Here is a 49156-nt window from a genome sequence, read left to right on the forward strand (position 1 = left end):
GTGGTTGATCGCGCAGTTCCCCGCGCCCCTGAGATACACACTCTCCGTTGCAAAGGAACTGTTCATGGCTGTTCATCCCGAAGCCGACGCTCTGCTCGCCCGGTCGCACCGGCTCGGCAGCGATCCCCGGAACACCAACTACGCGGGGGGCAACGCCTCCGCCAAGGGCACCGGGACCGACCCCGTCACCGGTGGGGACGTCGAGCTGATGTGGGTCAAGGGGTCCGGCGGTGACCTCGGGACGCTGACCGAAGCGGGGCTGGCCGTGCTGCGGCTGGACCGGATGCGGGCCCTGGTCGACGTCTACCCCGGTGTCGAGCGCGAGGACGAGATGGTCGCCGCGTTCGACTACTGCCTGCACGGGAAGGGCGGGGCCGCCCCGTCCATCGACACCGCGATGCACGGGCTGGTCGAGGCCGCGCACGTCGATCATCTGCACCCGGACTCGGGGATCGCGCTCGCCTGCGCCGCCGACGGGGAGAAGCTGACCGCCGAGTGCTTCGGGGACCGTGTGGTGTGGGTGCCGTGGCGGCGCCCCGGGTTCCAGCTCGGGCTGGACATCGCCGCGGTGAAGAAGGCCAACCCGCAGGCCGTCGGGTGCGTGCTCGGCGGGCACGGGATCACCGCCTGGGGTGACACCTCCGAGGAGTGCGAGCGGAACTCGCTGCACATCATCCGGACCGCCGAGACGTTCCTCGCCGAGCGGGGCAAGCCCGAGCCCTTCGGTCCGGTGATCGCCGGGTACACCGCGCTGGGCGTCGCGGAGCGGCGGGAGCGGGCCGCCGCGCTCGCCCCGTACGTGCGGGCCATCGCCTCGCAGGACCGGCCTCAGGTCGGGCACTTCGACGACTCCGAGGTCGTGCTCGACTTCCTCGCGAGCGCGGAGCACCCGCGGCTCGCCGCGCTGGGGACGTCCTGCCCGGACCACTTCCTGCGCACCAAGGTCCGGCCGCTGGTGCTGGACCTGCCGCCGAGCGCCCCGCTCGACGAGGCGATCGCCCGGCTGAAGGAGCTGCACGCCGGGTACCGCGAGGAGTACGCCGCCTACTACCGGCGGCACGCCGAGCCCGACTCCCCCGCCATGCGCGGCGCCGACCCGGCGATCGTGCTGGTACCGGGCGTGGGCATGTTCTCCTTCGGCAAGGACAAGCAGACCGCCCGGGTCGCGGGCGAGTTCTACGTCAACGCCATCAACGTGATGCGTGGCGCCGAGGCGGTGTCCACGTATGCGCCGATCGAGGAGTCCGAGAAGTTCCGGATCGAGTACTGGGCGCTGGAGGAGGCCAAGCTCCGGCGGATGCCGAGGCCCAAGGCGCTGGCGACCCGGGTGGCGCTGGTGACGGGCGCCGGGAGCGGCATCGGGAAGGCCATCGCGCACCGGCTCGTCGCCGAGGGGGCGTGTGTGGTCGTCGCCGATCTCGACACGGAGAACGCCGAGGCCGTCGCCGAGGAGCTGGGCGGGCCCGACAAGGCCGTCGCCGTGACGGTGGACGTGACGTCGGAGGAGCAGATCGCCGAGGCGTTCCGGGACGCGGTGCTGGCCTTCGGCGGCGTCGATCTGGTGGTCAACAACGCGGGCATCTCGATCTCCAAGCCGCTGCTGGAGACCTCCGCCAAGGACTGGGACCTCCAGCACGACATCATGGCGCGCGGGTCGTTCCTGGTGTCGCGGGAAGCCGCCCGGGTGATGACCGCCCAGGAGCTGGGCGGTGACATCGTCTACATCGCCTCGAAGAACGCCGTGTTCGCCGGTCCCAACAACATCGCCTACTCCGCCACCAAGGCCGACCAGGCGCACCAGGTGCGGCTGCTCGCCGCCGAGCTGGGCGAGCACGGCATCCGCGTCAACGGGGTCAACCCGGACGGTGTCGTGCGCGGGTCGGGCATCTTCGCCGGCGGGTGGGGTGCCAAGCGGGCGGCCGTGTACGGGGTGGAGGAGGAGAAGCTCGGTGAGTTCTACGCCCAGCGGACCATCCTCAAGCGCGAGGTGCTCCCCGAGCACGTGGCCAACGCCGTGTTCGCGCTGACCGGTGGGGACCTCACCCACACGACCGGTCTGCACATCCCCGTCGACGCCGGCGTAGCGGCCGCCTTCCTGCGATGAGCGCCGAGAAGTCGTACGCCGCGGTCGACCTCGGCGCGTCCAGCGGGCGCGTCATGGTCGGCCGGGTGGGCCCGGACAGCCTGGAGCTCGCCGAGGCGCACCGTTTCCCCAACCGGCCCGTCCGAGTGCCCGAAGGACTGCGCTGGGACGTGCTCGGGCTGTACGCCGGAGTGCTGGACGGGCTGCGGGCGGCGGGTGCCCACTGCGGTGGACGACTCGACTCCGTCGGCATCGACAGCTGGGCCGTGGACTACGGGCTGCTGGACGCGGACGGCGCTCTGCTCGGCAACCCCGTGCACTACCGCGACCGCCGGACCGAGGGGGTCGCGGAGAAGGTGTGGGCGTCCGTGCCGGCCGAGGAGCTGTACGCCGCGACCGGATTGCAGTACGCGCCCTTCAACACCCTGTACCAGCTCACCGCCGCCCGCTCCACGGCCCAGCTCGACGGGGCCCGGCGGCTGTTGCTGATGCCGGACCTGCTGACGTACTGGCTGACCGGTGAGCAGGGCACCGAGCTGACCAACGCGTCCACGACCCAGCTGATCGACCCGCGCACCCGTGACTGGGCGTACGACGTCGCCTCCCGGCTCGGCATCGACCTGGGCCTGTTCGCGCCGCTGCGGCGGCCCGGCGATCCGGCGGGGCCGCTGCGCGGCGAGGTGCTGGAGGAGACCGGGCTCGCCGGTCCCGTGCCGGTGACGGCGGTCGGGTCGCACGACACCGCCTCCGCGGTCGCCGCCGTACCGGCCTCGGACGAACGGTTCGCCTACATCTGCACCGGCACCTGGTCGCTGGCCGGTCTGGAGCTGGACGCGCCGGTGCTGACCGAGGAGAGCCGGGCGGCCAACTTCACCAACGAACTGGGGCTGGACGGCACGGTCCGCTACCTGCGCAACATCATGGGGCTGTGGCTGCTCCAGGAGTGCGTACGGGCCTGGGGCGACCCGGACCTGGGCACGCTGCTGCTGGAGGCGTCCAAGGCTCCGGCGCTGCGGTCGGTCGTGGACGCGGGGGACGCGGCGTTCCTCGCGCCCGGGCGGATGCCGGAGCGGATCGCCGAGGCGTGCCGGCTCTCCGGGCAGCCGGTGCCCGAGTCGCCGGCCGAGGTGACGCGCTGCATCCTCGACTCCCTCGCCCTCGCCCATCGCAAGGCCGTCCAGGACGCCCAGCGGCTGGCCGGACACCCGGTGGACGTCGTGCATGTGGTCGGCGGCGGCACGCGCAACGCCCTGCTGTGCCAGTTGACCGCCGACGCGTGCGGGCTGCCGGTGGTGGCCGGGCCGACCGAGGCCGCCGCACTGGGCAACGTCCTCGTACAGGCGCGGGCGCACGGGCTCGTCGGCGGCCTGGCCGGGATGCGGCGGCTGCTGGTGAACACGCAGCCGCTCACCCGGTACGAGCCCCGGGGCGGGACCGAGCGGTGGCACGCAGCGCAGGCCCGGCTCACCGGGGACTGACGAGGGTCTCCCCCGCGTATCATCCCCGGACTACGCTTCACTCATCCGATGACCGACCACAAGGAGCCGCGATGCGTGTCGCCCTGTTCCTCACCTGCGTCAACGACACGCTCTATCCGGACACCGGACGCGCCGTGGTGAAACTGCTGACCAGGCTGGGCGTCGACGTCGACTTCCCGACGGCGCAGACCTGCTGCGGACAGGCGCACTACAACACCGGATACCGTCACGAGGCCGAGCCGCTCGCCCGGCATTTCTCCGATGTCTTCGGCGAGTACGAGGCGATCGTGACACCGTCCGGGTCGTGCGGGGCGATGGTGCGGGAGCTGTACCCGCGGATGGGCGAGCGGGCCCGGGCCGAGGGGCGGGGCGACGCCCTCGCGGCGACGCTGGCGCCGGTGGTGCCCAAGACGTACGAGCTGACCGAGTTCCTGGTCGACGTGCTGGGCGTGACGGACGTCGGGGCGTACTACCCGCACACGGTGACCTACCACCCGACCTGCCACGGGCTGCGCGGGCTCGGACTCGGTGACCGGCCGCGTCGGCTGCTGGAGTCGGTCAAGGGGCTGGAGCTGGTCGAACTGCCCGGGGCCGACGAGTGCTGTGGGTTCGGCGGCACCTTCGCGCTGAAGAACTCCGACGTCTCGGCGGCGATGGGCGCCGACAAGGTGCGCAACGCCGAGTCGACGGGCGCCGGGGTGCTGTGCGCGGCCGACAACTCCTGCCTGATGCACCTCGGCGGGACGATGGCCCGGCTGCGGACCGGCATGCGGCCGGTGCACATCGCGGAGATCCTGGCGAGCACGGAGGAGGGACCGGCCGTATGAGCGGGACGTATCTCGGCATGCCGGCGTTTCCGGAGGCCGCGCGGGAGGCCGTGGCGAACACGACCCTGCGCGGCAATCTGCGGCACGCCACGCACACCATCCGCGCCAAGCGCGCGAAGGCCGTGACGGAGGTGTCCGACTGGGCCGAGCTGCGCGAGGCGGGCAAGCGGATCAAGGACCACACGCTGCGCCGCCTCGACCGCTACCTGGTGCAGCTGGAGGAGTCGGTCACGGCGGCGGGCGGCGTCGTGCACTGGGCCGCCGACGCGGCCGAGGCCAACGAGATCGTCACGCAGCTCGTGAAGATGACCGGCGAGACCGAAGTCGTCAAGGTCAAGTCGATGGCCACGCAGGAAATCGGGCTCAACGAGGCGCTGGAGGCCGAGGGCATCCACGCCTACGAGACCGATCTGGCCGAGCTGATCGTGCAGCTGGGCAAGGACAAGCCCTCGCACATCCTCGTCCCGGCCATCCACCGCAACCGGGGCGAGATCCGGGACATCTTCGCCCGGGAGATGAGCGAGTGGGGCCGCCCCGCCCCCGAGGGCCTGACCGACACACCGGCCGAACTCGCCGAGGCCGCCCGCCTGCACCTGCGGGAGAAGTTCCTGCGCGCCAGGGTCGGCATCTCCGGCGCCAACTTCATGGTCGCCGAGACCGGCACGCTGGTGGTCGTGGAGTCCGAGGGCAACGGCCGGATGTGCCTGACCCTGCCCGAGACGCTGATCTCGGTCGTCGGCATCGAGAAGATCGTGCCGAGCTGGCAGGACCTGGAGGTGTTCCTCCAGACCCTCCCCCGCTCCTCGACGGCCGAGCGCATGAACCCCTACACGTCGACGTGGACCGGCACCACGGACGAGGACGGTCCGCAGAACTTCCATCTGGTGCTGCTGGACAACGGCCGCACCGACACCCTCGCCGACGAGGTCGGCCGGCAGGCGCTGCGCTGCATCCGCTGCTCGGCGTGCCTCAACGTGTGCCCGGTGTACGAGCGGGCCGGCGGCCACGCCTACGGCTCGGTGTACCCGGGGCCGATCGGCGCGATCCTCAGCCCCCAGCTGCGGGGCACGGGCAGCGAGATCGACGCCTCGCTGCCGTACGCGTCCTCGCTGTGCGGGGCGTGCTACGAGGTGTGCCCGGTCGCCATCGACATCCCGGAGGTGCTGGTGCATCTGCGGGAGCGGGTCGTCCAGGGCGGGGAGGTCACCCGCGAGGGCAACAAGGTGGTGCTGCGGCCGGCGAAGGGGCACGCCGCCGAGCGGGCGGCGATGCGTGCGGCCCGCTGGGCCTTCACCCACCCGGGCGTGCTCCGCACGGGTCAGCGCGCCGCCTCCCGGTCCCGCCGTTTCCATCCCCGGACCCTGCCGGGCCCGGGCCGGGCGTGGACCGGGACCCGGGAGCTGCCGCCGGTGCCGGCCGAGCCGTTCCGGGACTGGTGGCAGCGGACGCGTGGCGGGAAGGACGGGGACAGGTGAACAGCAGGGAACGGATCCTGGGACGGGTGCGGCGCGCCCTGGCGGACGCGCCGGCCGACGAGGCGCCGATCGCGCGGGACTACCTGCGCGAGCACGGGCAGCGGACCGTCGCGGAGACGGTGGAGCTGCTCGCCGAGAACCTGGCGGACTACCGGGCGGTCGTGCACCGCTGCACGGAGGGCGGACTGCCGGGCGTGCTCCTGCGGCTCCTGGCCGAACGGGGCGCGCGCTCCGTGCTGGTACCCCCCGGACTGCCGCCGCACTGGCTCGCAGACGTCGACGCGACACACGTCCACGACCGGGCCGTGAGCACGCCGCGGGAACTCGACCGGGTCGACAGCGTCGTCACCGGGTGTGCCGTCGCCATCGCCGAGACCGGCACGATCGTCCTCGACGGCTCGCCCGACCAGGGACGGCGCCGGATCACCCTCGTGCCGGACCACCACATCTGCGTCGTCCGGGTGCCCGGCCAGGTCGTGTCGTCGGTGCCGCAGGGGCTCGAACGCCTCGACCCGGCAAGGCCGTTGACGTGGATCTCCGGGCCGTCGGCGACCAGTGACATCGAGCTGGACCGGGTCGAAGGGGTGCACGGGCCGCGCACGCTGGAGGTGGTGCTGGTCGCCCAGGACTGACCCCCGCCCGGGCTCAGGGAAGGATCGAGTCGACGTAGCCGCCGTCGACCCGCAGGGCACCGCCCGTGGTCGCCGAGGCGTGGTCGGAGGCGAGGTAGACGACCATGTTGGCGATCTCCTCCGGCTCGATCAGCCGCTGGAGCAGCGACTGCGGCCGGTGCCGGCGCATGAACACGCGCTGGGCCTCGTCCCAGGGGAGGTCTCGGTCGACCAGCTGGTAGACGAAGTCCTCGACACCGCCCGTGTGGGTCGGGCCCGCGATGACCGAGTTCACCGTGACACCGGTGCCGGCCGCCTGCTTGGCGAAGCCCCGGCCCACCGCGAGCAGGGCGGTCTTGGACATGCCGTAGTGGATCATCTCGGCGGGGATGACGACTGCCGAGTCACTGGCGATGTACTGGACGCGTCCCCAGCCGCGCCCGGTCATGCCGGGCAGCACGAGCCGGGTCAGGCGCACGGCCGACAGGACGTTCACGTCGAAGTAGCGGCGCCACTCCTCGTCGCTGATCTCCAGGGGGTCGGCGGACTCGAAGACGCCGAGGTTGTTGACGAGGACGTCGACCTGCCCCAGCGCGTCCACGGCCTGCCGGGCGCCCTCGTCGGTGGTGACGTCGGCGGCGACGGGCACCAGGTCGGCACCGGGCACCTCGTCCCGCATCCGGTCCACGGCCTCCTGCACGCGGGCTGGCGTGCGGCCGTTGACGCCCACCCGTGCACCCGAGCGGGCCAGTCCCGCTGCGATGGCGGCGCCGATGCCCTGGGTGGAGCCGGTGACCAGAGCGGTGCGGCCCTTCAGATCGATCTGCATGCCGTGTCAGCCCTTTCCGTACGGGGGCGACCGAGTACCCGCGGGGTGTCGCTGGGTACACCCCGGAACACGGGTTCTGCGGCCCGTGTGGCCGGGTCCCCTTCTCCGTAGCGTCGAGGACGAGACACAGGGCGTGTCGGACGAAGGGGGACGACGACGATGTTCCGCACCGGACCACGACGACAGGATCAGGACCAGGGGCCGGCAGCCGAGGCGCTGCGGCTGGTCAAGGTGACCAGGACGTACGGGAGCGCCGACAGCGCCGTGACCGCGCTGGACGGCGTGACGCTCGGCCTGGAGCGTACTGGCAACTGCGGCTATTCGGACTTGCGGAATCGCAGGTCGGTATCCGGAATGTTTCTCTGCATGCTTAGGCCAGCCCACTTCGGTCCCACGATCCTGTCTCCCGTCGTCCGCTGCGGACGAGCGTGCTGTCTCGGAGGCATAACGCCGGGGCACAGCCCGCGCGACTCTGGCCACGGCGGATGGCGTGTGCACTCGACGCCGGGGCGTGGTTCCGCCATCGCACGGACACCGTCCTGTCGGAGTGCGAGGTGTCCGACACCGGCTCAAGTCTCGGCGGGCAGATGGATCGAGGCCAGTTTGGCAGGGTCGACGACGATGTGGATGGCGGTGATCCGTCCTTCGGTGACGGTGAAGGCGATGAGGGAGAGGGGGGTTCCGTCGGGGTGCCAGGACATGTGGCCGGGGATGCCGTTGACCAGCACGGGCCGATGGCGGGCGACCTCGCCGGAGAACATGCGGGCCCCGGAGGCGACCTTGGTGGCGCCGAGGGTGACGACCACGCCGTCGGAAGTGTCGACGGTCAGTTCCACGTTCGGGTCGAGGACACGCAAGAGTGCTTCGAAGTCGCCGCTGCGGGCGGCGGCGCCGAATGCCTGGACGACCTCTCGGTGCTCGCGGCCGGGGCCCGCCGGTCGGTTCGTAGCGTGGACCTTGCGGCGGGCGCGGCTGGCGACCATCTTGGTGGCGGCGGTGGACTTGCCAAGGATCCGGCCGATTTCGTGGAACGGGACTGCGAACATGTCGTGCAGGACGAACGCCAGGCGCTCGCTCGGGGTAAGCGAGTCGAGCACGACCAGCAGGGCGAGGCCGACCGAATCGGCCAGCGCCGCCTGCTCGTCCGGCGCGGGGTCATCGTCGGGTATCACCACGAGGTTCGCGAACTCCTGCTCGTAGGCGATTTCGGGGTGGGCTCGGCGGGATCTCAGGAGGTCCAGGCTGATCCGGCCGACCACCGTGGTCAGCCAGCCGGCCAGGTTGCCGATGGACGCCGCGTCCTGACGGACGAGGCGCATCCAGGCTTCCTGGACCACGTCCTCGGCGTCGGCGTGCGAGCCCAGCACTCGGTACGCGACAGCGCGCAGCCGGTCGCGCTGGGCTTCGAACGCCTCGGCCACGAGACCGGACGGGTGGGCGGTCACGGCTGACGCTGCTGACGGAGCGAGACCCGATTTCCGTCCGGATCCACCGCCTCGATGCGGACCCCGAACGGATAGTCCACGGGTTCGGGCTCTTCAAAGACGACGCCGCGCCGGCGCATGATCTCGAAGTCTTTCCGCAGGTCCTCGGATCCGAGGATCAGCGGACCGGGCGCGCCCGTGCCGCCCGGCTGTCCCGCGGCCGGCGCGTGGGACCACAGGATGATCTGCACCGGGCTGTTGGGAACCCCGACGGTAAGGAAGCGTCCGTCGGGCCCGGGGAAGTCGAGCTGCTTCTCCAGACCGAGTCCCTCGGTGTAGAACTCCAGCGCGCGGTCCTGATCCGTGACGTAGATCGTCACGTACATGATCTTGTTCAGCATCCTGCTCTCGATTCACTCGTTGATACGACCGTTCGTGTGCGGTCGTCGCTCTCATGACGAGTGCCGACGGGAGAAGGTAACAAGACCGGTCCGCGACGGCGGAAACGGAACACGCCTCACGGTTGATGCTGAGAAGCATCGTGCGGGCTTCGTCTCGCTCTGCCGTCTCTGGGGCCGGACAGAGGCCACGTGCCACGGGTAGAGGGCATCAGAAATGCGGACCTACAGGATTTCGCGACGTGCGAAGTCCGCTGCATAGCCGAGCCGTGTGTTGCCGGCGTCGTGGGACCAGGCCACCGCGCAGGTGGTGGAGATGCCCAGTACGTCGCTCAACACCGACGCCGGGATCTGAGCTGCAAGGTCCAGCAGGGCTGTGTTGCGGCTGGCACGAGCGCGGATGCCGACCCTGTTGAGCCGTACTGTCAGGTGGCTCGCGGCCATAGCTTGCCCGGCGCGACCGCCCGGGAAGAGCCACGGACCTGGCTCGTTCTGTCCCAGGACAGCGAAAGCCTGCCGGCTGTCGGCGAGTTCGAGGAACAATGACCCCAGCGGCTCGGGAATCTCCACCGGGCGGGACCCCAGCTGGAGCTGAACCGCGGCGGTGAGCCGCGGGGGCACGGTGGGAGCCAGCGAGGCCGATCCAGGACAGCACGGAGTGGACGTCGGGGATGTGACCGGCGCCGGTGACCGGGGCCACGGAATTTTCTCCAGGGGCAGGCCAAGGCAACTGCCTGGGGGGAACGGGTCCTGGGCCTCAGTAGCTGTCGTAGATGGGCTTGCCGGCCGGCCGGTAGACGCCGACGACGGTGCCGCTCTTCGTCGTCGAGACACTGACCGGCTCCAGAGCGGTGGGGGCCGTTCCGTCGGCGAACAGCCGCTTGCCGGTGCCGATGATCACGGGATGGATGGTCAGCCGGTACTCGTCGACCAGGTCGTGCCGCATGAGGGTCTGGGCGAGGTCGCCGCTGCCGACGACGTTGATGTCACCGCCGTCGGACGCCTTCAGCTCACGCACGGCGTCGGCGACGTCGCCCTCCAGCAGCGTGGAGTTCTCCCACTCCAGTGACGTCAGGGTCCGGGATGCCACGTACTTGCGCATGCTGTTCATCCGCTCGGTGAACGGGTTGCCGGGATCGGCGGTCGGCCAGTACGCCGCGAAGATGCCGTACGTCTTGCGGCCGAGCAGCATCGCGTCGGAGGGCCCGTACCAGCCGGCTATGGCCGCGCCGACCTCGTCGTCGGACACCGGCTTCTGCCAGCCGCCGTGCTCGAAGCCGCTCTCGGCGTCCTCGTCCGGCCCGCCCGGTGCCTGCATGACGCCGTCCAGCGACAGGAACGTGCAAACGATGATCTTGCGCATGGTGCGCTCCCTTCGTGTCGAAGGGTGGACCGCGCGACCACCGGAAACTCATCGGAGCCGTGATCATCCCGCGGGTCCTTGGCGTCACAGTCTGGATGCGCACGCCGATGCGACCTCGTCCAGCATCGTGGAAGAGGCTGGTACGAGGCACGGTCTAGTCCTTCTTGGCGTAGTCCTTGGCCATGCTGCCCGCGAAGTCGTAGACCACGCACTGCTCGTCGCCGACGACCCAGGCGTCGTGGCCGGGTGCGCAGACGAACACGTCGCCCGGGCCCACCTCGGTCTCCGCGCCGTCGTCCATGCGGATGTGCATACGGCCCGAGACGACATAGCCGTTGTGGTGGATCCGGCAGCTGTCCGTCCCGGCGATCGGGGCCACGGACTCGGACCAGCGCCAGCCCGGTTCGAAGGTGGCCACGGCGAAGTCGAGGCCCGTCATGTGGACGGCTTCCAGGTGGCCTCGGGGGTAGTCGCGCCGCTCGTCCGGCTTGTCGAGCGTCTTCACCTCAAGCATGACGCTCCTCCTCGGTGGGGGTGTGTTTCCATCGTCCGTCCGCCCGGGGGGCCGCGCCAATCAGCGCGCGTCGCTGCCGCAGAGCTCCGCGAAGCGCCCCGCGTCGATGTTGCCCCCGGAGATGATCACGCCGACCCGGCGCGGCAGCGTGCCCGCCCGGCCGTTGATCAGGGCGGCCAGCGGGGTGGCGCCGCTCGGCTCGACGACGATCTTCAGCCGCTCGAAGGCGAACCGCATGGCGTCCCGGATCTCGTCGTCGGTGACCAGGACGACCTCGTCGAGGAGCCGCCGGTTGACCGAGAAGGTCAGCTCCCCGGGGGTGTGCAGGGCCTGGCCGTCGGCGATGGTGCGCGGCACCGGGACGCTGATGCACCGGCCCGCCTCCAGCGAGCGCTTCGTGTCGTCCCCGGCCTCGGGCTCGACGCCGACGGTCCGGATGCCGGGATACAGGCCCTTGGCAGCCGTGGCGCTGCCGGCCATCAGCCCGCCGCCGCCGACCGGCGTCAGCAGCGCATCCAGCTCCCCCGCCTCTTCGAGCAGTTCGAGAGCGGCCGTGCCCTGTCCGGCCATGACGTGCGGATGCTCGTACGGCGGGATGAGGGCGAGGCCGCGCTCGGTGGCGAGGGCCTCGGCGATGGCGACGCGGTCACCTGTGTAGCGGTCGTACGTGACGATCTCGGCGCCGTAGCCGGCGGTGGCCGCCCGCTTCGACGGCGGGGCGTCCTCCGGCATGACGATGACGGCCGTGGTGCCCAGCTCGCGGGCGGCCAGGGCGACGGCCTGGGCGTGGTTGCCGGAGGAGTAGGCGGCGATGCCCCGGGACAGCTGCTCGGGGGTGAGACGCGAGGCAGCGTTGTAGGCGCCGCGGAACTTGAAGGCGCCCACGCGCTGGAAGTTCTCGCACTTGAGGAAGATCTCGGCGCCCGCGAGCGCGTCCAGGGTGCGGGAGCGCAGCACGGGTGTGCGGTGGGCGACGCCCTTGAGCCGGGCCGCGGCGTCCCGGACGTCGTCGAGGGTGACCGCTGGGGTGGTGGTCGTCACGTGGTTCCTCCGGTGGACGGGTCGTGGGCCGCCCGGGCCCGGGACAGGTAGTTGTAGGCGGAGGCACGGGAGATGCCGAGCCGGGCGGCGACCTGCTCGACGGCGCCGCGCACGGCGAAGACGCCGCGGGTGTCCAGACCGCCGAACAGCTCCACGCGCTCCTTGCGGCCGAGCTCCGCCCAGCTGCCCCGCTGCCGCGATCGGTGGGCGTCGAAGAGGGCGTCGACCACGGAGTCGATGTCGTTGCCGAAGGTGGTGGTCGGCAGCTCCGCCGGGGCTGCGCCGAGCCCGGCGAGCGCGCCGAGCAGGCCGTGGACCTGGGTGACGGCACCGACGTCCACGTTGACGCAGAGGGCGCCGAACACGGCTCCCGCGGAGTCGCGCAGAACCATCGTCGAGGACTTCACCTGCCCCCCGTCACGGGTGCGGGTGACGTAGTTCAGCTCGTCGGCCGCCTCGTCACCGCGGGCGAGGACGCGCATGCCGATCTCGCTCATCGCGCCGCCGACCACCCGCCCGGTCACCGAGCCGGCCACGGCGACCACCGACTTCTCCGGGTTCCGGTAGTCGTGCAGCACGACCTCGCAAACCGGCCCGAAGGTCGCGGCGATGCCCTCCACGACCGGCGCCAGTGCGGCGAGGATCGCGTCCCGCTCGGCGTCAGTCCCGCTGCTCATCCCGTCTCCTCTCACACTCACTACCTTAGACCAGATGTCCAGGGTTTGGATAGACAGTCCAGCCTTCTGCCAACAGTTGGCAATGGTTTTCACATGACTTCGGCCGGGGTCCGCTTCCGACATTCATTCCCATCTAGCGTGATGCCTGCCGATCCCCCGGCCGCCCCCCTGCGCATGCCCGTCCTGGAGGAGCCATGCCCCTGTCCACGTCCCGCCGCCTCGCCCTGCTGACCAGCGCGTCATTGGCCCTGCTCGCGGGCTGCGGCAGCTCGTCGGACTCCGCCGACGCCGAGAGCGGGCCGGCCCGCGTGGCCGTGGTCGCCTCCACGAACGTCTGGGGCGACATCGCCCGGCGCGTGGGCGGCGACCGGGTCGACGTGACCTCGGTCATCAGCGACCCCGACCAGGACCCGCACTCCTACGAGGCCGACCCGCAGAACCAGCTGGCCCTGTCCAAGGCGAAGGTCGTCGTCGAGAACGGCGGCGGCTACGACGACTTCGTCGACCGCATGCTGAAAAGCGGTCACAACGACTCCCCCCAGGTCATCGACGCGGTCGAGGTGTCCGGCAGGACCGCGCCCAAGGGCGGGGAACTGAACGAGCACGTCTGGTACGACTTCCCCACCGTCGCCAAGGTCGCCGACCGGATCTCCGCCGCCCTCGCCAAGGCCGACCCGGACGACGCGGGCGCCTTCGAGAAGAACGCCACCGCTTTCAAGGCGCGGCTCGCTCCCCTGGAGGCCAAGGAGGCGCGGATCAAGAAGGCGCACGGCGGTGAGGGTGTCGCCATCACCGAACCCGTGCCGCTGTACATGACCGAGGCGAGCGGCCTGGTGAACCGGACGCCTGCACCGTTCAGCGAGGCGATCGAGGAGGGCGACGACGTCTCACCGCGCGTACTCCGGGAGAACCTCGCACTGTTCAGCGGTAAGAAGGTCAAGGTCCTCGTCTACAACGAGCAGACCTCCGGCCCCCAGACCGAGAAGACCGAGGCGGCGGCCGAGGCGGCCGGCATCCCCGTCGTACCCGTGACGGAGACCCTGCCGAAGGGCAAGGACTACCTCGGCTGGATGACCGGCAACGTCGACGCGCTCGCCGGCGCGCTGACCAAGTGACCCCGGTGCCCCGGCAGGACGGCACGCCCCTCGTCGTGCTGCGCGGAGCCGCCCTGTCCTACGGCGAGCGCGTGGTGTGGAGCGGTCTCGATCTGGACGTACGGCCCGGGGAGTTCCTGGCCGTACTGGGCCCGAACGGTGCGGGCAAGACCAGCTTCGTCCGGGCCCTGCTGGGCCGCCGGCCGCTGTCCGCGGGCACGCTGACGGTCCTCGGCCGGCCCGCGCGGCAGGCCGCCCGGCACGTCGGCTACATACCGCAGCAGGCGGCGCTGTCCGCCCAGTCCGTGCTGCGCGCCCGGGACCTCGTCCGGTTCGGCATCGACGGCCACCGCTTCGGGCCGCGGCTGCGCACCGGCCCGGTCCGCCGCCGGGTGGACGAGATCCTGGAGTCGGTCGGTGCCTCGGCCTACGCCGACGTCCCGCTCGGCAGGCTCTCCGGCGGCGAGCGGCAGCGGGTGCGCATCGGGCAGGCCCTGGCGAGCGACCCCCGCCTCCTGGTGTGCGACGAGCCGCTGCTGTCGCTCGACCTGAACCACCAGCGGGCCGTCACCGAGCTGATCGACGCCCGGCGCCGCACCCGCGGCACGGCGGTGGTGTTCGTGACGCACGAGATCAACCCGGTGCTGGGCCTGGTCGACCGGGTGCTGTACCTGGCCCGCGGCGGTCATCGCGTCGGCACCCCGGAGGAGGTGCTGACCAGCGAGTCGCTGTCCCGCCTCTACGGCACCCAGGTCGACGTGGTGCGCGTCCGGGGCCGGGTGGTCGTGGCGGGAGCACCCGACGAGACGGCCGTCCCGCCGCACCACCCCGGACTCCAGAAGACCGAAGGAGTGCCCTCATGACACTCGCCGACGGGATCTGGCACCAGATCTTCGACTTCACCGACTACGGCGAACTCCTCTCCCTGGTCCGCAACTCCCTCGTGGCCGGCGTGGCGCTGGGTCTTGTGGGCGGACTGGCCGGGGTGTTCGTCCTGATGCGGGACCTGCCGTTCGCCGTCCACGGGATCAGTGAACTGTCCTTCGCGGGCGCGTCGGCGGCACTGCTGCTGGGCGCGAACATCGTGGCGGGCTCGATCGTCGGTTCGCTGCTCGCGGCCGGCGTCATCGGCGTCCTCGGGACACGGGCCCGGGACCGCAACTCGGTGATCGGCATCATCATGCCGTTCGGCCTGGGACTCGGCGTGCTCTTCCTCGCCCTCTACAAGGGCCGGGCGGCCAACAAGTTCGGGCTGCTCACCGGGCAGATCGTGGCCGTGGACACCCCGCAGATGTCGTGGCTGCTCGGCACCTCCGCCGTGGTGCTGGCGGCCCTGGCGGCCATGTGGCGTCCGCTCGCCTTCGCCAGCGCCGATCCGGACGTGGCAGAGGCCCGCGGGGTGCCGGTGCGCGGGCTGTCCTTCGCGTTCATGCTGGTGCTCGGGCTCGCGGTCGCCCTGTCGGTACAGATCGTCGGCGCGCTGCTGGTGCTGTCCCTCGTGGTCACCCCGGCCGCGGCGGCCGCCCGCGTCACCGCCTCGCCCGTGCTGCTGCCCGTGCTGAGCGTGCTGTTCGCCGTGGCCTCGATCGAGGGCGGCATCCTGCTGGCCCTGGGCAGCAGCGTCCCCATCAGCCCCTACGTCACGACGATCTCGTTCACCGTCTACGTGGTGTGCCGGGTGGCCGGCCGGTACCGGAACCGGCGGTGGGGGACGCGGCGGACGGCGGTGCGAACGACCTGAGCCCGGCTCACCGTTCGAAGACGACCCGCCCGTCGAACACCGTGAGATCCACCTGCACCCGCGTGATCTCGTGCGGGTCGAGGCCGAGCAGCGGCCGGTCCAGGACACACAGGTCGGCGGCCCGGCCCGGTTCCAGGGTGCCCTTCCAGCCGTCGGCGAAGTCCTGCCAGGCGGCGGTGGACGTGTAGGCCCGCAGGGCGTCGGCGAGCGGTACGCACTGCTCGGGGCCGCTGGGGCGGCCGCTGGCCTTGGACTCGCGCAGCATCATCGAGGCCACGCCCTGACGCCAGTCGGGCTCGGTGATCGGCGCGTCGGAGCTGGCGCAGACCCGTACCCCGGCGTCGAGCGCGGAGCGCACCGGCCACTGGTAGGCGGAGCGCTCGGGGCCGACGACCTCGTCCATCAGGTCGGAGATGGTCCACTTGATGGCGGGGTTCATGTTGACGCCGTAGCCGTGCGCGGCGAGCCCGGCCAGGCTGTCCGGGCTGATGAAGTCGCCGTGGATGACGTAGTGGCGGGCGTCGCGGCGGGGTGCGGCCGTGTTCGCGGCGAGGAAGGCGTCGACCACGAGGTCGATGGCGCGGTCGCCGGTGACGTGCACGCCGAGCTGGAAGCCGGCCTCGTGCCCGAGCCTGATCATCTCGCGCAGTTCGTGCTCCTGGAGTGCGGGCGTGTCGCCGTGCACGCACAGGGCGCCGTGGCCGCCGTCCGGGTACGGCTCGCTCATCCACGCCGTGCGGTTGGGCGGCACTCCGTCGGCGAAGATCTTGACTCCGATGGCCCGCAGCAGCCGGGGGTCGGCCGACTCGGGGCGGCGCAGTTCGGCCAGCCCCTTGCGGACGTCGTCGGCGGAGCCTCCCATCGGGGCGGGCAGCAGCAGGACGCTGACGCGGGCCTGGAGATCTCCGCTCGCGGCGAGGTCGGCGTAGGCGGTCCAGTTGTCGGTGCTCAGGCCGCCGAAGAGGGAGCCCGCCCCGCCGGGGCCGAGGCCGGGCTCGGTGTAGCTGGTGATGCCGCGGGAGTGCAGCTCGCGGATCACGCCCTGGATGGCCCGGCGGCGCTGGGCCCGGGTCGGGGCGGGCAGTTCGGCCTGGACGAGCCGCCCGGCGGCCTCGCGCAGGATGCCGGTGGGCCGGCCGTCGGGGTCGTGGTCGATGACACCGCCGGGCGGGGCCTGGGTGTCGGCGTCGATGCCGCAGCGGCGCAGCGCCTCGGAGTTGACCCACACCATGTGCGAGGAGAAGTCGGTCAGGCAGACCGGGTGGCGGGGGGCCACCGCGTCCAGGTCCCGCCGGTGCGGGAAGCGGCCCGGGTCGGCGAGGCACTCGGCGAGGTAGCCGGGGTCCCAGCCCAGGCCGATGATCCATTCGCCCTCCGGGGTCTCGTGTGCCGCCCGGCCGACGACCGCCGCGATGTCGGCGACGGAACCGACCGACGGGTGGCCGACGTCGAGGGCGAACGGGGGTTTCGTCATGCCGTAGGCGGCTCCGTGCAGATGCGAGTCGTTGATGCCGGGCAGCACGGTCCGGCCGTCCAGTTCGACGATCCGGGTGCCGGGCTCGGCCAGGGCGCGCATCTCCGCGTCGCTTCCGACGGCCAGGATGTCCCGGCCGCGCACGGCGACGCCCTGGGCGACGGTGAACCCGGCGTCGACGGTGAGGACCTGACCGCCGGTCAGAACGAGCGTGGGAGCGGTGTCGCTCACGGGTGACCTCATTTCAGTGGGGTGGGCGGTCAGCGCCCGGTGCGGGGGGCGAAGTACGCCAGGGCCGCGCCGGCCACCAGCGCGGTGCCCTGGGCCATCTGCTGCCAGAAGGCCGGCACGTTCAGCAGGGTCAGGCCGTTCTGCAGGGCGCCGAGGAAGAGCACGCCGAGCAGGACGCCGAGGATGGAGCCGGAGCCGCCGGTGAGGGCGACGCCGCCGAGCAGCACCGCGGTCAGGACGGTCAGTTCGAACCCGGCGCCGGAGGTGCCGGCCACCGCGCTGTCCAGCACCGACGCCTTGATGGCCCCGGCCAGGGCGGCGGCCACGCCGGTGGCGACGAACAGGGCGAACGGGGTGCGGCGGATGTGGATGCCGGAGAGGTGGGCGGCCTCGCGGTTGACGCCGATGGCGAAGACGTGCCGGCCTGCCGGGGCGAGGGCGAGGAACAGGGCACCCGCGGCCAGCACGAGCGCCGCGATGACGACCGGCGCGGCGATCCCGGCGACGCGGGCCCCGCCGATCCAGGCGAACCCGGAGCCGAAGCCGCTCAGCGGCAGCGGGAACAGCTGCTGCGCCAGGCCGCGTACGGCGGTCAGCATGCCGAGGGTGACGATGAAGGCGGACAGGCCGAACCAGCAGCACAGCAAGCCGTTGACCGCCCCCACCAGGGCCCCGGCCGCGAGCGCCCCGAGCAGGGCGACGGCGGGCGACTGGTGGTGCTGCCCCGCCAGCCAGCCCCCGACCAGCCCGCCGAGGGCGAGCGTCGAGCCGACCGACAGGTCGAGGTAGCCGCTGATCACGAGCAGGGCCAGGGGGACGGCGACGATGGCGAGGGTCGCGGCGTCGGTGGCGATGCCGCTCAGGTTGGCCGGGTCGAGGAAGCTGCCCGTGGTCAGCTGGAAGACCAGCACCATCGCGACGAGCACGACGAGGAGGGGGTTGCGGCGTAGGGCGGCGAGCCCGCCGGTGGTGATCGGGCGGGGCCGCGGGAGGACCGGGTCGGCGGTGGTCATGCTGCTCCTTCGGCGGTCAGGGGGTCGTGAACGGCCGACAGCAGTACCTGTTCGGTGAGTTCGGCGCCGGAGAGTTCGCCCGCGATCCGGCCCCGGGAGACGATCAGGCAGCGGTCGGCGAGGGCCACGACCTCCTCGGGGTCGCTGGAGGCGAACAGCACGGCGGTGCCGCGTTCCTCGGCGAGGGTGGACACGACGCGGTAGATCTCCTGCCGGGCGCCCACGTCGACGCCCTGGGTCGGCTCGTCCAGCAGCAGCACGTCCACGGGCCGGGTCTCGTTGATCCACCGGCCGAGGACGAGCTTCTGCTGGTTGCTGCCGGAGAACGCGCCCGCCGGCAGCCGGGGCCGGGCCGGGCGCAGTCCGACGGCCGTGGCCAGCGCGCCGAAGACCCGCCGCTCGGAGCGCAACGCCCGCAGCCCGTGGCGGGACAGGGTCTTGACGGAGGGCAGCAGCGCGTTGTCCTGCGCGGTCATCGAGGGGAACAGGCCCTGGGCCCGCCGGTCGGCGGGGACGAGCGCGATCCCGGCCGCGAGCGCGTCGGCCGGCCGCACGGGGGTGACGGTGCGGTCGCCGACGCGGATCGCGCCCGCGGTTGCACGGCGCCTGCCGTAGAGGGTCTCCAGGACGCGGGTACGGCCCGAGCCGATGAGCCCGAACAGACCGACGCGCTCGCCCGCGGCGACGGTGAGGCCGACGGGCCCGAAGCCGGGCCCGTGCAGCGCTTCGACGACGAGACGCGGTGGGGCGGCAGGCCGTCGCGGCTTCGGTACGGCCTGCGCCGGCCGTCCCGCGATCGCCTCCACCAGGTCCCGCCGGGTCCGCCCCGCCACCGTCGCGTGGTGGGCCACCCGGCCGTCCCGCAGGACGGTGACCGCGTCCGCGAGCCGTTCGACCTCGCCCAGGAGATGGGTGACGTAGACGATGGCGAGGCCCTGGGTGCGCAGGTCCTCGACGCGTTCGGCCAGGGCGTCGGTCTCCGCGCCGGACAGGGCGGCGGTCGGTTCGTCGAGGACGAGGACGGAGGCGCTGCGGCTGAGGGCCTTGGCGATCTCCACCAACTGGCGCTGTCCCATGGGCAGGTCACCCACCCGGTCACGCGGGGAGCACTTCGCGGCCACTCGATGGAGCAGTCCGGCGGCGACCTCCTCCTGGGCGCGCCGGTCGATGCGGCCGTGCCGGGTCCACTCCTGGCCGAGGAAGATGTTCTCCGCCACGGTCAGAGCGTCGACCACGCTGAGCGTCTGGAAGATGACCGCCACACCGGACGCGATGGACTCGCGCGGGGTGAGCCGGGCGTACGACGTCCCGCCGACCTCGATGGTGCCGGCGTCGGGCGGGTAGGCGCCGCCCAGGCACTTGATGAGGGTGGACTTGCCGGCGCCGTTGTGGCCGAGCAGGGCGTGCACCTGCCCGGCGGGGACGGTGAGGTCGACGCCGTCGAGGGCCCGGACGCCGCCGAAGGACTTCGTCAGGCCGCTGACGCGGAGGCTGGTGGTGGTCATGGCGCCCGTCCTAGGCGTTCTGGGCGAGCAGGGCGTCGATCCGGGCGGTGTCGGCGCGCTGGACGAGCGTGATGGGCACCTGGGCGCTGGGGTTCGCCTTTCCGGCGGCGACCGCGCGCGGCACGTCGACGATGGCGGCGGCGATGTCCTTCGGCGCGAGGGCGGCGGAGGCCCGGTAGAACGTGCCCTGCTTGACGGCGAGGAGGGAGGGGGCGGAGCCGTCCTGGCCGCCGACGAAGGTCTTCGCGTCGTCCTTGTCCCGGCCTGCCTGCTGGAGGGCCTTGAAGCCGCCGTACGCGGCGGCGTCGGTGACGCCGAGGACGAGGTTGAGGTCGGGGTGCTTGGCGAGGACCGCCTGCGTCTTCGACAAGCCCGTGTCCGGGTCGATGGACTGCTCCCGCGCCACCACGTCGACGCCGGGCGCCGCCTTGGTGAAGGCGTCGATCATGCCCTTGGTGCGTTCCCGGCCCAGCTCGATGGTGTCGTCGGTGAGGAAGGCGATCTTGCCCTTGCCACCGAGGTGCTCCTGCGCCCACTTCGCCGCCGCCGCGCCGAGCAGGGTGCCGCCCTCGCGGAAGCTGAACCGGATGTCGGCGCTCTGGTGTTGCAGGGAGCCTCCGTAGGTGACCCAGATCAGGCCCGCGTCGAGGGCTGCCTTCGCGATGGGTTCGGCGGCCTCGAAGACCATGGGGAAGGAGACGATCGCGGGGACGTCGCGGGCGACCCAGGTGTTGAGGTTGGTGGCCTGGGTGTCGGCACTGGCGTTGTCGCTCGTCGTCAGCAGGGAGATGCCGTGCCGCTTCGCCCGGGCGGTGGAGAGCTTGACCAGCGTGGAGTAGAGCGGGAGCTGGGTGAAGGGGTAGTCGAGGCCTATCGTCGTCAGGCGGGTGCCGCCGGAGCGTGCGGGCTTGGCCGATGCTGCCGTGTTCTCCGGGGCCGAGCAGCCCGCTGCCGCCAGGGCGGTGGCGGCGGACAGCGCGAGGAAGTCTCTGCGCGAGGCGGTGTACGGGGGTGGGGTCATGGCGAGGGCTCTCCGAGGGGCGGGCCCGACTGGAGCGGGCGTCCGGCTGTGCCGAACAGGAAAGACCGGCCGGGCCCGCCGCACCATCCGTACAAATACCGACCGAGGGTTCCGCCCGGGCTCCGCCGGACGTCTTGTGGGACCCCGGCGGGCCCCCTATCGTTAGGCCCCAAACGACATCGCTGCCCGAGCCGCCCGGAGGCTCGCATGACCAGCCACCACCAGATCGCGGCAGCCGCCCGCATCGGCATGCTCACCCGCGAGCGCGACACCGCCTCGGCCTCCGCGCAGGCCCTGCGGGAACTCGCCCGCGCACTGCCGCTGGACGCGGCGACCCTGCTCACGATCGACCCGCTGACCGGCTCCCACGTCCAGATCGCGAGCATCGGCTACACCGCCGAGGCCTCGCAGGCCCTCGCCGGCGAGTTCGTCGCCACCCCGTGGTACCGCAACGTCGTACGGCGGGAGCTGCCGCCGTCCATCTCGGAGGACGCGGAGGACTCCGAGGAGGCCGGTCCGCGCTTCCGGCACGGCTGGTTCTACGCCGAGCGGGTCCGCCCGGCCGGTTTCCGGGACGGCGTCACGGGAGCGCTGCGCCACCGGGGCCGGCTGGTGGGTCTGGTCCATCTCTCCACCGAGACCGCGGACGCCTACGACACCGACGCGCGACGGCTGCTCGCCTCCGTGATCCCCGCCCTGGCCGCCTTCGCCGACCCGCTGGCACACGCCGACGATCTGCACGGCCTGGCGGACGCGGACGCGGCGAGCCTCGTCACCGGCGACGGCCGCGTCGTCGACCTGCCCGGACGCGACCGGCCCCGGGTGCTGCGGGAGGAGGGCGGGTTCGGGGCGCTGCTGCACGCCTTCACCGGCACGGGCGGTCAGCGGCTGCGGCTGCTGTGGCCGGCCGGCGGAGGCTGGCGCCGGGTCGTCCTGCACCGGCATCCGGCCGGGCCCGGCCTGGCGGCGGACGCGGTGCTGGTGCACGAGACGCCCACGGAACTGCCGTACGGGCTCAGCCCCCGGGAGCTGGAGGTGCTCACCCGGGCGGCCACCGGCCAGACCAACCAGGCCATCGCGCAGGCGTTGTTCCTGTCCCCGCGGACCGTGCACAGCCATGTCGAGCACCTGCTGCGCAAGACCGGCTGCGCCTCCCGGGCCGAGGCCACGGCGCTCGCGGTGCGGGACGGGCTGCTGCGGCCGGACCCGGACCACCTGACGCGGTTCGTCGAACGGTGATCCGGGCCGGGGCGGTCAGGACGTCAGCGCCTCGACGCGCCGCATCACCTCGCGGCAGAACTCCCCCACGCCGCCCGGGTCGTCGATGAACTGGTTCGGCTTGACGCAGAAGGTCGTGAAGCCCTGCTCCAGCTGCTCCGGGATCACGGACAGCGCCGCGCCGAGGTCCGCAGGTGAGCGGTCGTCGGGGAAGACGGCCTGCGTACCGCCGATCATCTCCAGGCCGGCAACGTCCCGCCCGGCCGCCGACATCGCCTCCTTGAGTCCTTGCAGGTCCTCGGGCGTGGGCCGGCCGAGCGGGTGGAAGCCGTGGCCGTACCGGACGAGGCGGCGCAGGACCGGGCCGTGCAGGCGCTGGCCGCCGAACCAGAGCCGGGGGCCGTCGGGCCGGTGGGCCTTGGGTTCGAAGTACACGTCCCGGAAGGGGTAGTGCGGTCCGTCGTGGGAGATCGGCGACGGCCCCCAGGCCTTCGCCCAGACCTCCAGGTGCTCGTCGAGGAGCCGCCCGCGCCGGCCGAAGGGCACCCCGAGGGCGTCGTACTCGTCCTTGCTCCAGCTGACCGTCGGCTGCACGACGAGGCGGCCCTCGCTGATCAGGTCGAGGGTGCCGAGCTCGCGGGCGAGCAGCAGGGGGTGGCGCAGCGGGGCGAGGACGGCCGCTGCGGCCAGGCGCAGCCGGGAGGTGACGGAGGCGATGGCGGCGAGCAGCAGCAGGGAGTTCGGCCAGGGGGTGTGCGGGTCCTGGTTGCCGGGGAGGGCGTAGTCGCGGGGGTTGCCCATGACCCCGGCGGCCGCCGCGTCGGGGCCGAGGACGATGTGCTCGCTGAGCATGACCGCGTCGAAGCCGGCGTCCTCGGCTTCGCGGGCCCAGCGGACGGCGGCGGGCAGATCGGCCCGGCCGCCGGTGAGGGTCCAGTTCTCACTCAGGACGAGGAGCATGCGGGGAGGGCTGGGCATGACGGGGTTCCCTTTCGACTTCGTACAATTTGAGTCCGAACGACCGGACGGCCCGGACGAGCCGCCCGTGTGTGCGTGAGACGTCGCGACCAGACGAAGGAGCCGCCCGTGCCGGGGCACCGATCCATCACCGAAGCCGAGAAGCTCGCCGCGGCGAAGCTCGGCGGCATCGCGATCCGCCGGGAGCAGATGGCGGCGGTGGCGAACATCTACCGGGCCGCATCCGCGGTGCGGCAGCACCTGGAGAACTCGGTGCTGCGCGGTTCGGATCTGACCTGGACGGCCTTCGTGGTGCTGTGGGTGGTCTGGGTGTGGGGCGAGTCGGAGACCCGGCACGTGGCGGAGGAGGCGGGGATCTCCAAGGGCACGCTGACGGGTGTGGTGCGCACGCTGGAGTCCCGGGGCCTGCTGCGACGGGACGGCCATCCGAGCGACGGGCGGCTGGTACTGCTGCGCCTCACCCCGGAGGGCGAGGAGTTCATGGCCCGGGTGTTCCCGGCGTTCAACGAGGAGGAGGCCTTCGTCACCGCCGGGCTCAGCGACGCCGAGTGCCGCAGCCTCGCCGAGGGGCTGCGCAGTGTGGTGCTCCAGGTGGAGGAGCACGGCGAGGAGCGGCGGCAGTCGCTGCTGGGCGGCGCCGAGCCCGCCCCGCGGCGCAGCGGCCGGCGGCCCCGGGCCTAGGGGCCTCACCGGGTCGCGGCCCGCACGAGCGCGTCGAACAGGCCCTGCTGGGCGGGGTCCTCGTGGGCCGTGTCCTCCGGGTGCCACTGGACGGCCGTGAACCAGCCCGCGGCGCCCGGGAGTTCGAGCGCCTCGACCGTGCCGTCGGCCGCCCGGGCCGTGACGCGCAGGTCCCTGCCCAGCCGGTCGGCGCGCTGGTGGTGGTAGCAGGACGCGTCCACCTTCTCGGCGTCGGCGGCCCGGGCGACGAGCGAACCGGGTTCCAGGGTGACGGGGTGAACGAGATGCCGGTGCTCGCGCTCCGGCCCTCCCATGTCCTGCTGCAAGGTGCCGCCGAGAGCGACGTTGACCACTTGGAGGCCTCGGCACACGGCGAGCAGCGGCAGCCCCGACTCCAGGGCGTGCCGCGCGACGTCGAGGTCGAAGGTGTCCTGGAGGGTGTCGACGTCGTAGACGGTGTCGTGGGTGTCGGTGGCGCCGTAGCGGGAGGGGGCGAGATCGCCGCCGCCGGGGAGCAGGACGCCGTCGAAGCGGGCCAGCCGGGCGGCCGTGCCGGTGTCCGCCGGGTGGATGCCGGCCGGTTCGCCGCCGGCCCGCCAGACGGCCTCGACCAGGGCGCGGGCGTTGACCTCGGCGGCGTACCGGAGCGCGGAGGCCGTGGCCGAGAAGCGGGCCGGGATCGCTATCAGGGGCCGGGTCACAGCTGGATCCAGGTGGTCTTGAGCTCGGTGTACTTCTCCAGGGCGTGGGCGGACTTGTCGCGGCCGTTGCCCGACTGCTTCATCCCGCCGAAGGGCACGGTCAGGTCGCCCTCCTCGTAGCAGTTGACCCAGACCGTCCCGGCCTTGAGGGCCCGCGAGACCCGGTGGGCGGTGGACAGGTCGGAGGTCCACAGGCCGGCGGCGAGCCCGTACTCGGTGGCGTTGGCCAGGCGAACCGCCTCGTCGAGGTCGTCGAAGGCGAGCACCGACAGGACGGGGCCGAAGATCTCCTCCCGCGCCAGGCGCGAACCGGGGTCCACGTGGTCGAAGACGGTCGGCTCCAGGTACGTCCCGCCCGTCTCCTCCAGGACCCGGGCGCCGCCGGTGCACAGCCGGGCACCCTCGTCGAGGCCGTGCCGGATGTGGTCGCTCACGCGGTCCAGGTGTGCCCGGCCGACGAGGGCGCCCATCTCCGTCTCCGGGTCGAGCGGGTCGCCCACCCTCAGGGCGCGGGCCCGCCGGACCACGGCCTCGGTGACCCGCTCGGCGATCGAGGAGTGCACGAGGAGCCGGGAGGGGGCCGTGCACATCTCGCCCTGGTTGAAGAAGATGCCCCAGGCTGCGGTGGCGGCCGCTTTGTCCAGGTCGGGGGCGTCGGGCAGAACGATGTTGGGCGACTTGCCGCCCAGTTCCAGCCAGACGCGCTTGAGGTTGGAGTCGGCGGCGTAGCGCAGGAAGTGGCGGCCGACGGCGGTGGAGCCGGTGAAGGCCAGGACGTCGACGTCCGGGTGGAGGCCGAGGGCGCGGCCCGCCGAGGGGCCGTCGCCGGTGACGACGTTGAGGACGCCCGGCGGGAGGCCGGCCTCGGTGGCGAGGCGGGCGAGCAGCAGGGCCGAGAGCGGGGAGTTCTCCGAGGGCTTGAGGACGACCGTGCAGCCGGCCGCCAGGGCCGGGGCGATCTTCCAGCCGGCCAGGGTCAGCGGGAAGTTCCAGGGGACCACCGCCCCGACCACACCGGCGGGTTCCCGGGTGACCAGGGCGAGGGCGTCCGGGGCGGTGTGCGGGGACTCGTCGGTGAGCTTGTCCGCGAGCTGGCCGTACCAGCGGAAGGTGCCGGTGACTGCGCGCAGTTCGATGCCGTACGCGTCCGAGATCGGTTTGCCCATCTCCAGGCTGACCGTGAGGGCGAGTTCCTCGCGCCGTTCTTCGAGCAGATCGGCGAGGCGGAGCAGGGCCCGGCCGCGCTCGGCGGGTGCCAGGCGCGGCCACGGGCCGGTGTCGAAGGCGCGCCGGGCGGCGGCGACGGCCGCGTCGACCTCGGCTGCGCCGCCGTCCGCGACGTCGGCGACGACCCGGCCGTCCCGCGGGGACACGACGGGGAACACCGCCCCTCCGCCGGCCTCCTCGGCGCCGTCGATGTGATGGGCACCGGAGAGCTGGAACGCCGTGGCGCGGCGCAGCCACTCGTCGTGGGGGACGGCCGGCATGAAGAATCCTCCTTTGGTCTCGGACAGGGCGGGGCTGTCCGCGGAACGACGTGCTCGTGGTCAGTCGCCGGCGGCCCTGCCCCGCACCCGTGCGGCGACGAGGCCGAGCGCCATGACGACCGGGACGGACAGCGTGAGCCACAGGGCGGTGCTGCGTTCGCCGCCGATGAGGGTGGTGAAGTTGGCCAGGATGAGCCAGATCGCCCCCGCGATGCCGAGCGCGCCCAGGGTGGGTGCGATCAGCGTGTTCCACGGGCGGCTGTCGAGGCGGGAGCGGCGGAAGAAGACGACGACGGACACCGAGGTCAGCAGGTACAGCAGCATCATCGCCAGGACGGCGACGCCGCTGAACCAGGAGAACAGCGTCAGCACCGGGTCCTTGCCTGCCAGCGCGAAGGGCACGACCAGGAGGACGGCGAGCACCGTCTGGACGCACCCGGCGGTCCAGGGCGCGTGGCGCCGGTTGAGGCGGCACAGCCGCAGCGGCAGCAGCCGGTCGCGGCCGAGGGAGAACAGGTAGCGGTTGGCCGAGTTGTGGAAGGTGAGGATCCCGGCGAAGAGCGACGTGGCGAGCAGGACGGGCAGCACGTCGCCCACCCAGCCGCCGAAGTCGGCCGCGATGGGTGCGAAGACGAACCCGGCACCGTCGCCGCCCTCCAGGGCCTTGCCCGCGGCCGCGGTGGCCCGGGACGCGCCGTAGGAGGAGATGAGCATCCAGGAGACCAGGGCGAAGAAGCCGGTGACCACGGCGACCGCGAGGTACGTGGCCCGGGGCACGGTCTTCCTGGGCTCGCGGGCCTCCTCTCCGTAGATGGCGGTGGCCTCGAAGCCGAACATGGAGGCCACGGCGAACATCACGGCCACGCCCGGTGCGCCGTCCAGGGCCGCGGACGGCGAGAAGCTCTCGGCCAGGCCGAGCCCCTCGGGTCCGCCGCCCTTGAAGAGGGTGACCAGGGCGAAGACCGAGAGGATGCTGAACTCCGCCAGGACGAACACGGCGAGGACTTTGGCGCCCATCTCGACACCGGCCGCCCCGAGCCCCTGGACGACGGCCATGGTGGCCAGCGTCCAGACCCACCACGGCAGGTCGAGGCCGGTGTGGGTCGCGACCAGGCCGCTCACGATGGCGCCGTAGAGGCCGTACATGGCGGCCTGGATGGTGCAGTAGGCGAAGAGCGCCAGGCCCGCGCTGCCGGTTCCGGTGGTGCGGCCCAGGCCCTTGCCGATGTACGTGTAGAAGGCGCCCGCGTCCACCACGTGGCGCCCCATGGCGACGAAGCCCACCGAGAACAGCAGGATCACCAGGCCCGCCACCAGATAGGCGGCGGGCACACCGGGGCCGTTGCCGAGGGCCACGGCGATGGGGGCCGCGCCGGCGATGCCGGTCAGCGGGGCCTGGGCGGACAGGACGAAGAAGAGGATGCCCAGGACGCCGAGGGCGTTGGGCTTGAGCGTGCCTGCGGTGGGCGCGTCCGGTTCCGTCGCGTGCCGGGAGACCGTCTGACTGTCCACTCGGATCACCTGCCAGAGGGGAGGAAGGATCGTTTCAGGCCAAACGAGTTGCCTCATCGTGAGGCCGAACTATCCGTTTGGCAAGGGGTGAGGGACGAGGAGTTCCAGCGCGGCGGGGCGCGGGAGACCGGTGCGGGTCAGGCCTCGTCGCCGCGCCGCCCGGCGAGCAGGCGCAGCACCGAGCGCAGCTCGTCCAGGGCCTCGTCGATGACCTCGCGCTCACCGAAGACCAGCTGGTGCAGGACGAGGCCCTCCAGGGTGGCGAACACCATCCGGGACAGGCCCCGGTCGACCGGGCCGGGCAGCATCTGGGTGAGTTCACGCCGGGTCGCGTCGAAGTACTCGTCGTACAGCGAGCGCAGGTGGGCCAGGAGCTCGGGGCGGCGCCGGGCCTCCAGCAGCAGCTCGTACTGGAAGGCCTGGAGGTCCGGACCGGCCTCCACCATGTCCGTCAGGCCCACCGAGAAGTCGGCGACCTCGCCCGTGCCCGGTTCGAGGGCGCTGCTGCTCAGGGAGGAGCGGATGGCGTGGGCCACGGCCTCCTCGATCAGCGCGTCGCGCGAGCCGAAGTGGTGCACGACCAGGCCGTGGGTGACGCCGGCCTCCTCCGCGACGGCCCGGTAGGTGAGCCTGCGCAGCCCGCCCCGGGCCACGACACGCACGGCGGCCTCCAGCAGGGCCTCACGTCCCGTGCCGTAGTTCACGCGCTTGCGGGGGCGTCGCCCGGCGGGCTCGGTCATGCCCGTGACCCTACCGGGGCGCTCGCACGCGGCGGCGGGACGGCCGGGCCCCGCGTCAGCGGCGAGGGGCCCGGATGCCACGGAACTCCCAGTCGCCGCCGAGCGCGGTCGACAGCACCTCCTCCGACTCCGTGGGCTGGGCGCCCACGTCGGTGCGGACGGCGGTCGGTCCGGTCACGATGTGGTTGGTGAGCCGCCCCAGTCCCTCGACCTCCACCTCCACGACGTCCCCCGGCCGGACGGGCCGCGAGTTGGCCGGGGTGCCGGACAGCAGGACGTCCCCGGGGTACAGGGTGATGGTGCGGGCGATGTCGGCGACGAGGTAGTGCATGTCCCACTTCATCTCGTCGGTCGATCCGTCCTGCACCACCTCTCCGTTGACGTACGTCCGCAGCCGCTTGCCGTGGAAGTCCCAGTCGGTGACCAGCCCGGGGCCGAGCGGGCAGAGGGTGTCGGAGCCCTTCACCCGGAGCATCGACCCGGCGTCGGTGTCGCGGAAGTCGTGCAGGCCGTAGTCGTTGGCAACGGTGTAACCGGCGATGTACTCCCCGGCCTCGGCCGGCGGGATGTTCCGCGCGGTCTTCCCGATGACGATGGCGACCTCGCCCTCGTAGTTGAGCCACTTGCAGCCCTCGGGGCGGACGATCGCGCCCCGGTGGGAGTTGAGGGACGAGGTGGGCTTGTGGAAGTAGGTGGGGGTGTCGGGCAGGCCGATCCGGAACTCCTCGACGCGGCTGCGGTGGTTGAGGTGGACGGCGATGACCTTGGACGGGACGACCGGCGGCAGGTGCCGGGCGTCCTCGGCCTTGACGCGGCGGCCGTCCCCGGCGACGAGTTCGTCGCCGTCGACGGCGACCTGGACGGCGGCACCGTCGAGGAGGATGCGGCGGTACTCAGGCATGGGCGGACTCCTGGGCGGGGGTGTGGTCGGCGGTCCAGCCGCCGGCGGGGCGGTCGAACCAGAGGTGGGCCTGGCCGGTGCCGACGGAGTTCTCGTACGCGCCGTACTGGCGGGCCTTGGCGACACAGGCCTGCTCGCCGAGCGCGCCGGCCATCATCAGGTAGTGGAAGAACTTCGCCTCGGGCTTGTGCTTCCAGAACGCGTCCATCGTGTCGAGGACCTTGTCGTGGCGGCCTTCCTTGAACCAGGCGATGCGTTCCTGGTCGGCCTCCCGGGCCTCGGGGGTGCGGATGTGCACCGGGTCGCTGGCCTCGTGGTCGCGCAGTTCGCGCAGCGGCCAGAAGGTGTGCGAGAGGGCGCCGGAGGCGATGAGCAGCACCCGTCGCCCGGGGGTCGCGGCGATGCCGTCGGCCAGGGCCCGCCCGAGCCGCAGGTGGTCCTCCATGTCGCCGGTCTGGCAGACGCCGATGGTGACCCAGCGCTTGTCGGGCAGTCCCTCCCCCAGGTACTTCCAGAGGTTGAGGGTGGCGTAGTAGATCGGCAGGTACGCGTCGTCGATCGGGGTGATCCAGGTGCCGTGTTTGTCGGCGAACGCGGCCACGTTGTGGGCGAGTTCGGGGTCGCCGGGGAAGTCGTACGGCATCCTGCACATGCCGCGCGGCAGTTCCTCGGAGGTGAAGAGTCCGGCCCTGCGCGCCTGCGCGGTGACGACGAACTCGACGGTGGTCGCCCAGTGCGAGTCCAGGACGACGACGGTGTCGTAGTCATTGGCGCCATCCCGCTCGAAGACGTCCCGGCGCAGTTCCCGGAGCCCGGTGACGAGGGTGATCTCCTTGCCCTCGTTGAGCTCCAGCCGGTCGGCCTCGGGCAGCACGATGGTGGGCACGTGGGCGAGCAGCCCGGCCCCGACGATCTCACCCATGGTCCTGCTCCCATCCCTCCGGGGCGGTGACGGTGTTCTTCAGGTCGCAGTAGAAGTCGAAACTCCAGGTGCCGCCCTCGCGGCCGACCCCGGACTGCCGGGAGCCGCCGAAGGGTGCCCGGAGGTCGCGCACGAAGAAGCAGTTGACCCAGACGGTGCCGGCGACGAGCCGCGCGGTGACCCGCTCGGCCCGCTCCCGGTCGCCGGTCGCGACGGTGGCGGCGAGCCCGAACCGGGTGTCGTCGGCGAGCCGTACGGCCTCGTCCTCACCGGCGAAGGTCTGGAGGGTGAGAACCGGCCCGAAGACCTCCTCCTGCACGATCTCCGAGTCCTGGGCGACGTCAGTGAGCAGCGTCGGCGCGTAGTACTGCCCGTCCTTGCGGTGCCCGCCGATCACCGCCCGTGCCCCGGCCGCGAGGGCCCGCTGCACGAATCCGTCGATCTTCTCCAGCTGGCGGGGGTGGATGTTGGGGCCGATGTCCGTGGCCTCGTCGCGCGGGTCCCCTTGCTTCAGGGCGCTCGCCTTCTCTACGAAGCGGCGGGTGAACTCCGCGACGATCGACTCCTCGACCAGCAGCCGGGTGGCCGCGAGGCAGACCTGCCCGGCGTTGTCGTACTGCTCCACGGCGAGGTCGACGGCCAGGTCCAGATCGGCGTCGGCGAAGACCAACAGGGGTGACTTTCCACCGAGTTCGAGACTCAGCGGGGTGAGATGCGCGGCGGCGGACTCCGCGATCCGCTTGGCCGTCGGCACCGACCCGGTGAAGCTGATGCGGCGCACGTCGGGGTGGGAGGTGAGCGCGTCGCCGATCTCTGAGCCGTACCCCTGGACGACGTTGAGGACACCGGCGGGCAGTCCGGCCTCCGCGGCGATGTCGGCCAGCAGGGAGGCGGTCAGCGGCGACCACTCGGCGGGCTTGAGGACGACGGTGTTCCCGGCGGCGAGCGCGGGGGCGACCTTCCAGGTGGCCAGCATCAGGGGCGCGTTCCACGGCGTGATCAGCACACAGGGCCCGGCCGGGTCCCAGCTGACGTGGTTGGTGTGACCGCGCGTCTCGAAGTCCTCGTGTTCGAGGCGCAGCAACCAGTCGGCGAAGAACCGGAAGTTGTGGGCGACGCGGGGCATGACGCCTCGCCGGTGGGAACGCAGCAGAGCGCCGTTGTCGGTGGTCTCGACGATCGCCAGCTCTTCGATCCGCTTCTCGACCCCGTCGGCGACGGCGTGCAGGATGCGAGCGCGTTCGGCCCGGGGGGTGGCGGCCCAGCCGGGAAACGCGTCCCGGGCCGCGGCGACAGCGGCTTCGGCCTCGGCGGGCCCGCCTCGGGCGATCTCGCCGAGGGCGCTGCCGTCGATGGGCGAGTGATCGGTGAAGGTCCCGGCGGAGGCGACGCGACGCCCCCCGATCCAGTGCCGGGTATCAACGGGAACGCCGGCGACGGTGATGGTGTCAGACATAAGAAGAGTTCCATTCAACGAGGGGCATTGCACTTCCCTGGGGGCGCCGGGGAACTGCGCGATCAACCACGACGAGACCGGCACCCGCCCACAGACCTCACTCGGCAGACGCTCCGGACGTACCGCTCTCCAGCAGCCGCCCCCCGTCCCAGACCACCCCGACCTGCCGGTAATACGCAGCGATCGGCTCCCGCACCTCCAGCCGGGCCAACTCCTCCGTAGGCGCCTCGAACAGCTCCAGCTCCGCGTCCCCGACCCACGGTTGACCAGCCTCGAAGGACGCGGCCCCGGACTCGATCAGCTCATCGAGGGCGAGCCCCTTGCCCTTCTCGACCGACGGCAGCCACCGGTGGTGGGCCATGGGATGCGCATTGACGAACCCGCCGCTCCCGGACGGCTCCCGCAACGTCACCACCGCCTGGGCGAGACGCCGGTCCGCAGCCGCCAGCGTCGCCCCGAACCGCGCCCCCGCCTCGATCCGCGGAGCGGGTCCATAGGGATGCGGCCGCGTCTGATGAATCGAACCCAGCTTCTTCGGATACCCCTGATGCAGCCCCCGCGCGATCGCGAAGTCCTTGTCCACCCAGATGTAGACGCACCGCGAGTACGTCCGCCCCCCGAACCGGCACCGCACCACCGCGAACGCCTCCTTGTACTGCGCCCGCACGGGGTCCAGCAGCTCCTCCCCCGACGCGGAGCACGACTGCCAGTCGGCCCAGATCAAGGCGACGGCGCCCGGATCCTCCTCCGCCAACTCCAGTGGTTCGGGCAGCAGTTCCCGCACGCGCGCGGGGTCCGTCCGGTACTCGACGGTGAGCAGGTCACCGGAGTACCGCCAGGGCGGAGCGGGGACCAGCGACGACGCGCCCGTCGCCGTCTTGGGATGGAAGTAACCACGAAGACCGGTCACGAGGGGGCTCCTTGCGGGGTGAGGGCGGGCTGCTTCAGCAGTTCGGCGCGGTACCGGGCGGCAGCCCGGGCCGCTGAGGGTCCGCCGAGCGCTACGACACCGACCAGCAGCCCGTCGCGGTGGTAACCGACCAGCACGTCTCCCGAGAGGTCGCCGTCCAGGACCCGGACGTCGCCGAGCCCCAGGCCGGGAGCCCCGAAGGACTGCAACCGGAAGTCGTGCTGGTCGCTCCAGAAGGTGGGCAGCGGCGTGAAGGGCCGCAGGCCGGTGTCGCCGCCGACGAGGACCTTCGCCGCGTGCTTGGCCGAGTCGGTCGGCACGGACCAGTGCTCGACCCGGCGCGGCACTCCGTCGTAGCGGGCGTTGGGGAAGCGGGCGACATCGCCCACGGCGACGACCTCGGGACGGCCGCCGGCGCGCAGGTGCCCGTCGGTGAGCACGCCGTCGCTCAGGTCGAGTCCGTTGCCGTCGAGCCACTCGATGTTGGCGACCGATCCCACGGACTCCACCACCACGTCGGCGGGCAGCACGGACCCGTCGCTCAGCACGACCCCGGTGACGTGCTCGCCGCCCTCGAACCCGGCCACGCCGACGCCGAGCACGAAGCGGACCCCGCGCTGTTCGTGCCGTGCGCGCAGTTCCCGCGCGAGCAGCTCCCCCAGCGGCGCGGCCATGGGCAGGGGCAGCGGATCGACGACGGTCACCTCGGCGGCACCGAGCCCGACGGCGGTGGCGGCGACCTCGCAGCCGATGAATCCGGCGCCGACCACGACGACCCGTACGCCGGGGCGGGTCAGGCCGCCCCGCAGCACCTGGGCGTCGTCGATGGTCCGGACCGTGTGGCGGCCGGCGACCGGTCCGGGGCAGTCCAGCCGGCGGGGCCGCATCCCGGTGGCGACGACCAGACCGTCGTAGCCGAGCACCGCGCCGTCGTCGAGTTCGACGGTCCGGTCGGCGAGGCGGGCGGAGACGATCCTTGTGCCGAGCCGCCATTCCACGTCCGTCGCGGACGCCTTCGGCGTGAAGGCCAGGGAGGCGAAGGCCGCCTTGCCCGCGAGGACCTCCTTGGACAGCGGAGGCCGGTTGTACGGCGGGTGCGGCTCGTCGCCGATCACCGTGACGGAGCCGGTCCAGCCCGCGGCGCGCAGCTGCTCCGCGGCCCGCAGTCCGCCCAGGGAGGCGCCGGCGACGACGATGCGCCCGCTCATGTCAGTCCTCGATCCGGATGGCCTGTAGCGGGCAGACGTCGGCGGCCTCCTCGACCTCGTCGCGCAGGGCGTCGTCGGGGTCGGGGACGTAGGCGAGGCGGCCGTCGTCGTCCATCCGGAAGACGTCGGGTGCCGAGAAGACGCACTGGCCGTGGTCCTGGCACTTGTTCATGTCGACGACGACCTTCATGGCCGGTCCTCCTGAATGTGAGGGCGTCGAAAGCAGTGGGAACGGGGAGAAACAGGGCCCGGCCGGAAGGGGCCGGGCCCCGGCCAACGGGGTACGTGGAAAGCACCCCGAACTCGTTTGGCTTCAAACAAGGTAGGCAGGGGCAGGGGTCCGGTCAAGAGCTATCCGGATGGATAAATTGTTTCCCCGAGCCTCTTGCGGGGCCTCTCGTCCCCGCTTACCGTTTGGCGTCAAACAGCCCTGGGCGGTCATGGCTCCGCCGCGCCCGGACGCTCGCTCTCACGCCACCCGCCTCCCCGGCCCCGTGTCCCGGAGGTGTCCCGACGTCCGCCCGAGGAGACAACGGTGAGCGCTCACGATCTGGAAGAAGTCCGCCGCCACATGGACCGGCTCGCCGCCGACGGCATCGACGTGGTCCGGGTGACCTATCCCGACCTGATCGGCACCGACCGGGCGCGTGACGTGCTGCTCGACGAACTGCCCCGGGCCTGTGAGCACGGCCTGGCGTTCTGCCGGGCCGTCTACCACACCAGCCCGCAGGGGGACGTGGTCCCGGTCAGCGGCGGGCTGGACGCGGGGCTGCCGGACATCTGCGTCCGCCCCGACCTCGGCACGCTGGTGCCGCTGCCCTGGGAGCCGGGGGTGGCCGCCTGCCTGGGCGAGGTCGTCGACCCGGCGACCGGCGCGCCCGCCCCCGAGTCCCCGCGCGATCTGCTGCGGTCGGTCCTCGCCCGGTGCGCCGAGCACGGACTGCGGCCGGTGGTCGGACCCGAGCTGGAGTACTTCCTGTGCGAGCCGGACGGAAGCGGCGGCTGGCGCCGCTACGCGCCCGACCCCGGCGTCGTCTACACCGCCGGTCTGCGCGCCGACCCGGACAACCACCTGCTGCGCACCCTGCGGCACGTGCGTGATCTGAAGGTCGGCGCGATCAGCGGCAACCACGAGTTCGACGGCGGGCAGGTCGAGATCAACCTGGCCCACTCGGACGCCGTGTCGGCCGCCGACCGATCGTTCCGCTTCAAGGCCGCGATCAAGGAACTGGCGCGGAAGGAGGGCCGGCTGGCCACTTTCATGGCCAAACCCTTCAACGACGCGGGCGGCTCCGGCTTCCACCTCCACCTGTCGTGCGACGACGAGGAGGGCCACAACACCTTCGACGACCCGTCGGGCGCGTACGGCCTGTCCGCCACCGCACGGCACGCCGTCGCCGGTGTCCTCGCCCACGCACCGGCCCTCGCCGCGCTGCTCAACCCCACGGTCAACTCCTACAAACGCTTCGGCCCCGACACCCTGGCTCCCTGGCTCATCGACTGGGGGCTGGACAACCGCAGCGCCATGGTGCGCATCCCGCCCGAGCGGGGCAGCGGCGCCCGGCTCGAACTGCGTCTCGGCGACGCGAGCGCCAACCCCTACCTGGCGATCGCCGCCACGACGGCCGCCGCCCTGCTGGGCGTGCTGGCCGGCGAGGAGCCGCCCGCCCCGCTGGAGGGCTACGGCTACGACACGGCCCGCTCGGCCGTCCTGCCCCAGACCCTGCCCGCCGCGCTGGACGCGCTGGAGGCGGACACCGCCCTGACCGGCCTGCTCGGCAAGGGCTTCACCACGTCCTTCCTCTCCTACAAGCGCGACGAGGTCGAACGCTTCCACCGGCACGTCACGGACTGGGAGTTCACCGAGTACGCCTACCACCTGTGACCCCCTGTGACGCCGAGGAGCCTGCCGATGACGACCGAGACCCCGACCGACGCCCTGCGCGAGCCGCTGCCCCTGGCCGACGTGGACCTCACCGACCTGGACCGCTTCACCGACGGCGTGACGCCGTGGCGGATGTTCCACACCCTGCGCCACGAGGACCCGGTGCACTGGCAGCCCGAGGAGGCGCCCAACTCCGGCTTCTGGGCGGTGACCCGGCACGAGGACATCGTCCGGGTGGACCGCGACGCGGAGACCTTCACGTCGACGAGGTTCGTCAACCTGGAGGAGGTCGACGACGACCAGATCAAGAAGCGCGCCTCGATCCTGGAACTGGACGGGGTGCGGCACCGGGCGCTGCGCAGCGTCATCCAGCGGCAGTTCGGCGCGAACGTGATCAGCGGGTACACCGACTTCCTGCGCGGGCTGACCGCGAGGACCCTCGACGCCGCCCTGGCCAAGGGCCGCTTCGACTTCGTCGAGGACGTCTCGGCGGACTTCCCCATCAACGTGCTCGCCCGGCTGCTGGACGTGCCCCCGGAGGACAACCGGAAGCTCATCGACTGGGGCAACCGCATCATCGGCCACACCGACCCCGACTACGCGGACGTCCTGCTGCACAGCGACGAGAGCGAGCGCTACCGCGACCTGCCCTTCCGCTCCCCCGCCTCGCTGGAGGTCTTCGAGTACGGCCGCGAACTGGCCCGGCAGCGGCGCGGCGGCGACGGCACGGACCTGGTCTCCCGGCTGGTCAACACCATGCCCCGGGACGGCGTACCGCTCTCCCCGCAGGACTTCGACAACTACTTCCTGCTGCTGGTCGTCGCCGGCAACGAGACGACCCGGCACACCATCTCCCACTCGATGCTGGCCCTCCTCCAGCACCCCGGGCAGCTGGCCCGCCTCCAGGAGGACCCGTCCCTGATCCCGGTCGCGGTGGAGGAGTTCCTGCGCTGGGCCTCCCCCGTCTACCACTTCCGCCGCACCGCGACACGCGATGTCGAGCTGGGCGGCAAGCGGGTGAAGGAGGGCGACAAGGTGGTGATGTGGTTCGCCTCCGGCAACCGCGACGAGGAGGTCTTCGGCAATCCCTACGACTTCGACGTCGCGCGCCGCGACAACGACCACGTCACCTTCGGCAAGGGCAGCCCGCACCTGTGCCTGGGCAACCTGCTCGCCCGCACCGAGATCCGCATCATGTTCGAGGAGCTGATCCCGCGGCTGGCGGACATCCGCCTGACCGGCGCCGTGCCGCGCGTGCGCTCCAACTTCGTCAACGGCATCAAGAAGCTGCCGGTGGAGGTCACCCCGGCCTGACGCCCGAGGTCACCACCCGCGCGGGCTGCCGTGCCATGCGAGGGCGGCCGCGCCGGCCGAGGGCGGACGCGAGGCGCGCCACGAAGGCTCCCCGGCGGGGCGTCCTCGATGACGTCGAGCGGCAGGTGCGCCTCCCGAGCCGGGCCGACCGCCACCATGTCTCTTCGCGCCCTCCGGCCGCGAGGGCTGCGGACGTGCGTCGTGCCGCGGTCGGCGGGAGGCTGGTGGTGTCGGCACGGTCATGCGGCCCGAGGAGATCGCCATGGACACCGCCACCCTGGAAGACATGCGGACCACGCTGCGGGGGCCGGTGATCGGCCCGCGGGACGCCGGATACGACCAGGCGCGCAAGATCTACAACGCGATGATCGACAAACGGCCCGCCGCCCTCGTGCCCTGCGCGGACGCCGCCGACGTGATGGCCGCTGTCACCTACGTCCGCGACCACGGCCTGGAACTCGCCGTGCGCGGCGGCGGGCACAGCGGCCCCGGCCTGTGCCTGGTGGACGACGGCGTGACGGTCGATCTCTCGCCGATGCGCTGGGTGCGGGTCGACCCGGAGGCGCGCACCGCCGAGGTCGGCGGCGGCAGCCACCTCGGCGACCTCGACCACGCCACGCAGGCCTTCGGTCTCGCCACCCCCACGGGCATCATCTCCATGACGGGCGTCGGAGGGCTGACCCTCGGCGGCGGCCACGGCTACCTCACCCGCAAGTACGGGCTGACCGTGGACAACCTGATCGCCGCCGACGTGGTGCTGGCGGACGGCAGCTTCGTCACCGCGAGCGAGACCGAGCACCCGGACCTGTTCTGGGCCCTGCGGGGCGGCGGCGGCAACTTCGGCATCGCGACCTCCCTCACGTACCGGCTGCACCCGGTGGGCACGGTCGGCGCCGGGGTGACCGTCTGGCCGGTCGACAGCACGCGTGAAGTGCTGGCGTGGTACCGCGAGTTCCTCCCGCAGGCGCCCGAGGACGTCTACGGCTTCTTCGCCGTCCTCGTCGTCCCGCCCGGCCCGCCCTTCCCCGAGGAGCTCCACGGCACGAAGGTGTGCGGCATCGTGTGGTGCTGCACCGGTGACCTCGACGGGGTCGACGAGACCCTCTCGGTGGTGAACGACGCGGGCCGGCCGGCCTTCCACTTCACGACGCCGATGCCGTACGACGCGCTCCAGGGCATGTTCGACGAGCTGATCCCGACGGGCTACCAGTGGTACTGGCGGGGCGACTTCTTCGACGGCATCCCCGACGCCGCCCTGGACGTGCACCTCGCATACGGCCGGAACAACCCCACGCCGCTCTCGCTGATGCACCTCTACCCGATCGACGGCGCCGCCCACCGGGTCGGCCCGGACGACACCGCGTGGAGCTACCGGGACGCCCTGTGGTCCGGCGTCTTCGCCGGCGTCGACCCCGACCCGGCCAACGCCGAGACGATCCGGCGGTGGTGCGTGGGCTACCAGGAGGAGCTGCACCCGTTCTCGATGGGCGGCTCGTACGTGAACTTCATGGGTTCGGGCGAGGGCCAGGAGCGGGTCCGGGCGACGTACCGCGGCCACTACGACCGGCTCGCCCGGATCAAGCGCACCTACGACCCGGACAACCTCTTCCACGCCAACCAGAACATCGAACCGGCACGAGGGTGACGGCCACGGGCCGGACGGTCGACGCCGACGGGGCGCACCTCTGGGGTGGAGCAGCGGGGCGCGGGACCCGGCGGCCTTCGCGGGGATGGCCAGGAGGTGCCGGAGCTGTCCAACGCGCTGGTCGGCGCCTTGTGGAGGCGCGGGAGGAGGAGGCCTCCGCCCGGCCTCGCTGAGCAGGCGGCCGTTTCACCGGCCGGTGCCCGCCGGGAGACAGCGGCGGGCACCGTGCGGTCGCCGACAGGTGTCAGGCCGCGGCGAGGGCGGGGTCCGGTTCCTCGGCCGCGGCGAGCAGGGCGAGGAGCGTCGCCCGGGCGCGGGCGACGCGGGAACGGACCGTGCCGACCGGGCAGTTGCTCAGCGCGGCGGCCTCCGCGTAGGGCAGGCCGAGCAGCTGGGTGAGGACGAACGCCTCGCGGCGTTCGTCCGGCAGCCCGGCCAGCAGCTCCCGCAGCGCGACGCCGTCGTCGAAGCCGGGCAGCCCGCGCGGCTGGGCGAGTTCGGCTACCGGCTCCCAGTCCGGCAGGTCGGCCGGGCGGGGGCGTACGGCGGTGCGGCGGATGCTGTCGGCCACCGCGCGCCGGGCGATCGCCAGCAGCCAGGTGCGCGCCGAGGAACGGCCCTCGAACCGGTGCAGGCTGCCGAGCGCCCGCAGGAACGTGTCCTGCGCCAGGTCGTCCACCGCCTGCGGGTCGGCGCACAGATGGGCGACGTACCGGACGACGTCCCGGTGCAGGGCGCGCACGAAGTGGTCGACGGCCGCGGAGTCGCCGCCGCGGGCGGCCAGCGCCCAGGCGGTTATCGACGCGTCGGCCGGCGCCGATCTCTCGTGCGGAAGAGGCAGGGCAGGAGTGATCACCTGATGTCCTTGTCGGGATCCCGGGACCGCGAGGACGCGCGCAGGCAGGCCGTGAGGTCAGACGTGCGCGCGTGGCGGCGCGGTCCGGTGAGCGGGGGGGCGCGGGCGTGCCCCGTACCGCGCACCGGGAGGAGTGACCTCCCCGGGTGCGCGCATGGCACGGGGTACGGCCGCTGCCGGGGCGCGCAGGGGCTGCCCCGGTCGGCACCGGCTGCCGTCAGGCGGCAGCGGCCCCCGCGGGTGGTCCCCGGGTGGTGATCGCGTGGACGAGGAGCAGGCGGCGCGGCGAGCGGTTCGTCGGCCGTCGCCGCCGGCGCACGGTCGGGGGCGGCGGTACGGGCAGGGCGGACAGCAGCCGCAGGGGCGCGGCGAGCCGGCTGCCCACCGCCCGCAGCAGCCGGAAGACGGCCCGTTCCCCGTGGCCCAGCCACAGGCCGCACAGCAGCGCGGCCAGGAGGTGAGCGGCGAGCATGCCGAGGGAGGAGTCACCGCCGGGGAGGTGCCCGGCGTGCGGGGACAGGGCGCCCGCACTCATGCCGTGGCTCATGGATAGCGTGCCGTGGCTCATGGACGGCATGTCCATGGAGTGGGCCCCGGGTGCGGAAGGTGCCGGCGCGCCGAGGGAGAACGCCGAGTGCAGCGCCGTCTGAACGGCCACGGCGACACCGACGACCGGGCGCAGTCCGCGCTCGCGGCCCGCCAGGCACCAGCCCACCGCGCCCGTCACGACCCAGCCGGCCAGCAGCATCGGCACGGGCACGTGGTCGCCCGACATCATGACGTGCCCCAGGGCGGCGAGCACGACACAGACGGCCGCGAACACCGCGGCCCGCAGCGCGCGAGCACACCACCCGACTGTCATGGCGCCTCATCCTCGCATCCGGCCCCGCCCGACAGCCAGGAGTACGGTCATCCGCCCGGCCGGGCACTCAATCCGGACCATGTGATCCAGGCCACTGCCGTGGAGCCGGTGGCTCCGGTGGGGCCACGGCAGAATCCACGGCGTGGACATCACTGCGCAGGAGCTCAATCGGGCCACACTCGGGCGCCAGTTGCTGCTGGAGCGGGAGGTGATGGAGGCCGGGGAGGCGGTGCGGCGCGTGGTGGCGCTGCAAGCGCAGCACCCCGCTTCGCCGTACGTGGCGCTGTGGAACCGGCTGGCCGGGTTCGCGCCGGCCGAGCTGGACGCCGCTTTCGCGGAGCGCGCCGTGGTCAAGGCGACCCTGATGCGGATCACGTTGCACGCGGTCCACGCGGACGACCACCAGGTGTTCCGTGAGGCGATGCAGCAGACGCTGTACGCCTCACGGCTCGGGTACCGCTTCGCCGCCGCGGGGCTCACGCCGGCCGACGGCGAGGCGCTGGTCCCCAAGTTGCTGGACTTCGCGGACCGGCCCCGGACGGCCGCCGAGGTGCAGGACTGGCTGGCGGAGCGGGTCGGTGAGGAGAAGAAGGCCGGGGCGTGGTGGGGGCTCAAGGCGTACGCGCCGCTGCTCCACGTCCCGACCGGCGGGCCGTGGTCGTTCGGACCCCGGTCGTCGTTCGTCGCGGCGCGGACCGGCCCGGTCCCTGAAGGGCGCGAGACGGTGGCGGAGGCACTGCGCCACCTCGTCGTGCGTTATCTGGCGGGCTTCGGGCCCGCCTCCGTGGCGGACGTCGCCCAGTTCGCCATGGTGCCGCGGGCACCCGTGCGCCGTGCGCTGCTCGCCCTCGACGACACCGTGGAGCAGCTCCGGGGACCCGACGGGACCCTCCTGTACGACGTACCGGGCGCCCCGCGCCCGCCGGGCGGCACCCCGGCGCCGCCCCGGCTCATGGCCATGTGGGACAGCGTCCTGCTGGCCCACGCCGACCGCAGCCGTGTGATTCCCCCGGCGTATCGCCGTCTGGTGATCCGGGTCAACGGCGACGTGCTGCCCACGCTGCTGGTGGACGGCCGGGTCGCCGGCGTGTGGCGCGCGGTCGACGGCGGTGTCGAGGCCACGGCGTTCCACGATCTGCCGGGCGCCGTCTGGGACGGGCTCGCCGCGGAGGCCGCGTCCCTGACGGCGCTGCTGGCCGGGCGGGACCCCGAGGTCTACCGCCGCCACCACCACTGGTGGCCGAAGCTCCCCGACGGCCAGGTGCGCCTGCTCAAGGGCTGAGGCGTCACGCGGGTGACGGCGCGTCAGTGGTGGGCGTGCACCACGGCGTGCCCCCTGCCGCGGCCGATCATCCATTTGTTGACCGGGGTCGTGATCAGGAAGGCGACCACGAAACCGCCCAGGAGCGCGGACCAGAAGAGGCCGTCCGACAGATGGGCGTCCATGGCGCCCGGGGTGAGCGCGATGATCGCGTTGTCCACGAGTTCCATCACGGCGATCGAGACCGTGTCCGCGGCGAGGGCGATCCTGATCGCGGCCTTGAGGCCGATGCCGGACCGCAGGACGGCGAACAGGGTGAACGAGTAGCCGAAAAGGAACGCGAGCCCGATCGCCAGAACCATGGTGGGCACGTTGGCCCACCCCAGTGACGTGCCGATGACCATGCCGAGGATCTCGCCGACCGCGCATCCGGTCAGACAGTGCAGGGTCGCCCTGACGGCGGTTCCCCAGGACGCGGCCCCGTGCGCATGTTTCTCAGGTTCATGAGCGGTGTGGTCCATGACACCCACCCTATACCCCTGGGGGGTATAGGTGCCACCTAGACTTGATCGTCATGACGACACATCCCCTCCCCCCGGCGCAGCCGACACCGCCGCCCTCGCCCGCACAGGCCTACCTTTCCGGGCTGTTCTCCCTGGAGGGCCGGGTCGCGGTGGTCACGGGCGGCAGTTCCGGCATCGGGCGCGCCATCACCGGCGCCCTGGCGCGGGCCGGGGCGAGCGTGGTGGTCGTGGCCCGCGGCGAGGCCGGACTGACGGCGACGGTCGCGGAACTGACGGCCGAGGGCTGCCGCGCCGCGTGGGTCAGCGCGGACCTGAGCACCCGCGACGGCGTGCGGACGGCCGCGGAGCGCGCGGTCGAGGCCTTCGGGGAGCCCGACATTCTCGTCAACAGCGCCGGAATCAACCTGCGGCCGCCGATGGACGAACTCGGCGAGGACGTCTGGGACGCCACGATGGCCGTCAACCTGGAGGCGCCGTTCCTGCTGGGGCAGCGCTTCGGACCCGGCATGGCGGAGCGCGGGTACGGGCGGATCATCCACATCAGCTCCCAGCAGGCGCACCGCGCGTTCGTCCAGAGCGGCGCCTACGGTGCCTCCAAGGGCGCCCTGGAGGCACTGGCGCGCTCCCAGGCCGAGGCGTGGTCGCCGCGCGGCGTCACCTGCAACGTCCTCGTGCCGGGTTTCGTCATGACACCGCTCAACGCCCGGCTGTCGTCGGACCCGGAGAAGGTGGCCGCCCTCGCCGCCCGCACGATGATCGGGCGCAACGGTCTCGCCGAGGACTTCGCGGGCGCGGCGGTCTTCCTGGCGAGTGCCGCGTCGGCCTACGTCACCGGCCAGTCCCTCTTCGTCGACGGCGGACTGTCCGTCCACTGAGGCAGTCCCGGCATCCCTGCGGGGGTCCCCCGAACGGACAGCGGCCGACGGGCGGCGAGCTGTGCTCGGTGTCACGCTGGGCACACAGCCCCCGCCGAAGGGAAGCATCGCCATGATCACGACGGAGTACGTCCCCGGTTCCCCCTGCTGGCTCGACCTGGGCGCTCCGGACGTCCCGGCCGCCGCCGCCTTCTACGGTGCCGTCCTCGGGTGGGACTACGAGTCCATGGGCGAGAGCGAGGACTTCGAGGGCGGGATGTTCAAGAAGGACGGCAAGGTCGTCGCCGGGCTCGGCAAGCTCACCGAGGAGGGCGCGCGATCGGCCTGGATGCTCTACTACTGCGTCTCCGACGCGGACGCCACGACGCAGGCCGTGCAAGAGGCGGGCGGCACCGTGCGGGTCGCACCGATGGACCTCGACGACTGGGGCCGGATGGCGCAATACAGCGACCCGCTGGGCGGCCAGTTCGCCGTCTGGCAGCCCGGTACGAACAAGGGCATGGAACTGGTCGACGAGCCGGGCTCCCTGTCGTGGACCGAGCTGTACACGAGCGACGCCGCCGGTGCGCGGGAGTTCTACGGCGCCCTCTTCGACTGGCAGTTCAGCGACATGCCGCTGCCGGGCGACGCCGGCACGTACACGCTGATCACCCCCTCAGGGCTCTCCGAGGACCGGATGCACGGCGGGCTGATGCAGCTCCGCAAGGAGGACCTGGCCATGACGGGCGGGCGGCCGTACTGGCACCCCGTCTTCGCCGTCGAGGACTGCGACGCGGCGGTGGCCGAGGTCGCCGGGAACGGCGGAACGGTACAGATGGGCCCCGAGGACATGGAGGGCGTCGGCCGCCTCGCCGTCTGCCTCGACCCGGCCGGCGCCGACTTCGTGGTGCTCGCCCCGTCCGTGACCTGAACCGGCCACCCCGCACACCGCTCCGGCCCGGCCACGGTCACGACATGAACCGAGAGCCCGATTCCGAGGACACACGGCAGCTCGCCCGGCTGGCCAGGGGCTGGGCCGAGGCGATCGTCTCCAACGACCCCGCACGCATCGCGGCCTTCATGGCGGACGAGTGGGTCATCGTCTCCGATTCCGGGATCGACCCGAAGGAGAGGTTCCTCTCCCTGGTGGAGTCCGGTGCACTCACCCACTCGACGATGGACCTCACAACGGATCCGAGGATCCGCGTCTACGGCGACACGGCCGTGGTGACCGGGCGGCTGACGAACACGGCCCACTACCAGGGCGAGCGCCACGACGCCGACGAGTGGACGACCGACGTGTTCGTACGGCGCCGGGGCCGCTGGCTGTGCGTGCTGAGCCACATCACACCGGCGGCCCCCGGCTGAACCCCGGAATCCTCTTGCATATGATGCGCAAATGCGCGAGTACAGCATCAGGGAAGCCGCGGCGGCCGACATCGACGGGGCCCGGGCGGTGATGCTCGACGCCGTGTACCGCGACTTCGGCACCGGTTACGTGCCGCACTGGCACGCCGACATCATCGATCCGGTGCCCTTCTACGTCACGCCGCCCCGGCACACCCTCCTGGTGGCGGTGGACGAGCGGGACGGCACGGTGGCGGCCACCGCGGCCCTGGACGCGCGCGGCCCCGCGCACCCGCCGAACCCCCGCCGGCTGGCCGAGCGCTTCCCTTCGGGGGAGACGGCGCAACTGCGGCGGGTGTACGTGCGCCCCGAGCACCGGCGGCGCGGACTGGCCAGGCAACTCGTGGACCGCCTGCTGGAGTTCGCCCGGGCGGACGGCGGATACCGGTCCGTGTACCTGCACACCTACCCGCACTCCCCCGGCGCACTGGGCCTGTGGGAGGCACTGGGCAAGGTGGTGTGCGACGAGCGGGAGGAAGTGCCCGGCGGGGGCAGCGGAGTGGTGCATTTCGAAGTACCGTTCACTTGATGAAAACGATATTCATGTACGTTACGACCGGTCGGGGTGCCGTCGGCACGGCGCGCACCCCCGCAGGTACGGGGACCCGGCGCTGAGCAGCTCGAAGACACCCCCGATGTACGGCGCGGCGGCCGCGCTGCGCGCCCTCGCGCGCGGTGGTGTACCGACGCTGCTGTGGCGGACCGTGCTCGTGGCCTGCCTGGTGTGCGGGATCGGCCTGCTGCCGTGGCTGTCGCGCACCGACCCCGCGCTGACCGTGCTCCGCGCCCGGTCGGCGGACCGCGACCCCGATCCGGAGACGCTGCGCGCCATCCGGGACCAACTGGGCCTCGACGACGGTCCGCCGGCACTGCTCGGCCGCTGGCTGGGCGGGCTGCTGCACGGGGACGCGGGCACGTCCTGGGTGTCCGGCGCCCCGGTGCTGCCGGGCCTCGCACCGGCGCTCGGCGTGTCGCTGCTGCTGATGGCCGGGGCCCTCGTGGTCGCCGCGGCCACGACCGCCGCCGTCTGCGCCCGCACGCTCCGGCTGGGCGCGCGGGGCGAGCTCGCCGACCGTCGCCCCGGTGGGACGGCGACGGCCGTGCTGGCCGCGCTGCCCGAGTTCCTCGTCGCCTCGGTGCTGGTCTCGGTGATCGGTGTGCAACTGGGATGGCTGCCCGCCCTTGGCTGGTACGGGCCGCGGTGGATGGTGCTGCCCTCGCTCGCCGTCGGCCTGCCCGCCGGAGCGGTCCTGGGACGGATGCTCGACGACCTGCTGCCCGGCGCGTTCGCGGAGCCGTGGGCCGTGGCGGCCGCGGCACGCGGTGTCCCGCCGAAGTCGGTGGCCCGGCAGGCGGTGCGCCGCTGCGTGCCCGGACTCCTGCCCAATCTGGCGCTGTTCGTGGTCGGGCTGACCGGCGGCTCGGTCGCCGTCGAGCAGGTCTTCGACATCCCGGGCGTCGGCCGGCTCACCCTGCGCGCCGCCCTCTCCCAGGACCTGCCCGTCCTGCAGACCGGCACCCTCGCCCTCGTTCTGCTCGCCGCCACCGCCGGTGCTCTCGCCCGGGTCGCCGCCCGGCTGCTGATCGGCCCGGCTCTGCGCGACGGCGCCCTGCGGTCCCTGCACCGGCCCCGGCCGCCCGCGCCCCGCACGCTCCCCCTGCTCTACGCGGTACTGCTGATCGCCGTCATCGGGGCCGGGCTGCCCCGCGACCCGATCGTCCTGGACACGCTCGCCCGGCTGCGAGCCCCCTCGCTCGACCACCCCTTCGGCACCGACGCGCTCGGCCGGGACCTGCTCGCCCGGGTCTCCCACGGTGCCCTGACCACCCTCGGCACCGCCCTGGCGGTGAGCGCCGCCGCCCTCGTCACCGGGCTGCTGCTGGGCCTGCTGCCGAGGTTGTCGGGGCCGCTGGTCGAGACCCTCAGTGCCGTCCCGCCCGTACTGGCCGGGCTCATCGTCACCGGCGTCATGGGCAGCGGCCCCTGGACACCCGCACTCGCCGTGGCCGTGGTGGCCTGGTCCCCGCTGGCCGCGCACACCTCCGCCCTGCTGCGGCAGGAACGCGCGACCACCCATCTGACGGCCACCCGGGCGCTGGGTGCCGGCCGCCGGTACCTGCTCGTGCGCGAACTGCTGCGCGCCGTCGCGCCCCCGGTCGCCCGGCACGCCCTGCTCCGGCTCCCGGGCATCGCACTGAGCCTGGCCGCACTCGGCTTCCTCGGGCTGGGCGCCCGGCCGCCGTCCCCCGACTGGGGCCTGCTGCTCGCCGAGAACCAGCCGTACGCCGAGCGCGCACCGTGGGCCGTCCTCTTCCCCGCAGCCGTACTCGCCCTGCTCGGCGCGCTCGCGGTGACGGCCGCGGGCGGCGCACGGCTGCCCCGGCGGCGTACCCGGCCCGTCGGCCCGGCCGGACCGCCCGCGGACCGGGTCGCCCCGGTCCCGCCGCGGCGACCGGGGCGACCCAGCGCCGACCTGACGTCCGTGTCCCCTTCACCAACGGAAGAACAATGACCGACCTCATGTCCCGTCTGCTGTCCCGCCGGACCGCCCGAACGGCAGACGCCGCCCTGCCCGAGCGTCCGCGGGAGAGCACCTGGCGGCTCTGCAAGGAACTGTCGCCGCTGCTGCGGCTGCTGATCCTCACCCAGCTCGCCTTCAACATCGGCTTCTACGCCGTCCTGCCGTTCCTCGCCGAGCACCTCGGCACGGCGATCGGCATGGCCGGGTGGCTGGTCGGGTTCGTGCTCGGGCTGCGTACCTTCAGCCAGCAGGGGCTGTTCGTGGTCGGCGGCTGGCTCGTCGACCGGTTCGGGGTGCGGCCCGTCGTGCTGGCGGGCTGCGTGCTGCGGATCGCCGGGTTCGTCTGGCTCGGCTACGCGCAGGCGAGCTGGACGGTGATCGGGGCGGTGCTGGTGATCGGTTTCGCCGCGGCGCTGTTCTCCCCCGCCGTGGAGTCGGAGGTGGCCCGCCAGGCGGTGGCCTGGGAGGAGGACGGGCACGGCCCGCGCACCCGGGTCCTCGCCCTGTTCAGCGTGGCGGGCCAGGCCGGTGCGTTCGTCGGGCCGCTGCTCGGCGCGCTGCTGCTCGCCGTCGACTTCCGCACCGCGTGTCTCGCCGGTGCCGCGGTCTTCGTCCTGGTCCTCGCCGGGCACCTGTGGCTGATGCCGCAGCACATCCCCGGCCGGGTCCGCGTCCGGGAGCGGGGCGGGGCCCGGGCCCTGCTGCGCAACCGCCGCTTCCTCGCCCTGTGCGGCGCCTACGGCACTTATCTGCTCGCCTACAACCAGCTTTACCTCGCCCTGCCGGACGAGGTACAGCGCGCGGCGGGCTCGCAGGCGCCGTTGTCCTGGCTCTTCGCACTGTCCTCCGTGCTGGTGGTGTTCACCCAGCTGCCGGTGACCCGCTGGGCGGGCGACCGGCTCGATCTGCGCCGCTCCATGACCGCGGGGCTGCTGCTGATCGCGTCCGGTTTCGCGGTGGTGGCCGCGGCCCGGCCGGCCGGCTGGACGGGAGCCGCCGGACTGCTTCCGGCCGCAGGCTTCGTGATCTTGCTCACCGTGGGGCAGATGCTGGTCGTGCCCGCCGCCCGCGCCTGGGTGCCCGACCTCGCCGAAGAGGGCCGGCTCGGGCTGTACACGGGGGCGCTGTCGTCCGTCTCCGGGCTGATCGTCCTGGCCGGCAGCGCGGCCACCGGCTTCCTGCTCGACCTGGGCCTGCCGACGGCCGTGCCGTGGCTGGTCCTCGCGGCCGTACCGGCCCTGGCGGTGGCCGTGCTGCCGCGCCGGGAGGAGGAGGCGGGCACGGCGGCCTGACCCGGGGCACCGGTGACGCCGGGCAACCGGGCGTGTGGGCCACTGGGCGCGTGGGCAACCGGGCGCGCGGGAGCGTCACCCCGGCGTGCGACGCCTTCGCTCCGGGATTTCCGGCAGCCGCACCCCGGGAAGACACCGCTGCGGAGATCGGTGGTCACGCCGCGCCAGTATCCTGGGTCGGCTGCGGCACCCCCCACCAATCCCCGTGCGTAAGCGGGGAGTTCGGCCTGCGGCGACGACCTTCCCACACGCATGAGACGAGGACGAGTGCTGCTAGCGGGCCGCTACCGGCTGGAAGTTGAGATCGGACGCGGTGGAATGGGAGAGGTCTGGCGTGCGTACGACGAGACGCTCGCCAGAGCGGTGGCCCTCAAGCTGCTGCTCCCCCAGGACACCGACGCCACGGCGACCTCCCGGTTCCGTCTGGAGGCGCAGACCGCCGGGCGTCTCAACCACCCCAACGTGGTCGGCGTCCTGGACTTCGGCGAGTACGACAACCGGCTGTACCTGGTGATGGAGCTGGTCGAGGGTGACAGCCTCGCCGGAGTGCTGTCCGGCTCCGGCCCGCTGCCCGCCGAAGAGGTGGCCCGCCTCGCCGCCCAGGCGTCCGCGGGGCTCGCCGCGGCGCACGCGCAGGGCATCGTGCACCGCGACGTCAAACCCGCCAACCTGCTGCTGGACACCCACGGCACGCTGAAGATCGGCGACTTCGGCATCGCGCGGTTCCTCGACGACCCCGGTGCCGCGCTCACCGCCACCGGTCAGATCGTCGGCACCGGCCTCTACCTCGCGCCCGAACGGGCCCTGGGCAAGCCCGCGGGGCCCGCCTCGGACATGTACTCCCTGGGCTGTGTGCTCTACCAGCTCCTCAGCGGCCGCCCGCCGTTCCAGGCCGACACCGCCGTGGCTCTCCTGCACCAGCACCTCGACTCGGCACCCGTGCCACCCCGCGAGCTCGGTGTCGCCCAACTGCCCCCGGCGTTCGAGAACTACCTGCTCGGGCTGCTCGCCAAGCAGCCCGAGGACCGGCCCTCCGCCGAGCAGGCCGCCGAGTGGTTCTCCGGGGGCGCCTGGCGGGGCCTGCCCGAGCCGCTGCCCGAGGTCTCCCCGCCGCTGCGGCCGAACCCCTCGTCCGCGCCCACGCGTACCGGCCCCGGCCCGTACGCGGCCGCCGAGACCGGCCACCCGACGACGTACGCGCTGCCCGCCACCCCCGGGCAC

General features: G+C 72.7%; 47 protein-coding genes and 1 pseudogene. 22 read left to right on the plus strand and 26 right to left on the minus strand.

Annotation, left to right across the window (positions count from 1 at the left end; genetic code table 11):
* Window positions 1-64 precede the first annotated feature (64 nt).
* The 5 genes from GTY56_RS15055 to GTY56_RS15075 all read left to right on the plus strand — a co-directional run bounded on the left by GTY56_RS15055 (window position 65) and on the right by GTY56_RS15075 (window position 6495).
* Complete coding sequence (locus GTY56_RS15055; RefSeq protein WP_161365866.1) at window positions 65-2104, plus strand: bifunctional aldolase/short-chain dehydrogenase; 2040 nt, start codon at window positions 65-67, stop codon at window positions 2102-2104.
* Entirely contained in the window at window positions 2101-3561 is a 1461-nt protein-coding gene (locus tag GTY56_RS15060) for a rhamnulokinase (protein WP_161365867.1), read from the plus strand. The genes GTY56_RS15055 and GTY56_RS15060 overlap by 4 nt, the downstream gene beginning before the upstream one ends.
* Window positions 3562-3632: 71 nt before the next feature.
* On the plus strand, window positions 3633-4388 hold the full coding sequence (locus GTY56_RS15065; RefSeq protein WP_161365868.1) for a (Fe-S)-binding protein: 756 nt from the start codon (window positions 3633-3635) through the stop codon (window positions 4386-4388).
* Complete coding sequence (locus tag GTY56_RS15070; protein ID WP_161365869.1) at window positions 4385-5863, plus strand: LutB/LldF family L-lactate oxidation iron-sulfur protein; 1479 nt, start codon at window positions 4385-4387, stop codon at window positions 5861-5863. The genes GTY56_RS15065 and GTY56_RS15070 overlap by 4 nt, the downstream gene beginning before the upstream one ends.
* Window positions 5860-6495, plus strand: coding sequence for an LUD domain-containing protein (locus tag GTY56_RS15075; protein WP_161365870.1), 636 nt, complete (start codon window positions 5860-5862; stop codon window positions 6493-6495). The genes GTY56_RS15070 and GTY56_RS15075 overlap by 4 nt, the downstream gene beginning before the upstream one ends.
* 13 nt (window positions 6496-6508) lie before the next feature.
* Here GTY56_RS15075 and GTY56_RS15080 read toward each other — a convergent pair whose 3' ends face one another.
* Entirely contained in the window at window positions 6509-7303 is a 795-nt protein-coding gene (locus tag GTY56_RS15080; protein ID WP_161365871.1) for an SDR family NAD(P)-dependent oxidoreductase, read from the minus strand.
* Window positions 7304-7462: 159 nt separating this feature from the next.
* Between GTY56_RS15080 and GTY56_RS40555 the strand changes: the two are divergent.
* A pseudogene (locus GTY56_RS40555) lies at window positions 7463-7606 on the plus strand (ABC transporter ATP-binding protein); the annotation flags it as partial.
* A gap of 266 nt (window positions 7607-7872) precedes the next feature.
* On the opposite strand, the gene GTY56_RS15090 reads toward GTY56_RS40555, so the two are convergent.
* The 7 genes from GTY56_RS15090 to GTY56_RS15120 form a co-directional block, all read right to left on the minus strand.
* A complete protein-coding gene (locus tag GTY56_RS15090) occupies window positions 7873-8748 on the minus strand; it encodes a sigma-70 family RNA polymerase sigma factor (protein WP_161365872.1) in 876 nt (291 codons plus the stop codon).
* On the minus strand, window positions 8745-9128 hold the full coding sequence (locus GTY56_RS15095) for a VOC family protein (RefSeq protein ID WP_161365873.1): 384 nt from the start codon (window positions 9126-9128) through the stop codon (window positions 8745-8747). Before GTY56_RS15095 ends, GTY56_RS15090 begins: the two co-directional genes overlap by 4 nt.
* Window positions 9129-9350: 222 nt before the next feature.
* A complete protein-coding gene (locus GTY56_RS15100; protein ID WP_161365874.1) occupies window positions 9351-9695 on the minus strand; it encodes a hypothetical protein in 345 nt (114 codons plus the stop codon).
* 187 nt (window positions 9696-9882) lie between these two features.
* Window positions 9883-10488, minus strand: coding sequence for a dihydrofolate reductase family protein (locus tag GTY56_RS15105; protein ID WP_161365875.1), 606 nt, complete (start codon window positions 10486-10488; stop codon window positions 9883-9885).
* Window positions 10489-10642: 154 nt separating this feature from the next.
* Entirely contained in the window at window positions 10643-11002 is a 360-nt protein-coding gene (locus tag GTY56_RS15110) for a cupin domain-containing protein (protein ID WP_161365876.1), read from the minus strand.
* 60 nt (window positions 11003-11062) lie between these two features.
* Window positions 11063-12043: a pyridoxal-phosphate dependent enzyme gene (locus GTY56_RS15115; protein WP_161365877.1), complete on the minus strand. Its 981-nt coding sequence runs from the start codon at window positions 12041-12043 to the stop codon at window positions 11063-11065.
* Window positions 12040-12720, minus strand: a complete 681-nt coding sequence (locus tag GTY56_RS15120; protein WP_161365878.1) for a helix-turn-helix transcriptional regulator — start codon at window positions 12718-12720, stop codon at window positions 12040-12042. Before GTY56_RS15120 ends, GTY56_RS15115 begins: the two co-directional genes overlap by 4 nt.
* Before the next feature lie 194 nt (window positions 12721-12914).
* Here GTY56_RS15120 and GTY56_RS15125 point away from each other — a divergent pair, with 194 nt between their 5' ends.
* From GTY56_RS15125 to GTY56_RS15135, 3 genes are read left to right on the plus strand one after another with little or no spacing between them, the layout of a single operon-like run.
* The gene (locus tag GTY56_RS15125) at window positions 12915-13835 is read left to right on the plus strand and encodes a metal ABC transporter solute-binding protein, Zn/Mn family (protein ID WP_161365879.1); all 921 of its coding nucleotides are present in this window, start codon (window positions 12915-12917) and stop codon (window positions 13833-13835) included.
* Window positions 13832-14677 (plus strand): ATP-binding cassette domain-containing protein, encoded by an 846-nt coding sequence (locus GTY56_RS15130; RefSeq protein ID WP_161365880.1) that lies wholly within the window; start codon window positions 13832-13834, stop codon window positions 14675-14677. The genes GTY56_RS15125 and GTY56_RS15130 overlap by 4 nt, the downstream gene beginning before the upstream one ends.
* Complete coding sequence (locus tag GTY56_RS15135; protein ID WP_161365881.1) at window positions 14674-15555, plus strand: metal ABC transporter permease; 882 nt, start codon at window positions 14674-14676, stop codon at window positions 15553-15555. The genes GTY56_RS15130 and GTY56_RS15135 overlap by 4 nt, the downstream gene beginning before the upstream one ends.
* A 7-nt stretch (window positions 15556-15562) precedes the next feature.
* On the opposite strand, the gene GTY56_RS15140 is transcribed toward GTY56_RS15135, so the two are convergent.
* The 4 genes from GTY56_RS15140 to GTY56_RS15155 are packed head-to-tail and all read right to left on the minus strand — an operon-like array spanning window position 15563 to window position 20799.
* Window positions 15563-17260 (minus strand): amidohydrolase family protein, encoded by a 1698-nt coding sequence (locus GTY56_RS15140; protein ID WP_161365882.1) that lies wholly within the window; start codon window positions 17258-17260, stop codon window positions 15563-15565.
* A 29-nt stretch (window positions 17261-17289) separates the two neighbouring features.
* Window positions 17290-18273: an ABC transporter permease gene (locus GTY56_RS15145; RefSeq protein WP_161365883.1), complete on the minus strand. Its 984-nt coding sequence runs from the start codon at window positions 18271-18273 to the stop codon at window positions 17290-17292.
* The gene (locus GTY56_RS15150; RefSeq protein ID WP_161365884.1) at window positions 18270-19778 is read right to left on the minus strand and encodes a sugar ABC transporter ATP-binding protein; all 1509 of its coding nucleotides are present in this window, start codon (window positions 19776-19778) and stop codon (window positions 18270-18272) included. The genes GTY56_RS15145 and GTY56_RS15150 overlap by 4 nt, the downstream gene beginning before the upstream one ends.
* Window positions 19779-19788: 10 nt before the next feature.
* A complete protein-coding gene (locus GTY56_RS15155; RefSeq protein ID WP_161365885.1) occupies window positions 19789-20799 on the minus strand; it encodes a sugar ABC transporter substrate-binding protein in 1011 nt (336 codons plus the stop codon).
* 207 nt (window positions 20800-21006) lie between these two features.
* On the opposite strand from GTY56_RS15155, the gene GTY56_RS15160 reads away from it, so the two are divergent.
* Entirely contained in the window at window positions 21007-22038 is a 1032-nt protein-coding gene (locus GTY56_RS15160; RefSeq protein WP_161365886.1) for a helix-turn-helix transcriptional regulator, read from the plus strand.
* Between the two features lie 15 nt (window positions 22039-22053).
* Here GTY56_RS15160 and GTY56_RS15165 read toward each other — a convergent pair whose 3' ends face one another.
* A complete protein-coding gene (locus tag GTY56_RS15165) occupies window positions 22054-22995 on the minus strand; it encodes a TIGR03619 family F420-dependent LLM class oxidoreductase (RefSeq protein WP_161365887.1) in 942 nt (313 codons plus the stop codon).
* Window positions 22996-23103: 108 nt separating this feature from the next.
* Here GTY56_RS15165 and GTY56_RS15170 point away from each other — a divergent pair, with 108 nt between their 5' ends.
* Window positions 23104-23676 (plus strand): MarR family transcriptional regulator, encoded by a 573-nt coding sequence (locus GTY56_RS15170; RefSeq protein WP_161365888.1) that lies wholly within the window; start codon window positions 23104-23106, stop codon window positions 23674-23676.
* A gap of 5 nt (window positions 23677-23681) precedes the next feature.
* On the opposite strand, the gene GTY56_RS15175 is transcribed toward GTY56_RS15170, so the two are convergent.
* From GTY56_RS15175 to GTY56_RS15220, 10 genes are all read right to left on the minus strand, one after another.
* Window positions 23682-24377: a gamma-glutamyl-gamma-aminobutyrate hydrolase family protein gene (locus GTY56_RS15175; protein WP_161365889.1), complete on the minus strand. Its 696-nt coding sequence runs from the start codon at window positions 24375-24377 to the stop codon at window positions 23682-23684.
* Window positions 24374-25864, minus strand: coding sequence for an aldehyde dehydrogenase (locus GTY56_RS15180; RefSeq protein WP_161365890.1), 1491 nt, complete (start codon window positions 25862-25864; stop codon window positions 24374-24376). The genes GTY56_RS15175 and GTY56_RS15180 overlap by 4 nt, the downstream gene beginning before the upstream one ends.
* 60 nt (window positions 25865-25924) lie before the next feature.
* Window positions 25925-27376 (minus strand): amino acid permease, encoded by a 1452-nt coding sequence (locus GTY56_RS15185; RefSeq protein ID WP_161365891.1) that lies wholly within the window; start codon window positions 27374-27376, stop codon window positions 25925-25927.
* 137 nt (window positions 27377-27513) lie between these two features.
* The gene (locus GTY56_RS15190; RefSeq protein ID WP_161365892.1) at window positions 27514-28116 is read right to left on the minus strand and encodes a TetR/AcrR family transcriptional regulator; all 603 of its coding nucleotides are present in this window, start codon (window positions 28114-28116) and stop codon (window positions 27514-27516) included.
* Window positions 28117-28171: 55 nt separating this feature from the next.
* Window positions 28172-29017 (minus strand): fumarylacetoacetate hydrolase family protein, encoded by an 846-nt coding sequence (locus GTY56_RS15195; RefSeq protein WP_161365893.1) that lies wholly within the window; start codon window positions 29015-29017, stop codon window positions 28172-28174.
* Entirely contained in the window at window positions 29010-29939 is a 930-nt protein-coding gene (locus tag GTY56_RS15200; protein ID WP_161365894.1) for a 3,4-dihydroxyphenylacetate 2,3-dioxygenase, read from the minus strand. Before GTY56_RS15200 ends, GTY56_RS15195 begins: the two co-directional genes overlap by 8 nt.
* The gene (locus GTY56_RS15205) at window positions 29932-31395 is read right to left on the minus strand and encodes an aldehyde dehydrogenase (protein ID WP_161365895.1); all 1464 of its coding nucleotides are present in this window, start codon (window positions 31393-31395) and stop codon (window positions 29932-29934) included. The genes GTY56_RS15200 and GTY56_RS15205 overlap by 8 nt, the downstream gene beginning before the upstream one ends.
* Window positions 31396-31492: 97 nt before the next feature.
* On the minus strand, window positions 31493-32305 hold the full coding sequence (locus tag GTY56_RS15210) for an acetoacetate decarboxylase family protein (protein WP_161365896.1): 813 nt from the start codon (window positions 32303-32305) through the stop codon (window positions 31493-31495).
* Window positions 32302-33513 carry an NAD(P)/FAD-dependent oxidoreductase gene (locus GTY56_RS15215; RefSeq protein ID WP_161365897.1) on the minus strand — a complete coding sequence of 404 codons (1212 nt, stop codon included), beginning with the start codon at window positions 33511-33513 and terminating at the stop codon, window positions 32302-32304. The genes GTY56_RS15210 and GTY56_RS15215 overlap by 4 nt, the downstream gene beginning before the upstream one ends.
* 1 nt (window position 33514) lies before the next feature.
* The gene (locus GTY56_RS15220; protein ID WP_031108213.1) at window positions 33515-33703 is read right to left on the minus strand and encodes a ferredoxin; all 189 of its coding nucleotides are present in this window, start codon (window positions 33701-33703) and stop codon (window positions 33515-33517) included.
* Between the two features lie 345 nt (window positions 33704-34048).
* On the opposite strand from GTY56_RS15220, the gene GTY56_RS15225 reads away from it, so the two are divergent.
* The 3 genes from GTY56_RS15225 (at window position 34049) to GTY56_RS15235 (ending at window position 38357) form a co-directional block, all read left to right on the plus strand.
* Complete coding sequence (locus tag GTY56_RS15225; RefSeq protein ID WP_161365898.1) at window positions 34049-35398, plus strand: type I glutamate--ammonia ligase; 1350 nt, start codon at window positions 34049-34051, stop codon at window positions 35396-35398.
* A 27-nt stretch (window positions 35399-35425) separates the two neighbouring features.
* On the plus strand, window positions 35426-36712 hold the full coding sequence (locus tag GTY56_RS15230) for a cytochrome P450 (RefSeq protein WP_202510208.1): 1287 nt from the start codon (window positions 35426-35428) through the stop codon (window positions 36710-36712).
* Between the two features lie 262 nt (window positions 36713-36974).
* A complete protein-coding gene (locus GTY56_RS15235; protein ID WP_161365899.1) occupies window positions 36975-38357 on the plus strand; it encodes an FAD-binding oxidoreductase in 1383 nt (460 codons plus the stop codon).
* Window positions 38358-38601: 244 nt separating this feature from the next.
* Here the strand turns inward: GTY56_RS15235 and GTY56_RS15240 are convergent, their stop codons facing one another.
* A complete protein-coding gene (locus GTY56_RS15240; RefSeq protein ID WP_161365900.1) occupies window positions 38602-39213 on the minus strand; it encodes a sigma-70 family RNA polymerase sigma factor in 612 nt (203 codons plus the stop codon).
* A 217-nt stretch (window positions 39214-39430) separates the two neighbouring features.
* On the minus strand, window positions 39431-40075 hold the full coding sequence (locus GTY56_RS15245) for a hypothetical protein (protein WP_161365901.1): 645 nt from the start codon (window positions 40073-40075) through the stop codon (window positions 39431-39433).
* A gap of 142 nt (window positions 40076-40217) precedes the next feature.
* On the opposite strand from GTY56_RS15245, the gene GTY56_RS15250 reads away from it, so the two are divergent.
* The gene (locus GTY56_RS15250) at window positions 40218-41357 is read left to right on the plus strand and encodes a DNA glycosylase AlkZ-like family protein (protein WP_161365902.1); all 1140 of its coding nucleotides are present in this window, start codon (window positions 40218-40220) and stop codon (window positions 41355-41357) included.
* A gap of 23 nt (window positions 41358-41380) precedes the next feature.
* Here the strand turns inward: GTY56_RS15250 and GTY56_RS15255 are convergent, their stop codons facing one another.
* Window positions 41381-41857: a DUF4396 domain-containing protein gene (locus tag GTY56_RS15255; RefSeq protein WP_161365903.1), complete on the minus strand. Its 477-nt coding sequence runs from the start codon at window positions 41855-41857 to the stop codon at window positions 41381-41383.
* A gap of 53 nt (window positions 41858-41910) precedes the next feature.
* On the opposite strand from GTY56_RS15255, the gene GTY56_RS15260 reads away from it, so the two are divergent.
* From GTY56_RS15260 to GTY56_RS15290, 7 genes are all read left to right on the plus strand, one after another.
* The gene (locus GTY56_RS15260) at window positions 41911-42735 is read left to right on the plus strand and encodes an SDR family NAD(P)-dependent oxidoreductase (protein WP_161365904.1); all 825 of its coding nucleotides are present in this window, start codon (window positions 41911-41913) and stop codon (window positions 42733-42735) included.
* Between the two features lie 112 nt (window positions 42736-42847).
* Complete coding sequence (locus GTY56_RS15265; protein WP_161365905.1) at window positions 42848-43645, plus strand: VOC family protein; 798 nt, start codon at window positions 42848-42850, stop codon at window positions 43643-43645.
* A gap of 44 nt (window positions 43646-43689) precedes the next feature.
* Entirely contained in the window at window positions 43690-44082 is a 393-nt protein-coding gene (locus tag GTY56_RS15270; protein WP_161365906.1) for a nuclear transport factor 2 family protein, read from the plus strand.
* A 31-nt stretch (window positions 44083-44113) separates the two neighbouring features.
* Window positions 44114-44650, plus strand: a complete 537-nt coding sequence (locus tag GTY56_RS15275) for a GNAT family N-acetyltransferase (RefSeq protein WP_161365907.1) — start codon at window positions 44114-44116, stop codon at window positions 44648-44650.
* A 106-nt stretch (window positions 44651-44756) separates the two neighbouring features.
* Window positions 44757-46634, plus strand: a complete 1878-nt coding sequence (locus tag GTY56_RS15280; RefSeq protein WP_161365908.1) for an ABC transporter permease subunit — start codon at window positions 44757-44759, stop codon at window positions 46632-46634.
* Window positions 46631-47935: an MDR family MFS transporter gene (locus GTY56_RS15285; protein WP_161365909.1), complete on the plus strand. Its 1305-nt coding sequence runs from the start codon at window positions 46631-46633 to the stop codon at window positions 47933-47935. Before GTY56_RS15280 ends, GTY56_RS15285 begins: the two co-directional genes overlap by 4 nt.
* Window positions 47936-48202: 267 nt before the next feature.
* On the plus strand, window positions 48203-49156 hold a 954-nt coding region (locus GTY56_RS15290; protein WP_161365911.1), incomplete at its 3' end, for a protein kinase domain-containing protein.

Origin of the sequence: Streptomyces sp. SID5643, assembly GCF_009872555.1 — a bacterium.
GTDB lineage: Bacteria > Actinomycetota > Actinomycetes > Streptomycetales > Streptomycetaceae > Streptomyces > Streptomyces iakyrus.

What these genes read in the sequence shown, in the direction of transcription:
- GTY56_RS15055 (WP_161365866.1), top strand. Translation starts at nt 65, where the DNA reads ATGGCTGTTCATCCCGAAGCCGACGCTCTGCTCGCCCGGTCGCACCGG.
- GTY56_RS15060 (WP_161365867.1), top strand. Translation starts at nt 2,101, where the DNA reads ATGAGCGCCGAGAAGTCGTACGCCGCGGTCGACCTCGGCGCGTCCAGC.
- GTY56_RS15065 (WP_161365868.1), top strand. Translation starts at nt 3,633, where the DNA reads ATGCGTGTCGCCCTGTTCCTCACCTGCGTCAACGACACGCTCTATCCG.
- GTY56_RS15070 (WP_161365869.1), top strand. Translation starts at nt 4,385, where the DNA reads ATGAGCGGGACGTATCTCGGCATGCCGGCGTTTCCGGAGGCCGCGCGG.
- GTY56_RS15080 (WP_161365871.1), bottom strand. Translation starts at nt 7,303, where the DNA reads ATGCAGATCGATCTGAAGGGCCGCACCGCTCTGGTCACCGGCTCCACC.
- GTY56_RS15095 (WP_161365873.1), bottom strand. Translation starts at nt 9,128, where the DNA reads ATGCTGAACAAGATCATGTACGTGACGATCTACGTCACGGATCAGGAC.
- GTY56_RS15105 (WP_161365875.1), bottom strand. Translation starts at nt 10,488, where the DNA reads ATGCGCAAGATCATCGTTTGCACGTTCCTGTCGCTGGACGGCGTCATG.
- GTY56_RS15110 (WP_161365876.1), bottom strand. Translation starts at nt 11,002, where the DNA reads ATGCTTGAGGTGAAGACGCTCGACAAGCCGGACGAGCGGCGCGACTAC.
- GTY56_RS15120 (WP_161365878.1), bottom strand. Translation starts at nt 12,720, where the DNA reads ATGAGCAGCGGGACTGACGCCGAGCGGGACGCGATCCTCGCCGCACTG.
- GTY56_RS15125 (WP_161365879.1), top strand. Translation starts at nt 12,915, where the DNA reads ATGCCCCTGTCCACGTCCCGCCGCCTCGCCCTGCTGACCAGCGCGTCA.
- GTY56_RS15135 (WP_161365881.1), top strand. Translation starts at nt 14,674, where the DNA reads ATGACACTCGCCGACGGGATCTGGCACCAGATCTTCGACTTCACCGAC.
- GTY56_RS15145 (WP_161365883.1), bottom strand. Translation starts at nt 18,273, where the DNA reads ATGACCACCGCCGACCCGGTCCTCCCGCGGCCCCGCCCGATCACCACC.
- GTY56_RS15150 (WP_161365884.1), bottom strand. Translation starts at nt 19,778, where the DNA reads ATGACCACCACCAGCCTCCGCGTCAGCGGCCTGACGAAGTCCTTCGGC.
- GTY56_RS15155 (WP_161365885.1), bottom strand. Translation starts at nt 20,799, where the DNA reads ATGACCCCACCCCCGTACACCGCCTCGCGCAGAGACTTCCTCGCGCTG.
- GTY56_RS15160 (WP_161365886.1), top strand. Translation starts at nt 21,007, where the DNA reads ATGACCAGCCACCACCAGATCGCGGCAGCCGCCCGCATCGGCATGCTC.
- GTY56_RS15165 (WP_161365887.1), bottom strand. Translation starts at nt 22,995, where the DNA reads ATGCCCAGCCCTCCCCGCATGCTCCTCGTCCTGAGTGAGAACTGGACC.
- GTY56_RS15180 (WP_161365890.1), bottom strand. Translation starts at nt 25,864, where the DNA reads ATGCCGGCCGTCCCCCACGACGAGTGGCTGCGCCGCGCCACGGCGTTC.
- GTY56_RS15190 (WP_161365892.1), bottom strand. Translation starts at nt 28,116, where the DNA reads ATGACCGAGCCCGCCGGGCGACGCCCCCGCAAGCGCGTGAACTACGGC.
- GTY56_RS15195 (WP_161365893.1), bottom strand. Translation starts at nt 29,017, where the DNA reads ATGCCTGAGTACCGCCGCATCCTCCTCGACGGTGCCGCCGTCCAGGTC.
- GTY56_RS15200 (WP_161365894.1), bottom strand. Translation starts at nt 29,939, where the DNA reads ATGGGTGAGATCGTCGGGGCCGGGCTGCTCGCCCACGTGCCCACCATC.
- GTY56_RS15205 (WP_161365895.1), bottom strand. Translation starts at nt 31,395, where the DNA reads ATGTCTGACACCATCACCGTCGCCGGCGTTCCCGTTGATACCCGGCAC.
- GTY56_RS15215 (WP_161365897.1), bottom strand. Translation starts at nt 33,513, where the DNA reads ATGAGCGGGCGCATCGTCGTCGCCGGCGCCTCCCTGGGCGGACTGCGG.
- GTY56_RS15220 (WP_031108213.1), bottom strand. Translation starts at nt 33,703, where the DNA reads ATGAAGGTCGTCGTCGACATGAACAAGTGCCAGGACCACGGCCAGTGC.
- GTY56_RS15230 (WP_202510208.1), top strand. Translation starts at nt 35,426, where the DNA reads ATGACGACCGAGACCCCGACCGACGCCCTGCGCGAGCCGCTGCCCCTG.
- GTY56_RS15235 (WP_161365899.1), top strand. Translation starts at nt 36,975, where the DNA reads ATGGACACCGCCACCCTGGAAGACATGCGGACCACGCTGCGGGGGCCG.
- GTY56_RS15245 (WP_161365901.1), bottom strand. Translation starts at nt 40,075, where the DNA reads ATGACAGTCGGGTGGTGTGCTCGCGCGCTGCGGGCCGCGGTGTTCGCG.
- GTY56_RS15255 (WP_161365903.1), bottom strand. Translation starts at nt 41,857, where the DNA reads ATGGACCACACCGCTCATGAACCTGAGAAACATGCGCACGGGGCCGCG.
- GTY56_RS15260 (WP_161365904.1), top strand. Translation starts at nt 41,911, where the DNA reads ATGACGACACATCCCCTCCCCCCGGCGCAGCCGACACCGCCGCCCTCG.
- GTY56_RS15265 (WP_161365905.1), top strand. Translation starts at nt 42,848, where the DNA reads ATGATCACGACGGAGTACGTCCCCGGTTCCCCCTGCTGGCTCGACCTG.
- GTY56_RS15270 (WP_161365906.1), top strand. Translation starts at nt 43,690, where the DNA reads ATGAACCGAGAGCCCGATTCCGAGGACACACGGCAGCTCGCCCGGCTG.
- GTY56_RS15275 (WP_161365907.1), top strand. Translation starts at nt 44,114, where the DNA reads ATGCGCGAGTACAGCATCAGGGAAGCCGCGGCGGCCGACATCGACGGG.
- GTY56_RS15280 (WP_161365908.1), top strand. Translation starts at nt 44,757, where the DNA reads ATGTACGGCGCGGCGGCCGCGCTGCGCGCCCTCGCGCGCGGTGGTGTA.
- GTY56_RS15285 (WP_161365909.1), top strand. Translation starts at nt 46,631, where the DNA reads ATGACCGACCTCATGTCCCGTCTGCTGTCCCGCCGGACCGCCCGAACG.